This is a genomic window from Labrys monachus, from assembly GCF_030814655.1.
In the GTDB taxonomy this organism is placed as follows: domain Bacteria; phylum Pseudomonadota; class Alphaproteobacteria; order Rhizobiales; family Labraceae; genus Labrys; species Labrys monacha.
This window is the reverse complement of the sequence record NZ_JAUSVK010000001.1, coordinates 1-57,671: the sequence shown is the minus strand read 5'-3', so window position 1 is coordinate 57,671 and position 57,671 is coordinate 1. Positions and strand designations below refer to the sequence as shown.

Annotated in this window: 49 protein-coding genes and 1 tRNA gene; 33 read left to right on the top strand and 17 right to left on the bottom strand. The window is 66.1% G+C overall.

All coding sequences use genetic code 11. The features are described from left to right. The first annotated feature begins 132 nt into the window (after window positions 1-132). The 11 genes from J3R73_RS00250 to J3R73_RS00200 all read left to right on the top strand — a co-directional run bounded on the left by J3R73_RS00250 (window position 133) and on the right by J3R73_RS00200 (window position 14,002). A complete protein-coding gene (locus tag J3R73_RS00250) occupies window positions 133-2,088 on the top strand; it encodes a sigma-54-dependent Fis family transcriptional regulator (protein ID WP_307421380.1) in 1,956 nt (651 codons plus the stop codon). Between the two features lie 163 nt (window positions 2,089-2,251). Then, the gene (locus J3R73_RS00245) at window positions 2,252-2,761 is read left to right on the top strand and encodes a flavin reductase family protein (RefSeq protein ID WP_307421378.1); all 510 of its coding nucleotides are present in this window, start codon (window positions 2,252-2,254) and stop codon (window positions 2,759-2,761) included. 8 nt (window positions 2,762-2,769) lie between these two features. Beyond that, window positions 2,770-4,059, top strand: a complete 1,290-nt coding sequence (locus tag J3R73_RS00240; RefSeq protein WP_307421377.1) for an NAD(P)/FAD-dependent oxidoreductase — start codon at window positions 2,770-2,772, stop codon at window positions 4,057-4,059. A 345-nt stretch (window positions 4,060-4,404) separates the two neighbouring features. Further along, complete coding sequence (locus tag J3R73_RS00235) at window positions 4,405-5,511, top strand: extracellular solute-binding protein (protein WP_307421374.1); 1,107 nt, start codon at window positions 4,405-4,407, stop codon at window positions 5,509-5,511. A gap of 25 nt (window positions 5,512-5,536) precedes the next feature. Next, the gene (locus J3R73_RS00230; protein WP_307421372.1) at window positions 5,537-6,619 is read left to right on the top strand and encodes an ABC transporter ATP-binding protein; all 1,083 of its coding nucleotides are present in this window, start codon (window positions 5,537-5,539) and stop codon (window positions 6,617-6,619) included. Next, window positions 6,612-8,339 (top strand): ABC transporter permease subunit, encoded by a 1,728-nt coding sequence (locus J3R73_RS00225; RefSeq protein ID WP_307421370.1) that lies wholly within the window; start codon window positions 6,612-6,614, stop codon window positions 8,337-8,339. Before J3R73_RS00230 ends, J3R73_RS00225 begins: the two co-directional genes overlap by 8 nt. A gap of 373 nt (window positions 8,340-8,712) precedes the next feature. Continuing rightward, the gene (locus J3R73_RS00220) at window positions 8,713-9,894 is read left to right on the top strand and encodes an ABC transporter ATP-binding protein (protein WP_307421367.1); all 1,182 of its coding nucleotides are present in this window, start codon (window positions 8,713-8,715) and stop codon (window positions 9,892-9,894) included. Between the two features lie 45 nt (window positions 9,895-9,939). Continuing rightward, window positions 9,940-11,052, top strand: a complete 1,113-nt coding sequence (locus tag J3R73_RS00215; RefSeq protein WP_307436967.1) for an extracellular solute-binding protein — start codon at window positions 9,940-9,942, stop codon at window positions 11,050-11,052. Between the two features lie 130 nt (window positions 11,053-11,182). Beyond that, window positions 11,183-12,013, top strand: a complete 831-nt coding sequence (locus J3R73_RS00210; protein ID WP_307421365.1) for an ABC transporter permease — start codon at window positions 11,183-11,185, stop codon at window positions 12,011-12,013. A 4-nt stretch (window positions 12,014-12,017) separates the two neighbouring features. Beyond that, window positions 12,018-12,812, top strand: coding sequence for an ABC transporter permease (locus tag J3R73_RS00205; protein ID WP_307421363.1), 795 nt, complete (start codon window positions 12,018-12,020; stop codon window positions 12,810-12,812). Window positions 12,813-12,820: 8 nt separating this feature from the next. Beyond that, entirely contained in the window at window positions 12,821-14,002 is a 1,182-nt protein-coding gene (locus tag J3R73_RS00200; protein WP_307421361.1) for a serine hydrolase domain-containing protein, read from the top strand. A 106-nt stretch (window positions 14,003-14,108) separates the two neighbouring features. On the opposite strand, the gene J3R73_RS00195 is transcribed toward J3R73_RS00200, so the two are convergent. Beyond that, window positions 14,109-14,183, bottom strand: a tRNA-Val gene (locus J3R73_RS00195). A 77-nt stretch (window positions 14,184-14,260) separates the two neighbouring features. Then, window positions 14,261-14,623: a cell cycle two-component system response regulator CpdR gene (gene cpdR, locus J3R73_RS00190; RefSeq protein ID WP_307421358.1), complete on the bottom strand. Its 363-nt coding sequence runs from the start codon at window positions 14,621-14,623 to the stop codon at window positions 14,261-14,263. A gap of 222 nt (window positions 14,624-14,845) precedes the next feature. On the opposite strand from cpdR, the gene J3R73_RS00185 reads away from it, so the two are divergent. From J3R73_RS00185 to J3R73_RS00175, 3 genes are all read left to right on the top strand, one after another. Further along, window positions 14,846-15,724 carry an N-formylglutamate amidohydrolase gene (locus tag J3R73_RS00185; protein ID WP_307421356.1) on the top strand — a complete coding sequence of 293 codons (879 nt, stop codon included), beginning with the start codon at window positions 14,846-14,848 and terminating at the stop codon, window positions 15,722-15,724. After that, window positions 15,721-16,263 carry a gamma-glutamylcyclotransferase gene (locus J3R73_RS00180; protein WP_307421354.1) on the top strand — a complete coding sequence of 181 codons (543 nt, stop codon included), beginning with the start codon at window positions 15,721-15,723 and terminating at the stop codon, window positions 16,261-16,263. The genes J3R73_RS00185 and J3R73_RS00180 overlap by 4 nt, the downstream gene beginning before the upstream one ends. 188 nt (window positions 16,264-16,451) lie before the next feature. Beyond that, window positions 16,452-17,012: an HNH endonuclease gene (locus J3R73_RS00175; protein ID WP_307436964.1), complete on the top strand. Its 561-nt coding sequence runs from the start codon at window positions 16,452-16,454 to the stop codon at window positions 17,010-17,012. A 258-nt stretch (window positions 17,013-17,270) separates the two neighbouring features. Here J3R73_RS00175 and J3R73_RS00170 read toward each other — a convergent pair whose 3' ends face one another. The 4 genes from J3R73_RS00170 to J3R73_RS00155 all read right to left on the bottom strand — a co-directional run bounded on the left by J3R73_RS00170 (window position 17,271) and on the right by J3R73_RS00155 (window position 21,025). Next, complete coding sequence (locus tag J3R73_RS00170) at window positions 17,271-18,011, bottom strand: metallophosphoesterase family protein (protein ID WP_307421352.1); 741 nt, start codon at window positions 18,009-18,011, stop codon at window positions 17,271-17,273. 254 nt (window positions 18,012-18,265) lie between these two features. Next, window positions 18,266-19,221 (bottom strand): IS630 family transposase gene (locus J3R73_RS00165; protein ID WP_307421350.1). Its coding sequence is split into 2 segments (ribosomal slippage): window positions 18,266-18,873 and window positions 18,873-19,221, totalling 957 coding nucleotides; the frame shifts between segments, so codons are not numbered across the junction. A 262-nt stretch (window positions 19,222-19,483) separates the two neighbouring features. Further along, the gene (locus J3R73_RS00160) at window positions 19,484-20,218 is read right to left on the bottom strand and encodes a metallophosphoesterase family protein (protein ID WP_307421349.1); all 735 of its coding nucleotides are present in this window, start codon (window positions 20,216-20,218) and stop codon (window positions 19,484-19,486) included. A gap of 54 nt (window positions 20,219-20,272) precedes the next feature. Further along, window positions 20,273-21,025: a metallophosphoesterase family protein gene (locus J3R73_RS00155; RefSeq protein ID WP_307421348.1), complete on the bottom strand. Its 753-nt coding sequence runs from the start codon at window positions 21,023-21,025 to the stop codon at window positions 20,273-20,275. 424 nt (window positions 21,026-21,449) lie between these two features. On the opposite strand from J3R73_RS00155, the gene J3R73_RS00150 reads away from it, so the two are divergent. After that, entirely contained in the window at window positions 21,450-24,011 is a 2,562-nt protein-coding gene (locus tag J3R73_RS00150; protein ID WP_307421346.1) for a GcvT family protein, read from the top strand. Window positions 24,012-24,098: 87 nt separating this feature from the next. Next, window positions 24,099-24,953, top strand: coding sequence for a hypothetical protein (locus J3R73_RS00145; RefSeq protein ID WP_307421343.1), 855 nt, complete (start codon window positions 24,099-24,101; stop codon window positions 24,951-24,953). A gap of 396 nt (window positions 24,954-25,349) precedes the next feature. On the opposite strand, the gene J3R73_RS00140 is transcribed toward J3R73_RS00145, so the two are convergent. From J3R73_RS00140 to J3R73_RS00130, 3 genes are all read right to left on the bottom strand, one after another. Beyond that, window positions 25,350-25,973, bottom strand: coding sequence for an alpha/beta hydrolase (locus J3R73_RS00140; RefSeq protein WP_307436961.1), 624 nt, complete (start codon window positions 25,971-25,973; stop codon window positions 25,350-25,352). A gap of 5 nt (window positions 25,974-25,978) precedes the next feature. After that, window positions 25,979-26,962 (bottom strand): glutathione S-transferase family protein, encoded by a 984-nt coding sequence (locus J3R73_RS00135; RefSeq protein ID WP_307421341.1) that lies wholly within the window; start codon window positions 26,960-26,962, stop codon window positions 25,979-25,981. An 87-nt stretch (window positions 26,963-27,049) separates the two neighbouring features. Beyond that, entirely contained in the window at window positions 27,050-28,279 is a 1,230-nt protein-coding gene (locus tag J3R73_RS00130) for an MFS transporter (RefSeq protein WP_307421340.1), read from the bottom strand. Window positions 28,280-28,494: 215 nt separating this feature from the next. On the opposite strand from J3R73_RS00130, the gene J3R73_RS00125 reads away from it, so the two are divergent. Continuing rightward, window positions 28,495-29,166: a UPF0149 family protein gene (locus J3R73_RS00125; RefSeq protein ID WP_307421338.1), complete on the top strand. Its 672-nt coding sequence runs from the start codon at window positions 28,495-28,497 to the stop codon at window positions 29,164-29,166. A 183-nt stretch (window positions 29,167-29,349) separates the two neighbouring features. Here the strand turns inward: J3R73_RS00125 and J3R73_RS00120 are convergent, their stop codons facing one another. Both J3R73_RS00120 and J3R73_RS00115 read right to left on the bottom strand, forming a co-directional pair. Further along, window positions 29,350-29,874, bottom strand: a complete 525-nt coding sequence (locus J3R73_RS00120) for an HdeD family acid-resistance protein (RefSeq protein ID WP_307421337.1) — start codon at window positions 29,872-29,874, stop codon at window positions 29,350-29,352. A gap of 337 nt (window positions 29,875-30,211) precedes the next feature. Beyond that, window positions 30,212-31,195, bottom strand: coding sequence for a Gfo/Idh/MocA family protein (locus J3R73_RS00115; RefSeq protein ID WP_307421335.1), 984 nt, complete (start codon window positions 31,193-31,195; stop codon window positions 30,212-30,214). 303 nt (window positions 31,196-31,498) lie between these two features. Between J3R73_RS00115 and J3R73_RS00110 the strand changes: the two genes are divergently transcribed. The 9 genes from J3R73_RS00110 to J3R73_RS00070 all read left to right on the top strand — a co-directional run bounded on the left by J3R73_RS00110 (window position 31,499) and on the right by J3R73_RS00070 (window position 43,292). Continuing rightward, window positions 31,499-32,323: an alpha/beta hydrolase gene (locus J3R73_RS00110; protein ID WP_307421333.1), complete on the top strand. Its 825-nt coding sequence runs from the start codon at window positions 31,499-31,501 to the stop codon at window positions 32,321-32,323. A 317-nt stretch (window positions 32,324-32,640) separates the two neighbouring features. Continuing rightward, window positions 32,641-33,654 carry an ABC-three component system protein gene (locus tag J3R73_RS00105; protein ID WP_307421330.1) on the top strand — a complete coding sequence of 338 codons (1,014 nt, stop codon included), beginning with the start codon at window positions 32,641-32,643 and terminating at the stop codon, window positions 33,652-33,654. Then, on the top strand, window positions 33,639-34,127 hold the full coding sequence (locus J3R73_RS00100) for an ABC-three component system middle component 2 (RefSeq protein WP_307421329.1): 489 nt from the start codon (window positions 33,639-33,641) through the stop codon (window positions 34,125-34,127). Before J3R73_RS00105 ends, J3R73_RS00100 begins: the two co-directional genes overlap by 16 nt. Then, the gene (locus J3R73_RS00095; protein ID WP_307421327.1) at window positions 34,120-35,994 is read left to right on the top strand and encodes a hypothetical protein; all 1,875 of its coding nucleotides are present in this window, start codon (window positions 34,120-34,122) and stop codon (window positions 35,992-35,994) included. Before J3R73_RS00100 ends, J3R73_RS00095 begins: the two co-directional genes overlap by 8 nt. A 2,208-nt stretch (window positions 35,995-38,202) precedes the next feature. Continuing rightward, window positions 38,203-38,760, top strand: coding sequence for a cytochrome b (locus J3R73_RS00090; protein ID WP_307421325.1), 558 nt, complete (start codon window positions 38,203-38,205; stop codon window positions 38,758-38,760). Between the two features lie 126 nt (window positions 38,761-38,886). Then, window positions 38,887-39,825: a PRC-barrel domain-containing protein gene (locus J3R73_RS00085; RefSeq protein ID WP_307421323.1), complete on the top strand. Its 939-nt coding sequence runs from the start codon at window positions 38,887-38,889 to the stop codon at window positions 39,823-39,825. Between the two features lie 32 nt (window positions 39,826-39,857). Next, entirely contained in the window at window positions 39,858-41,207 is a 1,350-nt protein-coding gene (locus J3R73_RS00080) for an MFS transporter (protein ID WP_370879828.1), read from the top strand. Window positions 41,208-41,319: 112 nt separating this feature from the next. Beyond that, window positions 41,320-42,882, top strand: coding sequence for a trimethylamine methyltransferase family protein (locus J3R73_RS00075; protein ID WP_307421318.1), 1,563 nt, complete (start codon window positions 41,320-41,322; stop codon window positions 42,880-42,882). Between the two features lie 131 nt (window positions 42,883-43,013). After that, complete coding sequence (locus J3R73_RS00070) at window positions 43,014-43,292, top strand: hypothetical protein (protein WP_307421317.1); 279 nt, start codon at window positions 43,014-43,016, stop codon at window positions 43,290-43,292. A 125-nt stretch (window positions 43,293-43,417) separates the two neighbouring features. Here the strand turns inward: J3R73_RS00070 and J3R73_RS00065 are convergent, their stop codons facing one another. After that, the gene (locus J3R73_RS00065) at window positions 43,418-44,050 is read right to left on the bottom strand and encodes a TetR/AcrR family transcriptional regulator (protein WP_307421315.1); all 633 of its coding nucleotides are present in this window, start codon (window positions 44,048-44,050) and stop codon (window positions 43,418-43,420) included. Window positions 44,051-44,250: 200 nt separating this feature from the next. Here J3R73_RS00065 and J3R73_RS00060 point away from each other — a divergent pair, with 200 nt between their 5' ends. The 4 genes from J3R73_RS00060 to J3R73_RS00045 all read left to right on the top strand — a co-directional run bounded on the left by J3R73_RS00060 (window position 44,251) and on the right by J3R73_RS00045 (window position 49,477). Next, on the top strand, window positions 44,251-45,549 hold the full coding sequence (locus J3R73_RS00060) for an HlyD family secretion protein (RefSeq protein WP_307421313.1): 1,299 nt from the start codon (window positions 44,251-44,253) through the stop codon (window positions 45,547-45,549). A 243-nt stretch (window positions 45,550-45,792) separates the two neighbouring features. Beyond that, window positions 45,793-47,376, top strand: a complete 1,584-nt coding sequence (locus J3R73_RS00055; protein WP_307421311.1) for a DHA2 family efflux MFS transporter permease subunit — start codon at window positions 45,793-45,795, stop codon at window positions 47,374-47,376. Window positions 47,377-47,508: 132 nt separating this feature from the next. Beyond that, a complete protein-coding gene (locus J3R73_RS00050) occupies window positions 47,509-48,798 on the top strand; it encodes a glutamate-5-semialdehyde dehydrogenase (protein WP_307421309.1) in 1,290 nt (429 codons plus the stop codon). A 148-nt stretch (window positions 48,799-48,946) separates the two neighbouring features. After that, window positions 48,947-49,477 (top strand): transcriptional repressor, encoded by a 531-nt coding sequence (locus tag J3R73_RS00045; protein ID WP_307421308.1) that lies wholly within the window; start codon window positions 48,947-48,949, stop codon window positions 49,475-49,477. 99 nt (window positions 49,478-49,576) lie between these two features. Here the strand turns inward: J3R73_RS00045 and J3R73_RS00040 are convergent, their stop codons facing one another. Next, the gene (locus J3R73_RS00040; RefSeq protein WP_307421305.1) at window positions 49,577-50,698 is read right to left on the bottom strand and encodes an FUSC family protein; all 1,122 of its coding nucleotides are present in this window, start codon (window positions 50,696-50,698) and stop codon (window positions 49,577-49,579) included. 167 nt (window positions 50,699-50,865) lie between these two features. Between J3R73_RS00040 and ispG the strand changes: the two genes are divergently transcribed. After that, a complete protein-coding gene (gene ispG / locus J3R73_RS00035) occupies window positions 50,866-52,119 on the top strand; it encodes a flavodoxin-dependent (E)-4-hydroxy-3-methylbut-2-enyl-diphosphate synthase (RefSeq protein ID WP_307421303.1) in 1,254 nt (417 codons plus the stop codon). Window positions 52,120-52,401: 282 nt separating this feature from the next. On the opposite strand, the gene J3R73_RS00030 is transcribed toward ispG, so the two are convergent. Continuing rightward, window positions 52,402-53,160, bottom strand: a complete 759-nt coding sequence (locus J3R73_RS00030; protein ID WP_307421301.1) for an RluA family pseudouridine synthase — start codon at window positions 53,158-53,160, stop codon at window positions 52,402-52,404. Between the two features lie 81 nt (window positions 53,161-53,241). Between J3R73_RS00030 and ftsY the strand changes: the two genes are divergently transcribed. Further along, window positions 53,242-54,480, top strand: a complete 1,239-nt coding sequence (gene ftsY, locus J3R73_RS00025; protein ID WP_307421299.1) for a signal recognition particle-docking protein FtsY — start codon at window positions 53,242-53,244, stop codon at window positions 54,478-54,480. A 3-nt stretch (window positions 54,481-54,483) separates the two neighbouring features. Further along, the gene (locus J3R73_RS00020) at window positions 54,484-55,158 is read left to right on the top strand and encodes a septation protein A (RefSeq protein ID WP_307421297.1); all 675 of its coding nucleotides are present in this window, start codon (window positions 54,484-54,486) and stop codon (window positions 55,156-55,158) included. Between the two features lie 341 nt (window positions 55,159-55,499). Here J3R73_RS00020 and J3R73_RS00015 read toward each other — a convergent pair whose 3' ends face one another. The 3 genes from J3R73_RS00015 to J3R73_RS00005 all read right to left on the bottom strand — a co-directional run. Beyond that, the gene (locus tag J3R73_RS00015; RefSeq protein WP_307421296.1) at window positions 55,500-56,471 is read right to left on the bottom strand and encodes a CobW family GTP-binding protein; all 972 of its coding nucleotides are present in this window, start codon (window positions 56,469-56,471) and stop codon (window positions 55,500-55,502) included. Between the two features lie 4 nt (window positions 56,472-56,475). Beyond that, entirely contained in the window at window positions 56,476-56,784 is a 309-nt protein-coding gene (locus J3R73_RS00010; RefSeq protein WP_307421295.1) for a hypothetical protein, read from the bottom strand. A gap of 36 nt (window positions 56,785-56,820) precedes the next feature. Further along, window positions 56,821-57,671 (bottom strand): polysaccharide deacetylase family protein (locus J3R73_RS00005; RefSeq protein ID WP_307421293.1); only part of this gene is annotated, 851 nt, incomplete at its 5' end.

Sequence of the window (57,671 nt, the reverse complement as noted above, 5' to 3'; positions counted from 1 at the left end):
CCCATGGTCGGGGTCCAAAGCTATCGGTCAGCTAGCCACCATTGTCGAAAATGCCTTAATCTGCATATCTTGACGGCACGGCGGATTGCTGCATAATTTCTAGCCAGGCGGCGACGGGCGATCGGATTTCCCATGGTCTTGCGACGAAATGAGCATGACGGGTCGGCCTTGCGGGCCTCGCCGGAAGTCGTTCTGTCGAATTCCGCTGCCGTCGATCTCGTCAATCTCGGCGGTTCCTGGAGGCGATGCCAGGAACGCTATCGGTTCGACAGGGGCGGAAAGCCCTATGTGACCGCGCTTTCGGCGCGAGAGATCGGCGAACAGCGCGAACCCTTCAACGGCAACCTCGTTACGATCCAGAACGAACTCGAATTCGTCCATTCCACGCTGCAGGCCGCAAGCTTCTGCGCCAGCTTCTCCGACATGGCCGGCATCATCCTTCATTATCAGGCGGATAAAAGCGCCGATCCCTATCTCGAAATCGAGCGGCCGGGAGCGATCTGGGCAGAAGGCGTGGCCGGGACGAACGGGGTCGGAACCTGCGTCGTCGAGAGGCGGCCGACGATGGTGATCGGACGCGACCATTTCTTCCGGGAATATGCGTCGCTGTCCTGCATAGCGGCGCCGGTGCTGTCCGCCGAGACCGAGATGATCGGCGTGCTCAACGTCACCACGGCCAACCCGGATGTCACCACCGAAACCTTCTCGCTGGTCGCCAACATCGCCATCCGCACCGCCGAACGCCTCAGCAATCAGCTCTTCCTCGATCGCTTCCGCCAGAACACCATCTTGAAGATCGGCAATGGCGACAGGACGATATTGCTCGCGCTCGACGGCGACCAGCGCATCGTCGGCGCCAATCGAGGCGCGCGGGATTGCTTCGGCTGGCGTGGAGACGCCCGGCCGGAACGCGATCTTTGGAGCATCTTCGAGCGCGACAAGGGGGTCATCGACGGTTTTGCATCGGCCGACCACCTCAAGGGCCTGCGCCGGCTCGACAATCACCTGACATGCGACGCCACGATTCTTCACCGGGAACGCAAGGCGCCGGGACATCCAGCGGCCAAGCCGCCCTCGCCCCTTCCAAAGCCGGAAAAGCGCCTATCGGTTGCGCGTCCTCGGGCGGAAGCGCTGACGATCGAGAAATGCCTCGGGCCCGATCCGAAAATGCAGGCGCAGGCCAGGCTCCTGCGCCGGGTCGCCGGCAGTTCGCTGCCGATCCTGCTGCTGGGCGAGACCGGCGTCGGCAAGGATACGCTGGCCAAAGTGCTCCATAGCCAGGGCGAACGGCGCGACAAGCCGTTCGTGGCCTTCAATTGCGCGGCCGTTCCCGAAAGCCTGATCGACAGCGAACTGTTCGGCTATGGCGTCGGCGCCTTCACCGGCGCCAAGCGCGAGGGCAATATCGGCCGTCTGCAACAGGCCGACGGCGGCACGCTGTTCCTGGACGAGATCGGCGATATGCCACTCTCGCTGCAGACCCGCTTGCTGCGTGTGCTGGAATCGGGGGAGATCAGCCCCCTCGGTTCGGCCAAGCTCGAGCATATCAACGTCGACGTCATCGCAGCGACCAACAACGATGTCGGGAAGGCGGTCGCCGAAGGCCGCTTCCGCCAGGATCTCTATTACAGGCTCGCCGGCGTCGTGGTCGAACTGCAGCCTCTCAGGGAACGGCCGGACCTTGTGGATATCGCCCATGCGCTGCTCGCAAGCGAGGCCGATGCGCCGCCCGCGCGCCTGGGCGACGATGCGATGGCGGCGCTGGTCCGCCATCCCTGGCCCGGCAATGTGCGCGAACTGAAATTCGTGCTGCGCCGCGCCCGGCATGTCTGCGAGAACGGTGTGATCACGGCGCAGGATCTGTTCCTGCCTTCGAAACTCCCGCCGGTTTCCCCGACGAGGACGACGGATGGCGCGCCCGACCTGGATTTGTCGCTGCAGGACGCCGAATGCAAGGTCATCGTCAAGACGCTGGCCGTCTTCGGCGGGGACGTCAACAAGGCGGCGCAGGCCCTCAACATGAGCCGGGCCACGCTCTACCGCAAGATCCGCCTGCACAAGCTCGGCTCGCAGAAGGTCATCAACTGAAGCGACGGCCTTCGCACCCAATCTCACCCCGGCGCAGGGCCGTCTCAAACTTAAGACGATCCGTGGTCGTCCCTCCCGAATCGATCCGCCTTCGCGCCCTGGAAAGGCTGGCATGACCCTTGCGTCGATCCCCTCACAGGAATCGCCGCAAAGGAGAGTGCGCGTGGCCCATCCAGAGATGTTCAAGCAGGGCATGCGGCGGCTCGCCGCCGGCGTGTCGATCGTCACCACCATCGAAGACGGCCAGCCGCACGGATTTGCCGCGACGTCGGTCACGTCGGTCTCCGCCGATCCCGCGCCTTTGCTGCTCGTATGCGTCAGCAAGACGGTCTCCTGCCACGACACCATGCTGCGCGCGGGCAGGTTCTGCGTGAACGTGCTCGGCGACGGGGATATCGACATGGCCAGGCTCTTCAGTTCATCCGAGCACAGGCACCGGCGTTTCGAGCTTTGCGATTGGAAGACCCTTGCGACGGGGGCGCCTGCGTTGACCAATGCCCTCGCGATTTTCGATTGCAGCATCCATCACGCGATGGAAGTCCAGACGCATACGGTGTTCTTCGGCAAGGTCGAGGACATCGAGATCCAGGACGGCCATGTCCGCCCGCTCGTCTATGTCAACGGCCGGTTCGACGCGCTGCAGTCGGCCTTTCCGGCACCGGCGAGAGTTTGACCGCGGCCATGATGGAAAACATTGAAAACCGCGGCGGCACGCCCGGGCGGGTGGTGGTGATCGGCGGCGGCGTCATCGGGGTTTGCGCGGCGAGCTGGCTGCTGCAGGACGGATATTCGGTCGTCATCGTCGAGCCCGGAAAGATCGCCGGCGGCTCGTCCTATGGCAATGCCGGCTGCTTCAATCCCTCCTCGGTGGTGCCGATGTCTATGCCCGGCACGCTCCTCAAGGTTCCCGGCTGGCTGCTCGATCCTCTCGGACCGCTCTCGATCCGCTGGCCCTATGTGCCCTCGATCGCGCCGTGGCTCGTCCGCTTTCTGCGCGCCGGCACGCTGAAGAACGTCACGGCGCAGGCCGAGGCGCTGGGCAACCTGCTTCGCGATTCCGTCGGCGTCTACAAGCCGCTCGTCGCGAATGCGGGGGCCCAGTCGCTGGTGCGGCAGGACGGCCACCTGGTCGTCTATCCGACGCGCGCCGATTTCGAGGCGGATGCCTTGGCCTGGAAACTGCGCAGGGACAACGGCATCGCCTATACGGTGCTGGAGAACGATGCGCTCTGGCAGCAGGAACCCGCGCTCTCGCATGCATATGGCGTCGGGGTCTTCCTTCCGGAAAATGGGCACACCGTCAATCCCGGTCGTTTCGTCACGACGCTCGCGCAAGCCTTCCTGCGCGATGGCGGCGAAATCGTCGAAGCGAGGGCGACCGGGTTCGAGCTCGACGGCGCCCGGCTCACCGGCGTGCGCACGTCAACCGGAACCATCGCCTGCGATGCAGCCGTCGTCGCGACCGGCGCCCACTCCAAGGCCTTCACGCGCGAGCTCGGCGACCACATCCCCCTCGATACGGAGCGGGGATACCATGTCGTCATCCCCGGCTCTCCGGTCACGCCCCGCATTCCCGTGATGGACACCTCCGGCAAGTTCGTCGCCACGCCGATGGAGGAGGGCCTGCGTATCGCCGGGACGGTGGAGTTCGCCGGGCTGGCGGCCAAGGCCGACTGGAAGCGGGCGCACAAGCTGCTGACGCTGGCGCATCGCTTGTTTCCCGGCCTTGCGGGGCGCGATCCCGGGATGGAAACACCGGTATGGATGGGCTTTCGGCCGAGCATGCCGGACTCGCTTCCCGTCATCGGGCGGTCGCGCCGCAGCCGCGACGTCATCTACGCCTTCGGTCACGGACATGTCGGCATGGCGGGCGGCGCGCAGACCGGATTGCTGGTGTCGGATCTCGTCAGCGGGCGCATGCCGCGCATCCCGATCGAACCGTTCTCGCCGCAGCGCTTCGGGAGGGGATGACGAAGCCCGGCCGATGGCCGCCCGGGATCTCGTCGCGGCGGCCTGGGCACATTGCCCCGGCCCCCCTTGACCCCGCGTTTCGGAGTCTCAGGATAGAGACGATCATGCTCATCGATGCGACAGGCCGAGGCCGGCCGGATATCCGGTCCGGATGCGCCGATGGCCCCGCGACGAATGGGCCGCAGTCGAGCCCCCGGGAGGATATTCTCTATCTTCAACAAGGGGATATGCGGTCCGGGCCGGCAGAGACCCGCTCGGGAGCCGCGAGCGGCAAGATGAAGAAAAATGAATGGCACGGCCATTGCGTGTTGTCGCAGTGCAACAAGACAAACAGAGGCGAACAAGATGACCAACGCTATTCTCTCTGGGCCCGTCGGCCGGCGAGGCGTTCTGAAGACGGGGGTGGCCGCTGCTGCGACGATGCTGTTCGCGCCCCATTACATCCGCCCGGCCCAGGCCGCGGAGACCATTACCCTGCTGACCTGGGAGACCTATCACGACGACGACTGGATCGCCGAATGGGGCAAGGCCAACAACACGGAAGTGCGCGCCGTCCGCATCGGTTCGGAGGACGAGCTCTTCTCGCAGGCTTTTTCCGGCGCCGTCCAGGCCGACATTCTCTATATCGAGACCGGCTCCCTGCCGCGCTTCAAGAATGCCGGCCTGATCAAGGCGATCGACCCCTCGGCGGTCGCCAACATCAAGAACATCAGTCCGGCGCTCGACTGGAAGAAATATACCAATGTCGGCGGAGAGATCATGGGCATTCCCTATAATTGGGGAACCCAGCCGCTGATGTTCAACGCCGACATCGTCAAGAAGACGGACACCTGGTCGGTGCTGTGGGACAAGACCTATGCCGGCCAGGTCAACATGTTCGACGATTGCACCATGACGTTCCCGATGATCGCCCTCTACGTCGGCGCGAAGGATCCCTTCAACCTGACCGAAGCGGAGTTTTCCGCCTGCGCCGAGGCGCTGCGGGCCCTGCGCCAGCAGATCCGTGTCATCGCCCGCGGTTTCGACGATGCGACCACGCTCTATGCCGCCGGCGACGCGGTGCTGGGCTATTGCCAGAACGTCGCCGTCGTCAGCTCGCTGCAGGCCAAGGGCAAGAACTTCAAATATTCCCTCCCGAAGGAGGGGACGCCGACATGGATCGATTGCCACTCGATCTCGGCCCGAGGCGATCGCCCCATCGTCTACAAGTTCATCAACGACAACGAAGCCGCCGATTGGCAGTCACGGTTCATCACCAAATCGACCAATAACGGCATTCTCACGGCCGACGTGGCCACCAAGGCCGGCGTCTCCGAGGCCACGCTCAAGCTGACGAATATCGTCGACTCGCAAGCGCCGGATTTCTGGGACCGCATGGTCGTCTTCCAGAAGCCGGAGGATCTCGATCGCCGCCTTCAGCTCTGGAACGACTTCAAATCCGGTACTCTGTGAACCGTCGCCGATGGGAGCCTGAAACATGCCATCTGCGGCGCAAGGAAGCGTACTTTCCCTCGAAAACATCGACAAGACCTATGGCCGCTCGGCCAAGCCGGCGCTGGATCGGGTATCCTTCGACGTTGCGCCGGGAGAGTTCTTCTCGATTCTAGGTCCGAGCGGCTCGGGAAAGACGACCATCCTCAGGACCATCGCCGGCTTCGAACAGCCCGACTTCGGCCGCGTGGTCATGGCCGGGGAAGTGGTGACCCACATCCCGCCGAACCGGCGGGATGTCAGGACCGTGTTTCAAAGCTATGCCCTCTTCCCCCACATGACCGTGGCGGAAAACGTGCAATATCCCCTGCGCATGCAGCGGATGGCCCGGGCGGAGCGCACTGCCCGGGCGGGCGACGCCCTGGAACTCGTGGCGATGGGCGGCTTTGCGAGCCGCCTGCCGCACGAGCTTTCCGGCGGGCAGCGCCAGCGTGTCGCGCTGGCGCGCGCCATCGTCTCGCGCCCGAAGATCGTCTTGCTCGACGAGCCGCTCGGCGCGCTGGACCTGCGCCTGCGCCAGCAGATGCAGCACACGCTCGTCGCCCTGCAGAAGGAACTGCGGATGGCGTTCGTCTATGTGACGCACGACCAGGGCGAAGCGCTGTCCATGTCGGACCGCGTGCTCGTCATGCAGGAGGGCCGGATTGCGCAGATCGGCAAGCCGCAGGACCTCTACTTCGCCCCGAAATCGGAATTCGTCGCCAGGTTCGTCGGCAATTCCAACATGCTGCCGATGCGCTTCGCCTCCGATGGCCGGTCCTGCGTGGCGAATATCGGCGGGGTGAATTTCCCCGAACTGACCGGGAACGATCCGCGAGCCGCCATCATCGCCGTGCGCTACGACGATGTCGCCGTGAGCGAGGCGGGCTCGATGCCCGGCCCGGCCCCCGTCCTCAAGGGCGTGGTCGAGAACGTCCTGTTCCTGGGCACGAATTTCGAAGTCAACGTCAGGTGCGGCGATCTGCGCATCATGTCCAGCATCCCGGCCACCCAGACGGCGCGGCTGGTGAGCGGGCAGTCCGTGGATGTCTCGTTCGATCTCAGCCGCGCGCAGGTCTTTCATGTCTGATATCGCCGAGATGAGCGCTCCCGCGATGCAGGCGGCCCGGCCGCGGATCGGCCTCAAGCTTAAGCTGGCGCAGCTGCCTCTCTTCGCGTGGCTCGCGCTGATCGTCGTGCTGCCCAACCTCCTGCTGATCGCCACGAGCTTCCTGAGCGCGGGCGGCGGCCGCATGAAATTGTCGCTGACGCTGGCCAATTACACCAGGCTGTGGGAGTCCGCCGGCTTCTGGCGGCTCTTGGGCTCGACCCTGCAATTCAGCCTGTCTGCGAGCCTGCTCGGCGCGGTCCTGGCCTATCCGATGGCCTATTTCGTCGGCCGCATGGTGACACGGCACAAGGCGCTGCTGACCGTGCTCGTCCTGATCCCCTTGTGGATCAGCCTGCTCATGCGCGTGTTCTCCTGGCGCCTGATCCTCGGCCAGTCGGGCCTGCTGAATTCGCTTCTCGTCACGACCGGGATTCTGAGCGAGCCGTCGCAGGCCTTTCTCTATACCCCGGCGACCGTCGTCCTGACCTTCGCCTATATTTCCATTCCCTATATCTTCATTTCGACCCTGAACGCCTTCGAGAAGATCCCGACCGCCCTGATCGAGGCCTCCCAGGATTCGGGAGCGACCGCGTTCCAGACCTTCTGTCACGTGATCTGGCCGCTGACGCGCCGCAGCCTCGCCATCGGCATCAGCCTGGCTTTCCTGGTCACCGTCGGGGATTACGTCACGCCGGCGATGATCGGCGGCATCAACGGAACGACGCTGGGCGTGCTGATCTCCTCGCAGTTCGGAATGGCCAACAACTGGCCCTTCGGGGCCGCGGTCTCGGTGGTGCTGATCCTCAGCGTGGCGGCCATTCTCGCCGTGCTGCTGTGGCTTTGCCCGACGCGCGGGGTCTTCAGCGGCGATGAATCCCAGGACCGGAAGACGGCGGCAGACGGCGGCGGCGGCACCTCGCTCGCCTCGCTCGCCGGCGGTCTCGGCTACACCTGCGTCATAACCTTTCTCTACGCACCGCTGATCCTGATGGTGATCTTCTCCTTCGGCGCCTCGACATTGCAGTCGTTTCCGATCACCGACTACACCCTGCACTGGTACGACGATCTTTCCAGGAATACGGCGCTCCTCGCCGCGGCGCAGCGCTCGCTGATCGTCGCCGCCTGCGTGGTGATCTTCTCGACCACGACCGGGACAGGCTTCGCGCTGGCCCTGCACTACCAGCGCATGAAAGGGGCGCGAGCCATCGAAATGCTGCTGACGCTGCCGCTGGCGATGCCGGCCGTGGTGCTCGGCGTCGTCATGGTTCTCGGCACCGAGATCCTCGCCATCCCCTCCGGCCTCATCCGCGCTGTCATCGGCCAATCGAGTTTCGTCATGCCGGTCACGCTCCTGCTCGTGCTTGCCCGGCTGCGGCGGCTCGACCCCTCGCTCATGGAAGCCTCGCTCGACCTCGGCGCCGGCCGTCTGAGCAGCTTTGCGCACGTCCTGCTGCCGCTGGTGAAGGGCGCCGTGATCAGCGGCGCCCTGCTGGGTCTGACATTGTCGGCCGACGACGTCATGGTGACGCTGTTCCTTGCCGGCCCCCAGCAGACGCTGCCGATCTGGGTCTTCAACCAGATGCGCTTCGGCTTCACGCCGTCGGTGAATGCCGTGTTCACCATCCTGGGATTGTCATGCCTCTTGCTGGTAGTCGTCGCCAGCATCGTCAGGATGCGATCCAATCCCGAGTCGCGCTGAGCCGCCGAGGGAACGCCCGCGCAGGGGAGCGACGCGTAGTCCCGTATCATGACGAGCCTCGGCCGCGTTCCTCGGCCAATCGCAGCCGAGAGAACTTGTCCAACCCGCAGCACCGGGGGGCGATCGGCGGTCGAGACCGATCCCCGGTCCGACCGAGGGATGCGACTCCGGCGGCTGCCTCGACCCCGCCTCCCACGCGTCTCAATTACGAGAATGGAGTCGCAGAGCCTTCACTCGACGGCCCCGAAATGCGGGATTTCGGTCGATTATCGTGGTTTCGGCCGCGCACTGCGACTGGCATGCCCCTTGCGTTGAAGTTCGAGGCCAGGCCGTCACATCGAAAGTCTTTTAAATGCAGGGTGTCGAGAACAACATGACGGCAGCGCGGCCGCGCCGGGACGGGAACTTTGCCGGCAACAAATCGGCGGGAATTGGTTCGCAGGCAACCCCCGCCGGCGGCGTCGATGCAGGCCGGGCGTCGCACATCCAGCTCGAGGCCATCGCCATCTCCCGTCGCTTCGGCGACTTCCAGGCTCTGGAGGACATCTCCATCGGCATCGAGAAAGGCGAGTTCCTGACGCTCCTCGGGCCGTCGGGCTCGGGGAAGTCGACATTCCTCAACATCCTCGCAGGCTTCGACGCGCCGTCCAGCGGGAAATTGGTCCAGGGCGGCGAGGATGTCACGCATCGCCCGGCCGAGCAGCGCAATTTCGGCATGGTCTTCCAGGGATATGCCCTGTTTCCCCATCTGACGGTCGCCGGCAACGTATCGTTCCCCTTGCGGGTGCGGAAAGTTCCCTCGGCCGATCGAAGCCGCAGGGTCGCGCAGGTTCTGGAAAGCGTCGGATTGACCGCCCATGCCGACAAGCTGCCGAGGCAGCTGTCCGGCGGTCAGCAGCAGCGCGTCGCCCTGGCCAGGGCGCTGGTGTTCTCCCCCGACATCCTGCTGCTCGACGAGCCTCTCTCGGCACTCGACAAGACCCTTCGCGAGCAGCTCCAGATCGAACTGCAGCGCATCCATCGCGAATTCCGGACGACCTTCGTCTTCGTCACGCACGACCAGTCGGAAGCGCTCGCACTGTCGAGCAGGGTCGCGATCTTCAATCACGGCCGGCTGATGCAGGTCGGCAAACCGGCGGATGTCTACACTCGGCCCGGCTCCAGATTTGTGGCGGAGTTCCTGGGGCAGGTTAACCTGTTCCCGCTCGGCGAGCCTGGATCGGCCGGCGGCATCGTGGCGGGACGCTTCGGCGACCGCTTGCTGACGGCGCCCGGACATGCGGCCGGTCCGGTCGTGCTCGGCGTGAGGCCGGAGCATATGAGCCTTTCGGTCGCCGAGCCTTCCGGGCTCAACGCCGTTCAGGCAGTGATCGACGGCGTGGCATACCATGGCGCCACAGTGCTGCTGAGCCTGCATTCCTCGGGCGGAGCCGGCGATCGATCGCTTTCATTGACCATTCCGGCCGAGATGTGGGCCCGCGACTCCGCCCAATGGGGACAGTCGGTCTGGCTTGCCTGGCAACCGGAGCACGGAATGATCCTGCCGCGGGAGTAGCGGCCGGTTCGCACGAATCCAGAGGGGAGAAGAACGGTGAAGGTGATGAACGAGATATTCCAGAAAGACTGCTTCGATATTCTGAAACTCAAGCTGGACCGCGGCGAGATCGACCGTCGCTCGTTCCTGCGGGGGATCGCTCTCATGGGCGCGGGCGCGCTCGCCCTGCAATCCGGGGCCGTCTCTGCCCAGGAAAAGGAAATGGTGATGGTCACCTGGGGCGGCGACGGCACGAAAGCCTTCGAGAAGGCCTTTGCCGCCCCCTTCGCCAAGGCGACGGGGATTCGGGTGAAGAGCGACGGCTCCGGCCCGACGGAGGGGGCGGTCAAGGCTCAGTTCGAAGGCGGAAAAATCTCCTGGGACGTGATGGATACCGAGTTCTTTTCCTCCAAGACCTTGGGAGAAAAAGGCTACCTCGGCAAGATCGACTACAATATCGTCAAGAAGGAAAAAATTCACGGCTCCGATTGGCACGATTGGGGCGTAGCCAACTACTATAATACGTATGTCATGGTCTACAATAAGAAGAAATTCGGTGACAATCCGCCGAAGACGTGGGCCGATTTCTTCGACGCGGAAAAATTTCCGGGAAAACGGACCTTGCCGAAATATATGATCGGTGCGCCGGAAGCAGCGCTGCTTGCCGACGGGGTCAGTCCGGACAAGCTCTATCCGATGGATCTTGATCGCGCCTTCAAGAAGATCAAGGACTTCATGCCGAATATCGTCAGCTTCTGGGGATCGGCAGCGGAGAGCCAGCAGGCTGTCATCGACGGCGAGGCGGTGATCGGGCTGCTCTGGGGTACGCGCGCGCAGCTGGTGCATCGGGATACCGGCGGAGACGTCACCTTCACTTTCCAGGATGCGCTGCTGACGCCGTCGTCATGGTCCTACATGAACAAGAACCCGGCAGGCGCCGAGATCGCCAATCAATTCATCGCCGCCGCGCAGGATCCCGCGCTTCAGATCGAGCTGCTGAGGCTCGTCGGATGCAGTCCCGCCAATCCCGCCGCGGCTGCGATGGTTCCCGAGGACCTCAAGCCGTTCGACTGCATGCAACCGGAACATCTGAAGATCATGCATTCGGTCGACATGGAATGGTACGGAAAGAACTACGGCGCGGCCCTGGACCGGTTCATCGCGATGATCGCCAACTGAGAGGCGTTCCGCCAGCCGGCGACAACTCGGCATCGTCACCCCGCGCAGATCGGTGCGCCGGGTGACACCGAGCCTCGCGCGGCCGACCTATCGATGGATGGGCTCCTGAGGATGTGCAGGTCGGGGAAGAATGGACAGACGCAAGGTTCTCGAATGGACGGTCTTCGTGGCGCCGCTCCCGGTGCTGCTGGCGGTCTCGTATCTCCTGCCGCTGCTCGGGCTGTTCCACTGGAGTGTCACCGAGCCGTCGCCCGGTCTGGGCAATTACGTCAGGATCCTCGTCGATCCCGATATACACGCCATCATGGGACGCACCCTCAGGATTTGCCTGCTGGCAACCGTCGTTTCCGTCATGGTGGCGTATCTGCTTGCCTATCATTGGGTCTTCGGACCGCTCTGGCGGCGGCGTTTCATAGAGATCTGCGTCCTCATTCCCTTCTGGATTTCAGTCCTGATCCGTGCGTTTGGCTGGCTCATCGTCTTGAGGCCGAAAGGGCTGATCAATGACGGGCTGATGGCCGCCCATCTCATCAGCGAGCCCCTGACGCTCGTCCGGAACGATCTCGGCGTGGTCATCGGCATGGTCCATTTCATGATCCCCTTCGCGATCTTCCCGATCGTGTCGGTGATGCGGCAGATCGATCCGAGAATTCCTGCCGCGGCCAGAGGCATGGGCGCCGGCCCCATCCGAAGATTTGTCGAGGTCTTCCTGCCCCTTTCGATGCCCGGCGTGATTGGAGCCTTCTTCATCGTCTTCGTCTTCACCCTCGGCTTCTTCATCACGCCGTCCATCCTCGGCGGTGGGCGTGTCGTCATGCTCGCCGAATACATCTTCACCCAGATGTCCCAGACCGCGGATTGGGGCCTCGGATCCGCCTTGTCGGTGGTGCTCCTCCTGTTCGTGTCGGCGATGATCTGGTTGCTGTCGAAGCTGACCCGCGTAGAAACATTGATAGGCTAGGAAGATGCATTCCCAAGGACCCGGGCGTCCAAGCACCGTCTTCGCCTATGCGGCGATGATCTTTCTGCTGCTGCCGCTGCTGGCCGTCGTGCCGGTTTCCTTCACCAGCAAGCGCTATCTATCCATGCCGGAAGGCAATTGGTCGCTGCGGCACTACCAGGAACTGATCGAGGGGCCGGAATGGCTCGGCAGCATCTGGACGAGCTTTTCCATAGGCCTCGCGGCGGCAGCGCTTTCGACGTTCCTCGCTATCCTGTTCAGCGTCGGCATCTGGTACCGGCAGTCGGCGCTGACCCGGCCTCTCGTCGCCCTCGTCCTTCTTCCCATGGCGGTGCCGCCGATCATCTCCGCTCTGGTGCTCTATTTCTTCGAGACGAGAACCTCGCTCTACGACACCCTGGGTGGAGTGGTCGTCGCCCACACGGTCATGGCGGTGCCCTATGCCGTCGTCACCCTGATGGTCGCCCTCAGCCAGGTGGACAGAAGGCTCGAATTGGCGTCGCGGAACATGGGCGCCTCCCTCTGGCAGACCACGGTCTGGATCGTCCTGCCGAACATCAAATTCGGCATCCTCTCCGCGGCCTTCCTGTCGTTCATCCTGTCATGGGAGGAGATCTCGGTCACCCTTTTCGTCACGTCGACCGAAATCATCACCCTGCCGCGCCGCATATGGTCGGGGCTTCGCGAGAACATCGACCCGGTCATCGCCGCCATATCGGTCCTGCTCATCGTGGTGACCATGGCCGCAGTCGCCGTCAAGCTGGCGGTGGAGGGCCGATCCCCTCTGAGAAGAGCATGAGGTTTCCGATGAACGACGAACGCGGCAGCCCAATGCATGGCTTCGTCTCGCCCGGCTACGATGCCGTGGCCGAGCAGTTCCGGACCAACTTCCACGAGCGAGGCGACTCGGGGGCCGCTTTCGCCGCGGTCGTCGACGGGGAGATCGTGGTCGATGTCTGGGGCGGCCAGGCCGACCGGACCAGCGGCCGTCCCTGGCGTTCCGACACCATCGCCGCGATCTTCTCCGGGACCAAGGGCCTCGTCGCAACCTGCATGCTGCTGCTTCTGGAGCGCGGCCGGATCGAACTCGATCGACCGGTATGCGCCTATTGGCCCGAATTCGCCGCATGCGGGAAGGATCGGATGCTCGTACGGCATGTCGTTTCTCATCAGGCCTGCCTCCCCGGCCTCATGACACCGGTGACGGTCGACGAGGCGACGGACGATGTCCGCATGGCGCAGTTGCTTGCCGGCCAGGCGCCGATCGGCGAGCCCGGAACGCAGCTCCATTACCACGCCCTGACTTTCGGCTGGCTTTGCGGCGAACTGATCCGGCGCATCGATGGCCGCAGCGTCGGCCGGATGTTCGCGGAGGATGTCGCCCGGCCCCTGGGTCTGGACGCCTGGATCGGACTTCCCGCCGACCAGGAGACCCGCGTGGCGGTGCTCGAACGCGGTCCCGGCTTCGGTGCCCAAGCGCAGGAAACGCCGGGGACAGACCGCCTCGCCTGGTCGATCTGGGACAATCCTCCCCGGTTCTCGGCCGACCCCCTCGCCATGAACACGCGAAGCTGGCGGGCGGCGGAAATCCCGGCCGGCAACGGCATCGCCTCCGCACGGGCCCTGGCGCTGTTCTATGGATGCCTTGCGCGGGGTGGAGAGAGGGACGGGATCCGCATCCTCTCGCCCCAGACCATCGGGCAGGGTGCCGAATGTCTCGCCCGAGGGGTCGAGCCCTATCTCAAGCGGGAGCTGGCCTATGGTGTCGGCTTCCAGCTTCAGACGGAAGCGGCGCCCTTCGGCGAGGCTGCAGTCGCCTTCGGCCATGACGGCGCGGGCGGCTCGATGCATGGCGCCTGGCCGGAACTGAGAACCGGCTTCTCCTATGTCACGAACACGCTTCTCGAATCCGAAGGCAGGGATCCAAGGTCGAGCTCGCTGCTCGCCGCCCTCCATGGCTGCGTGCGCTCGAGCGCCGGATTCGGCTGACATCAGCGCGTCCGCAGCGCGGAAGCCCCGTGAGATCAACAGCCCGGGTGACTTCGCACCACCGTGGAGGTCACCGTTGTTTCGGTGCCCTGGAACAAGAAAGCGATGGTGGGCGCGACAGGGATTGAACCTGTGACCCCTACGATGTCAACGTAGTGCTCTCCCGCTGAGCTACGCGCCCATCGCTTGCGGAGGCCGGCCTGATAGCAGTTTGAAGGAAGCCATGCAAGCCGCTCCGCCGCAAATCTTTCGTTGGGGTCACGCCGCCTTCAAAAGCTTGTCGACTTCGTTGACGAGATCCTTGAGGTGGAAGGGCTTCGACAGCACCTTGGCGTCCTTGGGCGCCTGCGAATCCGGATTGAGGGCGACGGCCGCAAACCCCGTGATGAACATCACCTTGATGTCGGGATCGAGTTCGGTCGCGCGGCGCGCGAGCTCGATCCCGTCCATCTCCGGCATGACGATGTCGGTCAGCAGCAGCTCGAACGGCTCCTCGCGCAGGCGGTGATAGGCCGACAGCCCGTTGTCGTAGGAGACCACCTCATGCCCGGCATTCTGCAGGGCCCGCACCAGAAAGCGGCGCATATCGTTGTCATCTTCTGCGAGGAGGATCTTGTTCATGCTGGCGTCCTGCTTCCCCGGCGGGCCCGGAGCGAATTCGGTCTCTATAAAGCGTCGTCAGGGTAAATGCTTCGTTTAGATCGCATTACGGTTAACTCCCCAGGGTCTGCCCCGATCATGGCCGAAAATGGAAATTTGCGGCAGGTTTTGCTTGTGATGCGCCGGCGCCCGTGATTTTCTGGCCGGCAATGTCCGGCGTGCCGGAGCGGATAACGTCATCACATGGAAATCGAGCTCAGCCCCCCCTTCGACGTGGTCGAGCCGGCGGCCTATACGGCGCCCCTGCTGTTCAACTCTCCCCATTCGGGGCGGATCTATCCGCGATCCTTCCTGGCCGAATCGCGCCTCGACGCGCTGGCGCTGCGCCGCTCCGAGGACGCCTTCGTGGACCTCCTCCTCGCCGACGTCGCCGCCAGCGGCACGGCGCTGATGTGCGCCCGCTTTCCGCGCGCCTATCTCGACGTCAACCGCGAGCCCTATGAGCTCGATCCGCGCATGTTCGAGGGCCGCCTGCCGAACTACGCCAATACGCGCTCGCTCAGGGTGGCCGGCGGGCTCGGCACGCTGGCGCGCGTGGTGAGCGAATCGCAGGAGATCTATGCCCGGCGCCTGTCGGTCGACGAGGCGCTCCACCGCATCGAGGTGCTCTACAAGCCCTATCACCGCACGCTGCGGCGCCTGTTCGGCCGCATCCATCGCGAGTTCGGGGTGGCGCTGCTGGTCGATTGCCATTCCATGCCCTCCTGCGGGCTGGCGCGCGACGAGCGTCCGCGCGCCGACATCGTGCTGGGCGACCGCTACGGCACGAGCTGCTCGCCGCTGATCATGGACTGTGCCGACGATACGCTGCGCGCGCTCGGCTATACGGTGGCGCGCAACAAGCCCTATGCCGGCGGCTTCATCACCGAGCATTACGGCAATCCGGGTGGCGGCTTCCATGTCGTGCAGGTCGAGATCAACCGGGCGATCTATATGAACGAGCAGGATTTCTCCCTGCTGCCGGCCTTCGACCGGCTGAAGCGGGACCTGGCGTCGCTGCGCGACGCGCTCGCCGCCCTGCCCTTCCATTATCTCGACGCCTTCCATCTGGCGGCCGAGTGAACCACGCCGCCTCGCCTCTGCCGGCCGCCGACTGGGTCTTCGGCTACGGCTCGCTGATGTGGAACCCGGGCTTCGCCTATGAGGAGCGCCGGAGCGCGGTCGTCCGCGGGCTGCACCGGGCGCTGTGCATCTGGTCGCATGTCCATCGCGGCACGCCGGAACGGCCGGGCCTGGTGCTCGGCCTCGACCGCGGCGGCTCGTGCCGCGGCGTCGCCTTCCGCGTGGCGCCCGAGCGCTGGGCCGAGACGGTCGACTATCTGCGCCGCCGCGAGCAGGCCACCAGCGTCTATATCGAGACCGTCCACGAGGTGGCGTTCGACGACGGCCGCAAGGTGCGGGCGCTCGCCTACCGGGCGGACCGCACGCACCGCCAATATTGCGGCAGGCTGCCGGACGAGACGCTGCTGGAAGTGGTGCGCGGCGGCGTCGGCCTGTCGGGCGCCAATCCGGACTATGTGCTGGCGACGCACGACCATCTGGTCGAGCTCGGCATCGCCGACCGCACGCTCGACTGGCTGGCCCACCGGCTCAGGGCCTGAGGCGCCGGGAGCGCGTCGCCTTTCGAAGAAAGTCCCTTCGCCGGTGGGACCAGACCGGACGGACAAAATTTGCCCCCTTCACAAGGCCGACATGTTGACCCTACATTATTGTATCGATCGGTCGAATCGGCTTTCGGCCGAATGAATGAGGTCAGGAGAGCGTCGTGACGGCGCATGTGTCGCCTGCCGTGTTTCATCCGTCGGTTTCGCCCGAGGCATGCCCAGCCCTCGTGCTGAACGCCGATTACCGTCCGCTGTCCTATTATCCGCTGTCGCTCTGGTCGTGGCAGGATGCGATCAAGGCCGTGTTCCTCGACCGCGTGACCATCATCTCCGAATATGACAAGGTCGTCCGCAGCCCCACCTTCGAGTTCCGGCTGCCGTCCGTCGTCTGCCTCAAGACCTATGTGAAGCCGAGCCGCAACCCGGCCTTCACCCGCTTCAACGTGTTCCTGCGCGACTGCTTCACCTGCCAATATTGCGGCACGCGCAACGACCTGACCTTCGACCACGTCATTCCCCGCTCGCGCGGCGGCCAGACGACATGGGAGAACGTCGTCGCCGCCTGCTCGCCCTGCAACCTGCGCAAGGGCGGCGCCATGCCGGCCGAGGCCGGCATGCATCCGCACCAGAAGCCCTATGCGCCGACGCTGAGCGACCTGCACCAGAACGGGCGGCACTTCCCGCCGAACTATTTGCATGAGAGCTGGCTCGACTATCTCTACTGGGATACCGAGCTGGAGCCGTAGGCCCCCCGGGAGCGCAGACATCCTGTCCATGGGCGCTGAGATACGAAGATTGTCCGCCTTCTCCCGTCCGGGAGAAGGTCCCGGTAGGGGGATGAGGGTCCAAACCTCAACGCAGATGGCTCAATGGTTGCGCTTGAATTGTGGAAGTATAGACCCTCATCCGGCGCTATGCGCCACCTTCTCCCGTCCGGGAGAAGGAAAGCGCGCTATTTTCTGTAAACTCAGCGACCATGGACAGAATGTCCCGCGCCCGGGAACCTACAGGATCTCCACCCGGTCGTCCTCGAACAGCGCCGCCGACAGCACGCCGCCATAGCAGGCGCCGGTGTCGAGGTTGACGCGGTTGTCGAGGATCTCGGGCGCCTCGGCCGGGGTATGGCCGTGCACCACCTTCTTCTCGTGGCGCTCGGCCGAGAGCAGGAATTCGTCGCGGATCCAGATCAGGTCCTGTTCCGCCTGCAGGTTCAGGGGCACGCCCGGGCGCACGCCGGCATGCACGAAGAAATAATCGCCGAAGCTGACGCTGAGCGGCCGCGTGCGCAGGAAGTCGAGATGGGTCGTCACCATCCGGGCGCGGAAGCGTTCGCGCAGATGCTCGACGTCGCCGGCCGACAGCAGGCTCGCGCCCTCGGTGTCGACGCCGTAGCTCTGCAGCGTCGCCAGGCCACCCCAGCTCAGCCATGTCGTCGCCTCGGGGTCGCCGTCGAGGAAGGCCATCATCAGCGTCTCGTGATTGCCCCTGAGGACGATCAGCTCGCAGCCCGGCACCGTGGCCATCACCCGCGCCACCACGCCGGCCGAATCCGGCCCGCGGTCGACGAGATCGCCGAGGCTGATGACGATGTGGCGCCTGTCGGGATGGCGGGCGGCATGGGCCTGCGCCTTCAACAGGATCGCCTCCATCAGGTCGAGATGGCCGTGGACGTCGCCGAAGGCAATGATGCTGAAGCCCGCCGGCACACGCGGCGGATCGGAAAAAGCCGTATTCGTCTGATGCATGGCGCAAACATAGAGCGATCCGCCTCGTCCCGGCAACAAAAGGATGCGGCGAATCTGCCGCAGACGCCTGCGGGGATGCTCCGCCCGCATCCCGCCCGGGTGCGCGGACAGGGTGTTCACGGGCGCCGAGATACAAAAATTATCCGCCTTCTCCCGGGTCGGGAGAAGGTCCCGGTAGGGGGATGAGGGTCTAAATTTCAACGCAGATAGCTCAATAGTTGCGCTGGAATTGCAGAAGTCTAGAGCGAAATTGTTCAGACTGTAGAATATCCAGCATTAGAGAAGTAATTTCTGCATTCGGACGGGGAGAAGCGCGGGAGAGTTTTGGCGATTTCGTCCCAGAGATCGTGGATGGATCGGGTTGCAGCCGCGCGCAGGAGAGCTTTGAGCTTTGCGAAGAGGTTCTCGATCGGATTGAGATCGGGGGAGTAGGCGGGCAAGTAAAGCAGTTCCGCCCCTGCGGCCTCGATGGCTTGGCGCACACCCGGGACTTTGTGGCTGCTCAGATTGTCCATGATGACGATATCGCCGTAATTGAGGGTGGGAACGAGGATCTGCGCGACATAGGCCTTGAAGCAATCGCCGTTGACTGGGCCGTCGAGCACGCAGGGAGCTGTCAATCCCCCGCTGCGCAGAGCGCCAATGAAGGTCGTGGTTTTCCAATGGCCATGCGGCACGTAGTCGATCAGGCGCTGTCCGCGCTTGCACCTGCCGTAGTGGCGCGCCATCGCGGTCGAGGCCCAGGTCTCGTCAATGAAGACCAGACGCGAGGGCCTCAGCCAGATTTGGTTGCTGTGCCATTTGCGGCGAGCGGCCGCGACATCGGGGCGTTTTTGCTCGCTGGCGTGGATCGTCTTTTTTTATATGTCAGCCCAAGCCGCTTGAGCATATGCCACATCGGGGCATGGCTGATGCTGACCCCCAATTCTTCCTCCGCCCAGGCCCGCAGATCCGCGACACGCGCATCCGGATCCGCCGCGACCTTGGCCCGCAGAACCTCTTCATGCTTGGCAAGCTTGAGCGGAACATGATTGCGCTGGGGGCGGGCACTGACCTCCCCCGTCGCGCACCGCCGCGCTGCCGCCTTGTAGATGTAGGACACACTCACCCTGAAGATTGGTGCGATCGTGCTCGCCGACATCCCGCTATCCAGCGCCCCAAGCACACGATCTCGCAAATCCTGCGAATAGGCTTCACCACGCTTCGTCATGCTTCATCTCCGGAATAGCCCGGAAACCTATGAATCACACTAAGCCATCCAGTGGAATCCCTTCCGATTCCACTCAGACAAATTCCGCTCTAGACCCTCATCCGGCGCTTCGCGCCACCCCCAGCATTTCCGCAGGAAATGCGAAGTCCCGCATGGGAGAAGGAAAATCGCGCTATTGTCGGCAAAGTTAGCGCCTATGGACGAGACGTCCGCGCACCCGGGGTGTCCCTCGGCGCCCGGGTGCGTGAAGAGGCCCGGTCTTTCAGAAGATGGTCGCCTCCGCACCCTCGATCAGCACGGCGGTGAGCGGGCCGCCGAAGCAGGCGCCGGTATCGAGATTGATGCGGTTGGGCGCGAAGGTCGCCGCCTCGACCGGCGTATGGCCGTGGACGATCCTCTTGCCGAAGCTGCCCTCCCATTCGAGAAACTCGTCCCGGATCCACAGCAGGTCCTCCTCGTCCTGGCGGTCGAGCGGGCGGCCGGGCCGCACGCCGGCATGGACGAAGAAATAATCGCCGCATGCGAAACTGAGCGGCCTCGCCAGCAGGAAGGAAAGATGGCGGGCGGGGAGCGTTTCGAGAAAGGCCCGGCGCAGGCCGTCGGCGCCCACGCCTTCGGCCGCCATCGTCGCCAGATCGACGCCGTAGCTCGCCAGCGTGTGCAGGCCGCCATTGCGCAGCCAGTTCTCCGCGCCCTCGCCGCTGCGGAGGAAATCGAGCATCATCGCTTCGTGATTGCCGCGCAGCACGACGAGCTCGCAGCCGGGCAGGCCGCCCGCCAGCCGGTCCACCACCGGCGCCGAATCCGGGCCGCGATCGACGAGATCGCCCACGGAGACCGCGATATGGCGCCGTTGCGGCGATGCCGCCGCCCGCTCCGCGATGCGCTCCAGCAAGGGCTCGAGCTTGTCGAAGCAGCCATGGACGTCGCCGAAGGCGACGATGCTGACGTCGTCCGGCAGGCGCGCCTCCTCGGCGGCGTCCTTTTGGCCTGGCATCCCCGCGGCTCCTCTTGTTTGCCGGCAGCAGAATACACGCCGATACCGGCAACGTCAGAAAATCGTCACCGCCGTCCCCTCGAACAAGGCCGCCGTGAGCTTGCCCGAGGCATAGGCCTTGGTGTCGAGATTGATGCGGTTGCGGTTGAAGTCCGGCTTGCGCACCGGCGTATGGCCGTGCACGATCTTCTTCTCGAAACGCTGCTTGGAATTGAGGAACTCGTCGCGGATCCACACCAGGTCCCGCTCCTCCTGCTCGGCCAGGGACACGCCGGGCCGCACGCCGGCATGGACGAAGAAATAGTCGCCGAAGACGGCATGGCTCGGCAGGCTGCGCAGGAAATCGATATGGGCCTGGGGCATGGCGGCGAGGAGATCCTCGCGCAATTGCGGCATCGCCTTCTCCTCGCGGAAATTCTGCCGGCTGGCGATGCCGTAGCTCTGCAGGAAGGCCTCGGCGCCGAAGAAGCTGCGCCAGGCGTCGCCGATCGGCTTCTCGTCGAGGAAGCCGAGCAGCGCGTCCTCGTGATTGCCCCGGAGGACGACGAGGTCGCACCCCGCCACCCCCGCCATCATCCGCTCGATCACGCCGGACGAATCGGGGCCGCGGTCGATGAGGTCCCCGAGGCTGACGACGATATGGCGGATGCCGGCCGTCTGCGCGGCGCGGCGCTCGATGCGGTCGAGCACGGGAACCAGCAGATCGAGCCGGCCATGCACGTCGCCGATCGCCACGACGGCGATGTCGGGCGGCACGGCGGGCGGTTCGGGAAAAGGCACGAGCTTCGTGCCGGCTTTCTTCGGCATCACCTTGTCCGGGTGCGGGTTCCTGGGGAACGCGGAAGAGACGTCCACAGGCGTCGGCGAAATAGCCTGCTTCTCCCGATCGGGAGAAGCTCCCGGCAGGGGGATGAGGGTCTCACCCGGACAAGAGAGCTTCGTCGCCGTGCTCCGATTGTCGAATCTCAGACCCTCATCCGGCGCTTCGCGCCACCTTCTCCCGATCGGGAGAAGGGCAGTCGCGTCATCGTCGCAAGGCCGACGGCTGTGGACGTCCCCGTCCGCTTCTTCCTATCCTGCCGCCCCGACGTTTCCAAGAGCCGCGCGGGATCGGCCGCGATCCCGGACGCCCCATGCCGGGAGGCGTCGGCCCGATGACATCATGGGCCTGATATACAACAACGCCGCCGCGGCCTTCATGCGAAGAGGTGCCGGCGAAAAGGAGTGACTCATGTCTGCGTTCCCCGAAAAGGCGAAGGTTGTCATCATCGGCCTGGGCGGCATCGTCGGGGCCTCGGTCGCCCATCACCTCATCGAGCGGGGATGGGACGACATCGTCGGCATCGACAAGTCGGGCATCCCGACCGACATCGGCTCGACGGCGCATGCCTCGGACTTCTGCTACACCACCAGCCACGACTATCTCTCGGTCTGGACGACGCAATACTCCATCGACTTCTACGAGAAGATGGGCCACTACGCCCGCATCGGCGGCCTGGAAGTCGCCCGCACCGGCGACGACGCCTGGATGGCGGAGATCCGGCGCAAGATCTCGTCCGGCAGGGCCTTCGGCACCGATGTCCGCCTGGTGACGCCCGCCGAGATCAAGCAGATGTTCCCGCTGATCGAGGAAGACCAGGTCCAGGGCGGCATGTTCGACCCGGATGCCGGCCTCGTCGTCCCGCGCTCCCAGACGGTCGCCGGCAAGCTCGTCGACGCCGCCGAGAAGTCCGGCAAGCTGGCGATGTACGGCAACACGCCGGCCCAGTCGCTGATCGTCGAGAAAGGCCGCATCAAGGGCGTCGTCACCCATCGCGGCACGATCATGGCCGACCATGTCGTGGTCTGCGCCGGCCTGTGGGGCCGCCTCATCGCGGGCATGGTCGGCGAGGACCTGCCGGTGATGCCGGTCGACCATCCGCTCACCTTCTTCGGCCCGTTCAATGAATTCGCCGGCACCGGCAAGGAGATCGGCTATCCCCTGCTGCGCGACCAGGGCAACTCCGCCTATATGCGCGACACCGGCGATCCCGCCACCACGGAAGGCGGCCAGATCGAATGGGGCTATTACGAGACCAAGGCTCCGCGCCTGTGCCATCCGCGCGATATCCTCGAAAAGCACCAGGCGCGCCTGTCGCCCTCGCAGCGCGACCTCGACATGGAACAGATCATCGAGCCGCTCGAACGGGCCATGGAGCTGACGCCGATCCTCGGCGAGCTCGGCTACAATGAAGGCCATTCCTTCAACGGCCTGCTGCAGGTCTCCGCCGCCGGCGGTCCGTCCTGCGGCGAGAGCCAGAAGGTGCGCGGCCTGTGGTATTGCGTCGCCATCTGGGTCAAGGACGGGCCGGGCTACGGCAAGCTGATCGCCGACTGGATGACCGACGGCCGCACCGGGGTCGACCACGCCAGCATCGATTATGCGCGCTTCTACCCGCACCAGACGGAAGAGAAGTTCATCGAGGGCCGCTGCTTCGAAGCGGCGCAGAAGATCTATTTCCCGGCCGTCCATCCGCGCGAGCCCTATGCCAGCGGCCGCAACGCCAAGCGCTCGCCCTTCCATGAGCGCGAGAAGGAACTCGGCGGCTATTTCATGGAGCTCGGCGGCTGGGAACGCGCCCATGGCTATGCCGCCAACGAGCATCTGCTCGAAAAATACGGCAACCAGGTGCCGGTGCGCGAGAACGAGTGGGACAACCGCCATTTCTGGCGCGTTTCCAATGCCGAGCATCTCGCCATGAGCGAGGATTGCGGCATCGTCAATCTCAGCCATTTCTACATGTTCGACGTCGAAGGGCCCGACCATGTCGAACTGATGGAATGGATCTGCGCCGCCAGGATCGGCGGCGATGCCAATATCGGCAAGGGCATCTACACCCATTTCCTCGACGACGAGGGCATGGTGCGTGCCGACCTCACCGTCATCCGCATGGCCGATCGCTGCCGCGTCGTCGACGGCGCCGATGCCGGCCCGCGCGACTTCCATTATGTCAAGCGCCTCGCCGAGGACAGGGGCCTCGACGTCACCGTCACCGACGTCTCCGAGAAATACATCACCATCGGCATCTGGGGCCCGAATGCCCGCGACACGCTGAAGAAGGTGGTGGCGGACCCGGCCGGGCTCGATGCGGCAAACTTCCCCTTCGCCGCGATCCGGCCGATCGAGATCGCCGGCCGGCCGGTCACCGCCTTCCGCATCTCCTATGTCGGCGAGCAGGGCTGGGAGCTGCACATGAAATATGAGGACGGGCTTGCGGTCTGGGATGCGCTGCGCGCCACCGGCGTCATGGCCTTCGGCGTCGAGACCTATGCCAACTCCCGCCGCCTGGAAAAGAGCCTGCGCCTGCAGAACGTCGACCTGCTCACCCAGTACAACCTCATCGAGGCCGACCTCGCCCGCCCCAAGGTCAAGGAAGCCGACTTCCGCGGCAAGGCCAGGCACCTCGAATACAAGGCGCGCGCGCACCAGCCGGCCATGCTCTGCACGCTGGTGATGACCGACAACACCGACAGCAAGGGCGTCAAGCGCTATCCCGTCGGCACCCTGCCGGTCATGGACGCCGACACCGGCAAGGTGCTGGTCGACGAACTCGGCCGCCGCTCCTACACCACCTCCATCGCCTTCGGCCCGACCATCGGCAAGAACATCGCTTTGGCCTATCTGCCATGGGCCTATTGCCAGGAGGGCCGCAAGCTCAGCGTCGAATATTTCGCCGAGACCTATCCGGTCGAGGTGGTCGGCATCGGCTACAAGCCGCTGTATGACCCTGAAAACCTGAAGCCGCGGAGCTAGCCGTCCGCGATCACAGCTGAATAACGCCAGCCATCCTTAATATCCGCCGTGTTCCGGCGCATCCCGCGACGGCAACGGGGAAGCGGCATGCGCGTAAGGCAAGTACGGATCCGGCTCGAGAACTGGTATCCGGCCAATTATTCGGCCGCGAACACGCACGATCACGAGCTCGAACTGTATCTATGGGTCGACGGACGCCGAACCTACCAGGTGTTCGACTACGGCGCGAGCGACGTGCTGGCGCAGGGCGGTCTTCCGGGCGGCGTCCCCGCCGACATCCGCGAGCCCCGGTTCAGGATCCGCCTCGTCGCCATCGAGCGCGACGGCTGGCCTGACGCAACGGGCGGCGCGGGCGGCGAGATCACCATCGAACTCGACCGGGACCCGCCGGTCAGCACCTGGACGATCGTCGCCGACGGCGCCGGCGGCGACCGGCCGGTCGAGATCACCTTCGCCGTCGAATATCTCACCTATCTGGCCACGCCGGACCATCCGGGGCCGGACCCGCATCCGATCGACGACAAGGCGCGCTCGGATGCGGGGGACCGCGACGCGCGGGTCTTCGAGCACTGGCTCGGCCTCGGCCGCTCCTCGCGCCTCTGGCCGGACCCGGCGCGCAAATATCACGAGCAGGTCTGGTTCATCGTGCCGCTCGACGGCGAGGGGCGCCGCGGCAAGCAAATCGTCACCACCTATCGCTACCGCGCCGAGGCGATCGGCCTCGACCATGGCCGCATGGGCAGCGTCTACGTGCCCCGGAACACGCAGATCGTCCTCCACCAGCACGATTTCGCCCATCCGGACTTCGCCGCCGGCAAATCGCTCCGCCTCGGCCATCCCGGCCTGCACAATCTCAACGAGACCCGCTGGGACGACCGGATCGGCGCCATCGAACTGATCACCACCCACTTCGTCGCCGCCGCGCCGCGCGCGGCGAATTGAGGGCCGTGGAAAAAGAAGCGTCGATCGTCCCCTGGGACCGCAGGCTTCCAGCCCATATGCGCTAACTTTGCCGACAATAGCGCGATTTTCCTTCTCCCATGCGGGACTTCGCATTTCCTGCGGAAATGCTTGGGGGTGGCGCGAAGCGCCGGATGAGGGTCTGGACTTCTGTAATTCCAGCGCGACTATTGAGCTATCTGCGTTGAAGTTTAGACCCTCATCCCCCTGCCGGGACCCCAAGCATTTCCAAAGGAAATGCGGTGTCCCGAACCGGGAGAAGGCGGGTATTTCCGTTATGTTAGCGCATATGGGCTTCCAGCCTGCCCTTGGAAACGCTGCGTCTGCCGGAAAGATGCAGGCTGGAAGCCTGCGGTCCCGGGAGGGCGGGCTCCCCCTTCAGCTCTCCGCCCTTCGCCCGTACAGCACCCGATCGAGGAAGGCGGTCGCCAGCGCCATGCCTTCGGGCGCGACGACATGGCCGACGCCCGGCAGGAAGCGGCGCTCGACCCTGACGCCGAGTCCTCTCAGCACCGTGAAGGCATGGTCGCTTTCCTGCGGCGGAACGACGGGATCGGCGACGCCATGCACGAGCAGCAGCGACGTCGACAGGGAAGGCGCCAACGGCGGCGGCGACGACAGGCGGCCCGAAAAGGCGACGACGGCGGCGACCGGCCAGCGCCCGGAGGCGAGCGCGTCGAGCACCATGATCGCACCCTGCGAGAAGCCGACCAGCGCCACGCGGTCGAGACGGCGGTCGAAGTCGCGGTCTTCGAGGATGTCGCGGAGCAGGTCGTCGAAGGCGGGACGGGCCGCCGCGACGCGGGCGGGCCGGTTGACCGCCGAAATGCCGTCCTGGCTGTACCATTGCCGGCCGGGGCCGTGCGCGAAGGGAAACGGCGCATTCGGCGCGGCGAAAGACGCACGCGGAAGCGATTGCCGCAGGGCTTCGCGCAGCGGCGCGAGGTCGTGGCCGAAGGCGGCGACGCCATGGAAGAGGATGACGAGGCTTTCGCCAGCCATGCCGCTCACGACGCCTTCCGCGCCAGGCTGACGGGCGCCAGGCCCGGCAGGTCCGGGCCGAGCGGCACGATGCCGTTGGGGTTGAGCGCCTTGATCGAATAATAGCCGCGCTTGATGTGGTCGATGCTCACGGTCTCGCGGACGCCGGGCACGTCGAGCATATGGGTGAGGAAGGCGGAGAGCGCGGGATAGTCGACGAGGCGGCGCAGATTGCATTTGAACAGGCCGTGATAGGCGGCGTCGAAGCGCACCAGCGTCACGAAGAGGCGGATGTCGGCCTCCGTCAGCCGGTCGCCGAACAGCAGCGGCCCGCCGGCGGCAAGGCGCGGCTCGAGCTCGTCGAGCATGCCGAAGACGTCGGCGAAGGCCTCCTCATAGGCGCCCTGCGTGGTGGCGAAGCCGGCGCGGTAGACGCCGTTGTTCAGCCGCGGATAGATGGCGGCGTTGAGGGCGTCGATGCCGGGGCGCAGGTCCTCGGGATAGAGGTCGACCGCCTTGGTGGCGAGCGCGCCGAAGCCGCTGTTCATCATGCGCAGGATGTCGGCGGATTCATTGTTGACGATGGTGCCGCGCCGCTTGTCCCAGAGCACCGGCACGGTGGCGCGGCCGGTGAAGTGCGGATCGGCCCGCGTATAGATTTCGTGCATATAGGTGGCGCCGTTCACGGTGTCCGGCACGGCGCCGGGATAGAGGCCGAAGCGCCAGCCCTGGTCGGTCATCGCGGGCTCGACGATCGAGACGGAGATCGTCTCGGCGAGGCCCTTGACCTGGCGCCCGATCAGCGTGCGCGAGGCCCAGGGGCAGATCAGCGCGACATAGAGATGGTAGCGGCCGGCCTCGGCCTCGAATCCACCCTCGCCCGTCGGCCCCGGCGCGCCGTCCGGCGTCACCCAGTTGCGGAACGAGGATGTCTGCCGGACGAAACCGCCTTTCTCGTCCGTGGCCTGCACGGGGTGCCAGTCGGAAGTCCATTTGCCGTCCACGAGCATGGGAAACCCTCTTCTTCGGCGCGCCCCGAAGGGCCCGCCATCCTCCTACGACAACGGCGCTCCCATGTCGAAGGCTCCGCCTCCTCGTCACGTCCTGCCGTCGAGATGGCGCGCCCGGCGCAGCTCGGGAAACCACAGCCACCACAGCCCGGCCACGGCGATCGTCGCCGCGCCGCCGAGGATGACGGCGGGCACGGCGCCGAACAGCCCCGCCGAAAGGCCGGCGCGGAACTCGCCGAGCTCGTTCGACGCCCCGACGAACACCTGGTTGACGGCATTCACCCGCCCCCGCACCGCATCCGGCGTCCACAGCTGGATCAGCGTCTCGCGCACATAGACGCTCACCATGTCGAAGCCGCCCATCAGCGCAAGCGCCGCCACCGACAGCCAGACCGCGCCGGAAGCGCCGAACACCGCGGTGGACAGGCCGAACAGCGCCACGCAGGCGAACATGATCCGGCCGGCATGGTCGCGGATCGGGCGGCGCAGCAGCAGGCCGGCCACGACGATCGCGCCGATGCCGGGCGCCGCGCGCAGCAGGCCGAGCCCCCAGGGGCCGACGGCGAGGATGTCGCGGGCATAGACCGGCAGCAGCGCCGTGGCGCCGCCGAGCAGCACGGCGAAGAGGTCGAAGGAGATGGCGCCGAGCACGATCTTCTCCTTGCGGATGTAGCGGATGCCGGCGAGCATCGCCTCGAAGCTCGGCTTCTCGCTGCGGGCGCTGCGGGGCGGCGAAGCGACGGCGGCCGCCAGGGCGGCGGAGCCAGCGAGCAACGCCAGCGCCGTGCCATAGGCGGTGCCGGCCGACAGGCCGTAGAGAAGGCCGCCCGCGACCGGCCCGAGGACGGTCGAGACCTGCCAGGAGGTGGTGCTCCAGGCGATGGCGTCGGCGAGGTCCTCGGCCGGCACGAGGTTGGCCATCAGCGATTGCTGCGCCGGGCCGAAAAAGGCGCGCAGCGTGCCGAGCACCACCAGCGTGGCGAAGATCGGCACCGCGGCCTGTCCGCCGGACAGGGTGAACGCCAGCAGCGCCAGGGCGCAGAGCCCCTCTCCGGCGATGCAGCCCGTCATGATGGCGACGCGGTCGAAGCGGTCGGCGACCGTGCCGGTCACCAGCACGAGGAGGAGGGCCGGCAGGAACTGCATCAGGCCGACGAGGCCGAGGTCGAAGGGGTTGCGCGTCAGGTCGTAGACCTGCCAGCCGACCGCGACGCCGACGATCTGGGCGGAGAAGCTGCCGAGGAAGCGCGCGAGCCAGTAGCGCGTAAAGCCGGCGTGGCGGAAAGCGCCGGCCCGCGGCGAAGGAAGGTCGGTCATCGGGAAATCACGGAACAGGACATCTTTCTCGGCAATCGCACGCTGCGGCGCAAAGCGTTGCGATTGCATCCTGCGGCGGGGATGTCCATGCGGAATTTCCGCGGCGGCAATCGGGATCGGCTCCCGAGGCCGGCCGCGGCTCTTGGCGCCTTGCGCGCACACCCCTTTCGGGAGGACAATCGCTTATCGTTTCCCAGTGGCCCGACGGAGCCGGCATGGCCGTTTTCTTCCCCGATCTCGAGCGTCTCGACGAGGCCCTGATGGCGCTCGACGACGATGTGTTGATGCTCTCGCAGCTGGACGGCTTTCTCACCGGCGTCCTCCTCTGCCCCGAACCGGTGCTGCCGAGCGAATGGCTGCCGGTCGTCTGGGGCCGCAGCGAGGAGAACGAGGAGCCCGTCTTCACCTCCGAGGCCCAGGCCCGCGAGGTGCTCGACCTGATCATGCGCTACTACAATCACGTCGCCGAAATCCTCGACAGTCCTTCCCGGCGCTGCGAGCCGATGCTGATGGAGGACCCGCGGACCGACGAGGTTCTGTGGGAAATCTGGATGGAAGGCTTCGAGCTGGCCCTGATGCTGCGGCCCGAGCTCTACGGCACGGTCTATGGCAATGGCAGGCCGGAGGTCGCCGGCGCCTATCGCGGCCTCATGGAGCTGATCGAGATCAGCAGCGACAAAAGCACGCTCCCGCCGAAGAAGATCGAGCGCCTCACCCTCGCCGCCCATGACGCGATCGGCCCCTATGTCGACCGCCTCAACGCGGCGCGCCGGGGCGAGGCTGCTCCCCCGGCGCCCTTCGCCGCGGCCGCCGGCCGCGTCGGGCGCAACGATCCCTGCCCCTGCGGATCGGGCAGGAAATACAAGAAATGCTGCGGCATGAACTGAAGGCCGAACGGACGAAACCGCCCGTCGGGCGGAGCGGGACGGGCTGAAAACACCCGTCATCCTCGGCGAGCCGCGCAGCGGCGAGGGAAGAGGATCCATGCCATAGGGCGGGGTCCCGGCCCATGGATCCCTTTCCCTCGCTGCGCTCGCCGGGGATGACGGTGTCATCCTCAAACCGTCCCGTCAGGCGGAGCGCAGCGCCAGGCCGGTGAAGATCAGCGCGAGACCGTTGGCGAGAAGCTCCACCCCGAGCAGGATGCCGAGCAGCGACAGCGCCGACCACGGGAAATTGGTGAAGATCATCACCGCGAGCAGGATCGAGACCAGGCCGGACAGCAGCATCCAGATCCAGCTGACGGAACGCCGGATGCGGAAGGCGATCATCACCTTGACGATGCCGTAGATCAGGAACAGCACGCCGATCAGCGCCGTCAGCGAGATCGCGCCGGAGATCGGATCGAGCAGGATGGAGACGCCGAGCAGCAAAGCGAGGACGCCGAGCACCGCCGCCTCGAAGAAGCCGCCCCAGGCCTTCACCGTCATGGCTTGAATGAGCTGGACGGCGCCGAGGACCAGGAACAGCCACCCCACCCAATAAACCACCGCCAGCGAAGCGATGCCCGGATGGATGAGGGCGAACAGGCCGCCCACCACCGAAATAAGGCCGATGACGAGAAACCATCGCCAGGATTGTTGCAGTGTCTCCATCGCTTCCCCTCCTTGAATGCCCTCAGCGCGCTGACGGTACCATCAAATCATACCGCGCGAAAAAGCGGGCAGCTTGACCGGGATCAAAGAGCTCGCCGCCGCCGTTCCGGCTGGAGCCGAGCGAAGGGCCGCCCCCCTGGCCCCCCCGCCAGCGCGCACGCATGGAGCCCGTCTCGCCCTCCCGGCGCCCCGCAATAGCGGCCTCGCCCCATAGGCGGCGATGGGAGAGGCGATCACCGATCGCCTTCATCCTTTCCACCAGGCCCTGCGTTTCCGGGAACGGCGATCGGGTGATCGCCCTCCATCGTCGCGCCTCGCCTGGCAAAGTCAGCGCCGCCTATTCCGTCGGGTAGCGCAGGCCGATCTGCCGGCGGATGGTGTCGAGCGTCACCATGATGCCGACGGTCTCCTCGGGCGGCAGGATCTCCCCGGCGAGCCGGCCTTCGCGCACCAGCCGCTCGATCTCGTCGGCCTGGTACTGCATGCCGCGCCCGGGCACGTCGGACGAAAAGGTCTCCAGCACGTCGCCGCGGCAGTCGATGACGCGGAACGAGGTCGGCTCGTACCAGACGGCGGAAAATTCGATCCGCGCCTCGGTACCGAGAACCAGGGCGACGTTCGGCCCGCCATTGTCGCTGGTCGAAATCGTCGTCGACATCCCGCCGCCGGCATGGCGGAAGATGGTGGCGATCTCGGCGTCGGCGCCGGTCTGCTTGAAACGGGCCATGGAGACGATCTCCTCGGGCTTGCCGAGCACGTCCCAGGCAAAGGAAATCGGATAGATACCGAGATCGAGCAGGGCGCCGCCGCCGAGCTCCAGGGCGTTGAGACGATGGGCGGGATCGTCCGGCAGGTCGCGGGTATGGTCGGCGATGACGGAATAGACCGTGCCCAGCACGCCGGAGGCGAGAATCTCACGCACCCGCACCATATGCGGCAGGAAGCGGGTCCACATCGCCTCGAGCACCACGAGCTTGCGCGCCTCCGCCAGGTCGACGACGCGGCGGGCCTCCTCGGCATTGATGGTGAAGGGCTTTTCGACCAGCACGTGCTTGCCGGCCTCCAGGGCCATCAGCGCGTTCTCGGCATGCAGCGGGTGCGGGGTCGCGACATAGATCAGGTCGACCTCGGGATCCTCGCACAGGGCTCTGTAGCTCGCATGGGCGTTGGGGATGCCGAACGTCCCGGCGAAGCGGTCGGCGCCCGCCTGGCTGCGCGAGCCGACGGCAGCGACCGTGTGGCCGGTCAGCTGCAGGTCCCTGACGAAGAGATCCGCAATCCAGCCCGTGCCGAGAATCCCCCAGTTCAATCGTGTCGCCATCGTGCTTCCACCCTTGTTTCGCGCCATCCTGCCAGTTCGTCGCGGGGCGGCCAATGGAGAAAACGATCGGCGGCGCAATCGACAGGGCCTATGCGTCGTGGAAGGTCGATCACCGATCGACCTCTTCCTCTCCGGCGCGCCGGCGTTTCCAAAAAGGGGCGATCGGTGATCGCCCCTCCATCGTCACGCCTTCCGGCAAAGTTAGAGCATGGGGGCGCCCGTCCTTGCACAGGCCGATCGACTGGTCGGTCCCGCGAGGCACCGCCCTTCGTCAACGATGCCTCCCATGGAGTGAGGAAAGAGATGGATTTCAAGCCTATGCAGCGTCACCGTCATTACAGCGCCCTCCTGAACGCCGTGATCGCCATGCTGTCGCTGGCGGTCCTGCCCGGCATGGCGCGAGCGCAGGCAACCCGAATCGTGGATATGCCGCTCGCCGGCGGCGGGCATCAGCGGGCGCTGTTCGCCGCGCCGGCCCATCCGCGTGCGACCATCGTGATGCTGCCGGGCGGCGCCGGCGATATCGGTATTGCGGCCGACGGCGCTCTCCGGCGCGGACACAATTTCGTCGTCCGCACGCGCGGCTTGTGGAACCGGCGGGGCTATGCGGTGCTGATTCCCGATACCATCGATCGGCAGAACCTGCGCGGCCTGCGCAGTTCGGCGGCCTATGGCGAAGTGGTGGCGGACCTCGCGGCCTTTGCGCGCATGCAGCAGCCCGGGCCGGTCTTTCTGCTCGGCACCAGCCAGGGCTCGATCGCGGCGGTCAACGGCGCGGCCCATGCCAGTCCGGGGAGCGTGGCCGGGGTGGTGCTGACCGAATCGGTTTCGGTGCCGGGCGGCAGCGGCGAGACGGTCTTCGACGCCGGCCCCGCGCAGCTGCGCGTGCCGGCGCTCGTCGTCGCCAACCGCGACGACCGCTGCAGCGTCGCGCCGCCGCAGGACGCCCGCAGGATCGCGGCGGCGCTCAGCGCCAGCCCCGATGTGCGGGTGATGATGGTGGCAGGCGGCCTTGATGGCGACCACAAGGACTGCGGCTCGCTCTCGCCGCATGGCTATGACGGCATCGAACCGCAGGTCGTCGGCCAGATCGCCGACTGGATGGATGCGCATCTGGCCGGCCGCTGATCCGCTCCGCAGGCTTCGCCGGTGCGACGACGATTGCGGACGGCGCGTTGAAGGTCAACGGTTCGCTATGCCGTGCTGACCGCGACAGCCGGCGTTTCCGGCACCTGTCGACGCCGGCCTCGATGTCAACCTCACGCCCAGCACTACCTTCGACGTCAGCTATGGCGGCCAGTTCCGGCGCAACACCATTGACCAGAGCGCGAAGGGCATGCTGACGGTGAGCCTCTGAACGGGAAGAGGCTCGCACTTCTAGGCACCGTGCGATATTCACGTTTCTTCGCTGGATCCGAAGCCCTCAAGGGCAACGTGAGGATAGCATGAGCGGCAAGCTGACATATCGCGACGACGTCCTTTTGATGTCCCCCAAAGGCCTGGAACGGTTCGTGCACCGCTGGGTAGCCATGCAGCTCAGTAGCTATGTTGACCATTACGAATTTGGCGACGCGTCCGACATGGGGCGTGACGTCGGCGGCTTCGTCACCGCTGCGCGGCACGAAGGCGAATGGGACAACTTCCAGTGCAAGATGTTAGCCAAGCCGCTCGACGCAGCGACACTCTTCGAAGAGATCGGTAAAACCCTCTACTTCGCCTCGGAAGGACACTTCACCGCTCCACGAAAATACTTCTTCGTGGCACCCAAGGGCTTCAATCGCGGTGCGGAAGAACTGCTCCACAATCCCGAGCGTTTCCGGGCAATGATGCTGTCCGAATGGGACGCACGGTGCTCGCGCAAGATCAGGACGAACGGAGAAGCGGTTCCAATGGCCTCGACGCTGCAGCAGGTCATCAAGAGCTTCGCGTTTCAGAACGTCGAGGGCTGGGACGTCGACAAGATGCTAGCTCTTCCTGGCATGAATAAGCTCTTGGCCGATACCTTCGGCGACGATCCTGGCGAAGCGCCTAGGGGTACGGTACCCATCTCGATTGCCAACGAGGAGGCCGTCTACATCGGACAGCTTGTCTCCATTTATTCCGAGCGAGCCGGGCGTCCATATCCAGACGCCGACGCGGTGCTGGCCGACGCCGAAAATGGTATGCACCTAACCATGCAGAGACGTCGGTACTTTGACGCCGACTCCTTCCGCCGGCACTTCCGGGATAACCTCGACCCTGGGCACCTGCAGGTATTCAACGATGAGGTTCATGCCGGCGTGTTCGAGACCTATACCAGCACCTACGGCTTCGAGCGGCTAACTCGGGTGATGGAAAGGGCTGGCGCCATCGAGGTCGGCGGCATCTTCGGCCGGCATCGCAGGGCATCCGTGCAGGTGCGTCAAGGCACCTGCCACCATCTCGCCAACGAGGGGGTGATGCCATGGACGAAGCCGTAACTGATCCACGACTCTTTAACGGCAGCGTTGAGACAGGGGTGCGTGCGCTCCTGATCCTCGAAGCTTGCCATCCGAAAACGCTGGATCTCGATACGATGTCTTTGTTCGACTATTTCGTCGTGCACACCGAAGATATAGGCGGGCCACCGAGCCTTCATCCGGCCATCGGGTCGCGCGTCGGCGAGTACCACGTGCGCCGGCGCGTCATTCAGGACGGCCTGCGCTTGATGCGGCGTGCCAGCCTCGTCGATGTAGTGGAGGCCAAAGATGGGCTGCGCTTTGCTGCATCCGAGGATGCGCCAGCCTTCGTGAGGCTCATGGGAACCGAATATAACGTCGATCTCTTTGCACGTTCGAAATGGCTGGCCGAACAGTGGCGGGAAGCCGGGGACGAATTCCTGTCCCACCTACGTGGTAACATCGAACGTTGGAGCCTCGAATTTCGGGAAGAAGGCGGGCTGTCCGATGCCTGAAGCCATGCTTCCCAAGATTCGGCTCGAGCACCTCACGTTCACCGGTGGCGGCCTGGAACCGGCTGGCATAGAGTTCGGGGAAGGACTTACTCTCGTCTATGGCGGATCGAACGCTGGCAAGTCCTACTCGCTGCAGGCCATCAACTTTATGCTGGGTGGCGACCGACCCGACATCCTAGAGCAAGGGGCGAAATACACTAAAGTGCTGCTCGGCCTGACTCTAGGAGATGGGCGGCAGGTGACGCTAGAGCGGGCACGCAGGGGCGGCGGTCTCAAGGTCTATGACGGGCTGGCCCGCGACGGCGATTTGGCCGGTCGGACGGGCACGGTTGTGTCTGCCGATCATGGCAGGGGCAAAAGCGGTAGCGTCTCCGAACTGCTACTTGAGAGCATCGGCATCAAAGACGCCAGAATCGCCGCCACCGAGGCAGCGCAGCTGGTGCCCTTTTCCATTCGGCACTTCATGCCCTACCTCGCGATCGACGAGGACAGGATGTTCACCGCCGACAGCCCTACCATCGTCAGCCCAAAGAATGGACCTACCCTCAACAAGAATGTCTTCCGGTTTATCCTGACCGGCCAAGACGATTCCAACGTCATCGAGGTGCCCAACGAGAAGGCGCTCAAAGCAAGTAACGACGGCAAGGTCGAACTTCTCGACGAGATGATTGGCGAAATCGACGGGCAGCTCGGCGGTGCCAAAATGGACACCCTTGACGCCGAGATCAAACGATTATCCGAACAGCTCGAGGATTTCGGCAACTCCCTTGGTGATACCCAGCAGCGGCTCGACGTGGCGATGCAAGAGAGGCGCGGACTTCTCGACACCCTAGAGGCTGATCGCTCCAAGCTCGGACAACTGGTGGCGATGAAGGCTAGGTTCCTTGAGCTGCAGGAAACCTATCGTACCGACATCAGGCGCCTCGAAGCGATCGAGGAAGGCGGGTTCCTCCTGCAACGCTTCGAAGACCAGCCTTGCCCCATGTGCGGCGCTCTGCCGGGCGACCAGCATCTTCCCCATGAACTCAGCGACCTCGACCGTCAGCATGCAACGGCCCTGGCCGAGATCGCGAAAATTCGACGCGATATGCGTGGCCTCGAGGCGGCGCTTACTAGCGTCGAGGATGAACAAGCCACGTTGAACCTTCGCATCGAATTCTTGTCCGGCGAGATCGGGAGGCAGGGCGCGGTGATCTCCCGTCTCAAACCCCAGGAAGCGACTACCCGGCGAGATTACCAGGCAGCGGCGGAGCGACTCGGCAAGCTTGAGGCTGTCTGGGAACTGAGGTCGAGGCGGTCCGCGCTGCAAATCAAGCGCAATGCCATCGCCGCCATCAGGGTGGGCAGGCAGAAGGCTGAAGGGCTGATGATAGGCATCGACGGCCCGACCGGGCACAAGTTCGCCCAAGTCGTCAGGGATGTGCTCACGGCCTGGAAGTACCCCGGCATCGAGGCCGTCACCTGGGACGAACGGCGGCAGGATATCGCGATCAACGGGCGGCCTCGCAGCCAGAACGGCAAGGGTGTCAAAGCCGTATTCCATTCCGCCTTCGCTGTCGCCGTGATGGTCTACTGCCGGACCAACGGGCTGCCGCATCCGGGCTTCGTGGTGTTAGATTCTCCGCTCGTCACTTATCGCAAGCCCATCCACTACAAACGCCACGGCGAACTCGATGCGGACGAGAAGGCAATAGCGGGTACCTCACTGGATAAAGCCTTCTACAAGCACTTGGCCGGCCTCCATGACGTTGGTCAGATCTATGTCATAGAAAACAACGATCCACCGTCGGAAATGCCGGGCGGAGTCAAGATCCACTTGTTCTCAGGCGAGTCGGGTGAGGGCAGACAAGGCCTTTTCCCAGTGTGAAATCAGGATGCACTCACTGTGCAAGAAGGCTGTGCCGCATACCGTAGGCGCCTGGATCATCACCAGGGCCGGCAGTGCCGGATGGGTGTAAAGACTGAAGTCAATGCCGTCGTTGCATTTCTTCGGAGCGTTTACGCTATAAATCACTATGTTTCCTCCTGCTTCGGACGGAATAACGCCAAATGTACCCAATCTTCAGATCCAGGCGCATCCCCAGCATGACTGGCATGATAGGATCTAGAAACTCGTCCAGGGCAGTTGATCATAGTTACGGCGGGGCCGTGCCGTTCGACGGTACCGACCCTTTGCCCAAGTCGACAGCCCGGGGGGCGCCGCCCAATTAGTGCCCGATCTTGCTATCGAGCAATTAGGGTGCCAATATATTTACGTGACATCCGATTGGACCATCCCAGCTACGACAAAGGTCGCGTTCGCCGGCTGCGGACCAATAAGGACAAAACACGAACAAATCTTGACATCCGCCCTGTCCCATGGCCTACTTTCCCTCGGAAAGAAGCGCGGCGGGGCCAAGGTTCGCGATACCGCCCCGTGCCTTCCACCCACTCCGGCCGATCCCGGTTTACGCCTGCGGCGCGCCAGCCGCATCGAGGTTCTTGTCCACTCTGTCATGGTGTTGGAAACCATGGCTGGGCCGGCGCTAAGAGGGATCGCTGCAGACCGCCCCATTGCTCTTACGAGCAATGCCGGGACCGCCGACATCCGGTAGCGCCGGGTGTGCGATCACCCGGCCGTCAGGTCTGCACACGGGGCTCGATGAGGAACGTGCCGGGATCGGGCCGCTTTCGGGCCTGCCCTCGATCCCGCGCGAGACAGGAGAGGCGCCGGCCTTCCAGGCCGGATCGCCTTGTCGGACGCCGGCGGCCGGCAAACCCGGCCCGCAGCGTCCGCGGCCGCAGCAGCACGGGGACCCGGCTGCCCGGCCGGCGGGGTGCGGCGAAGATATAAGCCGTCCGCCAAGGCCCCTGTCCCGCCCGTTCCGTGGGTGAGGCTTTGCGCGTCCCGACCGGCTTCCCTGGCCCGGAAGCGGTGAAGGGCGCGGGGCCTGTCCGGCATGGCTGGTGATGGAGGGAACCGTGCCCTCCGGCGCCGGCGATGCCTCCCGTCCGGCAGTCTGGCTCAGGCCGAAGGCTTGATCCGGATCGACGGGAAAGAGCCGAGCCTCGGCGCGTTGCCTGTTGGCGCGTCTGGCCCGGCGGGAAAGGGGCGACGGCGGCCTTGCACAACATGCGAGGCCCGCTTCTTCACGACCACGACACTACACCGCACCACGGCTGACCCAGAACAGCCGTCGTCGCCCCGATCTTCCCTTGCACAATCCGGCCCGCTCAGGGCGCGGCGACGAAGACGCATGTCCGCAGAGCCATCACCCGTCATCCCGTGCGCACGGCACCCTGCAAGGGTGCGGTGCAGACACGGGACCGCGCGCCTGGGGAACCTCATCCTGCCCGCGATCCCGGACGCGATGCGTCACTGACGTGCCGCATCGCGTCCGGGATGACCGACCGCACTATTGCCGCCGGTTCGGCGTTCTTCCCTGGGACCGCGGGCGTCTCGCCCATATGCGCTAACTTTAGATTGATAAACGTGACATTTGGGACCCCCTCCCCCTTGTGGGGAGGGAATAGAAGGGTGGGGGTCGGGACGACAATCTCCTCGGTCGAGACCATGTCTCGACCCCCATCCCTTACCCCCCGACATTTCCGCAGGAAATGCGGAGCCCGCAAGGGGGAAGGGAGACCCGAGCGTTATGCCCGTCTAAGTTAAGTTAGCGCTTATGGGCGTCTCGCCCGCTCTTCCCAACCCAGAGGTGCAACGCTTCAACCTTCGAGCGCGCCGCAGAACGCCGAAAACGCCCGGGCCGGCCCTTGCGGCGCGGCGAGGCAGATGTCGGCCCGAGCCGGCTCGGCGCTCCTCCCTGGGAGCGCGGGCGTCTCGCCCGCTCTTGCCAACCCCAAGCGCAACGTTTCAACCGGCGGGCGCGGCGTTTCCAGGGCGGGCGAGACGCCCGCGCTCCCAGGAAAGACGCCAACCCACAGGCGCGGCGTTTCGAGGGCGGACGGGACGTCCGCGCACCCGGGGAGAGATCCGTGCCTCCGGATGCAGCCGCGCGCCCGAATTCGGCCAGGATCACCCAGCAAAGGGCGTTCCAGCGATCCATCCGGATCGGCCGATTCGATCAGGTCAGCGATGTCGACTTTACCGATCCCTTCTCCGCGCTACGGCTATGACCGGCTCCAGCGCGGCTTCCATTGGCTGATGGCCGCCCTGATTTTCGCCGCCATCGGCCTGGGGGTCTGGAGCGCCTGGCTCGTGCAGGGCACCCCGCTCCGCCGGGGGCTGCTCGACATCCACAAATCGCTCGGCATGACGGTGCTGGCGCTGATCGGCCTGCGCATCCTCTACCGGCTGGTCGCCGGCGAGCCGGCCTTTCGGGTTCCGCCCGGCCGGCTCGCTCATCTCGCCGCCAAGGCGGGCCATGCCGGGCTCTATGTCCTCATGCTGTTCATGCCGCTCACCGGCTATCTGACCTCCGCCTCGGGGGGCAACACCCTGCCCTGGTTCGGCCTGTTCTCCTGGCCGAACCTGCTGCCGCGCGACAAGGCCAACGCCATGCTGGGAGCCGGCCTGCATTATGGGGGCGCCTGGACCCTCGGCGCCGTGCTCGCTTTGCATCTCCTCGCCGTGGCCTGGCATGTCTTCGTCAGGCGCGACGAGGTTCTCGCGCGCATGATCGGCACGCGATGACCGCCGGGCGGCCGCACCTGTGCCATCGCAGCGCTCTCGCTTGGTGGATAAGCGGAATCGCTCTAAGACTGGAGCGGGCATGTGGCCTTGTGGAGTCGGAGAGCCCGGAATGAGCGCAGGCGAGCCATGCTGATCGAGGCCGCATCGATGGGACCTTCGCCCCTCGTTCCGGCGAGGGAGAGAACCGGCGCGCCGGCGCCCGGCCGCTGGCTGGCCGCATGCCTGGCGCTGTTCGTCCTGGCGCTGTTCGTCCTGGCGGCACCCGGCAACGGCCTGGCGCAGGACGCGCCGGCCGTCCAGCCGGCGCATGACGGCGGCACCGCCGCCGTCCCGGCACCGGGCCCGCCGCCCCAGAAGGTGCCCGGCACGGACAAGCCGGCGCAAGCCGCGCCCGCGCCGCCGGCTGCCGCCCAGCCGGCTCCCGCTCCGCAGGCGGCGCCGGCCCAGGGAACGCCGGTCCAAGGAACGCCGGCACAGGAGACACCAGCCAAGGGGACGCCAGCCAAGGGGAGCGAGCCCCAGGCGCCCGGCACCGAGACGCCGGCCGTCGTCATCGACGAGAGCGCCGCCGACACGCTGCTCGGCAAGTCGGTACAGAGCACGAATGGCGACGACATGGGCCGCATCATCGATGTCGTGGTGGACCGCAGCGGCATGGTGCGGGCCGCCATCATCGATTTCGGCGGTTTCCTCGGCATCGGCACGCGGGAGATCGCCGTCGACTGGCGGCTGCTGCATTTCGCCAAGGACGGCAACATGCAGACGATCGTGACCGACCTCACGCGCAACCAATTGAGAACGGCACCGGTCTACAAGCAGGGCGAGCCCATCATCGTCGTCGGCCGGGCGGACGCCCCCGCCGCTCCGCCGCCGCAACCGGCGGCTCCCGCCCAGCCGGCCGCACCACAGCCAGCCGCCCAGGCGCCACCCGCCCAGCCACCGGCCGCGGCGGCTCCGGCCGCCCAGGCTCCGGCCGTCCAGGCCCCGGCCGCGCCGCCTGCCGTTCCCCCTGCTCCCGCCGCGCCGACGCCCGAGGGCGTCCCGGCCCAGAAGCAGAAACCTTGATCTCGTCGAAGCATGGAGAGAGCTGACCGGGCATGGCAGACCGGAAGACGGAGCATCGCAGCCACCCCGGGGCGGCTGTCGAGGAACAGAAATTCGGGCGCATCCCGGAGCGTGAGCCTCGGCGGGACGCTGCGGAAGGGCGATCCCCCATGCCTGCCGCCCGCGAGGAGCCCCCGCCCTTGTCCGCCCGCAGCCGGCACGGGCTCGATGCGCTGGTGTTCTTCGTCGCCGATATCCAGACCGGCTTCGGCCCCTTCGTCGCCGTCTTCCTGACCACGCAGAAATGGACGCAGGTCGATATCGGCCTCATCCTCACCATCGGCGGCCTCGTCAGCCTCGTCGGCCAGATCCCCCTCGGCATCCTCGTCGACCGGGTCCGCTCGGTGCGGGCGGCGAGCGCCGTTTCGCTGGCGCTGATCGCCGTCTGCGCGTTCGCCTTCGCCGCCTGGCCGCTGTTTCCCGTGGTGCTGCTGTCCCGCGTCGTGCATGCGGCGGCGAGCAGCGTGCTCGGCCTCGCCATCGTCTCGCTCAGCGTGCGGGTCTCGCGGACGGAGCATATCGGCGCAAGGCTCGGCCGCAATGCCTCCTTCGCCTCGGCCGGCACCGGCATCGCCGCTGCCGCGATGGGCGTGGCGGGCTATTATCTGTCGAGCCACGCGGTGTTCTTTCTCGCTGCCGCCATGGCGCTGCCGGCCCTCTATGCGCTGTCGCGCATCCGCGCCGAGGAGATCGCGCCCTCGCCGGCGGCGATCGCGGCCGCCGAGGGCCGAAGCAATCTCGTCGCCGGCTTCATCGAGCTCGCCCGCAACCGGGCGCTCCTCATCTTCGCGGCCTGCGTCATGATGTTCCATCTCGCCAATGCCGCCATGCTGCCTTTGGCGGCGAGCGTGCTGACCATGCGCTCGCGCGAGGCGGCGACGGTGATGGTCGCGGCGGCGATGATCGTGCCGCAATTCACCGTCACGGTGCTGTCGCCCTTCGTCGGCCGGGCGGCGCAGCGCTGGGGGCGCCGCCTGCCTCTGCTGCTCGGCTTTGCCGCGCTGCTCGTGCGCGGCGTGCTCTTCTCGATGGTGAGCAATCCCGAAATCCTGGTGGTGGTCCAGATCCTCGACGGCCTGTCGGCGGCGGCCCTCGGCGTGCTCGTGCCGCTGATCATCGTGGACGTCGCCCATGCCGGCGGCCATTTCAATCTGGCCCAGGGCGCCGTCGGCTGCGCCATGGGCATCGGCGCCTCGATCAGCACCACGCTCGCGGGCTTCGTCGCCGACGATTTCGGCAGCTATGCCGCCTTCCGCATGCTCGCCTGCATCGCCGCCGCCGGCTTTCTGCTCGTCCTCCTGGCGCTGCCGGAGACACGGCCGCGGCCCTCCCCGCCGCGCTGACCTGTCCTCGCTCCGCCACCCGCGTCGCTTTCCAGCAAATCGGCGGCGGGCTTGGGCGGCGAGCCGGCGGCGCTCTCCCCTATGACAGGCCGATCATCGTCGGGAGAACGCCATGTCGGACGCAGCAGACGGCCTCATCACGCAAACCGAAGCGCCCGCCGGCCGGCGCGGGCGCGATGCCCGGCGCGCGGCGCGCGTCCAGCGCAGCGGCGTCTCCATCCCCTATATCAGCCGCAACCTGCCGCTGACCGAGGTCCTCTCCGAGGAGGCGATGCAGATCATCGAGCACAATGCGGAGACGCTGCTCGAAGAGATCGGCATCGAGTTCCGCGACTATCCGCGCGCCCTCGAACTGCTCAGGGGCGCCGGCGCCGACATCAAGGGCGAGCGCGTGCGCTTCCCGCGCGGCCTCGCCCGCAAGCTGATCTCGACAGCGCCCTCGCAATATATCCAGCATGCGCGCAATCCCGAGCGCAACGTGCAGATCGGCGGCAACGCCACGGTGTTCGCGCCCAATTACGGCTCGCCCTTCGTGCACGATCTCGACAAGGGCCGCCGCTACGGCACGATCGAGGATTTCCGCAATTTCGTGAAGATGGCCTATGCCAACCCCTATATCCACCATTCGGGCGGCACGGTGTGCGAGCCGGTCGACCTTCCCGTCAACAAGCGCCATCTCGAAATGGTCTATGCGCATATGCGGCTGTCCGACAAGCCGTTCATGGGCTCGGTCACCGCGCCGGAACGCGCGCAGGACACCGTCGACATGGCCAAGATCCTGTTCGGCGCCGACTATATTCAGCAGAACACCGTCTGCACCAGCCTGATCAACGCCAATTCGCCGATGGTGTGGGACAACACCATGCTCGGCGCCGCCGACATCTACGCTCAGAACAACCAGGCCTGCATCATCACCCCCTTCATCCTGTCGGGCGCCATGAGCCCGGTGACGGTGGCGGGCACGCTGACGCAGGTGCTGGCCGAGGTGCTGGCCGGCATCTCCTTCCTTCAGCTGGTGCGCCCCGGCGCGCCGGCGATCTTCGGCACCTTCGTCTCCACCCTGTCGATGCAGTCGGGCGCGCCTACCTTCGGCACGCCGGAAGCCGCGCTCGCCATCTACGGCGCCGGCCAGCTCGCCCGCCGCATGAAGCTGCCCTTCCGCTCGGGCGGCTCGCTGTGCGCCTCCAAGATCCCGGACGCCCAGGCCGCCTATGAGAGCGCGCAGACGCTGCTGCCGACCTTGTTCGGCGGCGCCAATTTCGTGCTGCACGCCGCCGGCTGGCTCGAAGGCGGGCTGTCGGCCTCCTACGAGAAGTTCGTCATGGATTTCGACCAGCTCGGCGCCATGCATGTGCTCGCCAAGGGCGTCGACATGTCCGAGAACGGCCAGGCGATGGACGCCTTCCATCAGGTCGAGCCGGGCGGCCATTTCCTCGGCTGCGCCCACACCCAGGCCAATTTCGAGACCGCCTTCTATCGCTCCACCGTCGCCGACAACAATTCGGTGGAACAGTGGGAAGCCGAAGGCCGGCAGGACGCCGCCCAGCGCGCCAACAAGATCTGGAAGAAGACGCTGGCCGACTACGAGGCCCCGGCGATCGATCCCGGCATCGACGAGGCGCTGCGCGACTTCATCGAGCGCAAGAAGGCCTCGATGCCCGACGCGAGCTACTGATCCCGGAGCGCGGACATCCGCGCTCCAAACCACCCTCGTGCCGTTTCGCACGGCAGGTCCTTCCGGCCTCGGCCATGATCTTCCCATCGATCGAGCGCAAGCCGCGCAGATCCAGCGAGAGGAAGACGACGATGTTGAAGAAGATCCTGACCGGTGTCCTGGTTGCCGCCTCCCTGGCCGGCGCGGCTGTCGCCACCACCGGTTCCGCCGAAGCCCGCTACGGCAATCACGGCGCCTTCGCGGCCGGCGCCGGCCTCGGCCTGCTCGGCGGCGTGCTCGCCGGCGCCGCCTATGAGAATTCGGATTATTACGAGGCCGCCCCGGTCTATTACCGCAGCTGCCATATCGAGCGCCGCCGCGTCGCCGACTATTACGGCTGGCATTGGGAACGCGTCCGCATCTGCTACTGAGGAGGCAGGGCGATCACCGGTCGCCAGCCCGCAAGACTGCATGAAGACCCGAGGCTCCGCTCTGCTGCGGAGCCTTTCCTGCATTGTGGAAGCGGCATGGAGCGGCGGCCGCCGGCCACGCGAGCCTACTGCTTCACGCTATATCCGGCCATGAACACGCGGACGGCGGAGGCGACGACCTCGCGCACGCGCTCGCGGGTCGGCGGCACATTGTTCGCCATGAAGAACATCGGCTTGACCACCGGCGCATTGGCCATTTCCAGGAACTGGGCGGCCGCCAGCTGGGTGTCGGGAATGTCGAGCTGCCCCGCCGCCACGCGGGTGTCGAGATAGGCCGCCAGGTGGTTGCGCGAATAGCACGGCCCGCGCTCGTAGAATTGCACGCCGAGATCCGGCATGCGCTCGACGATGCCCATCACCGCCCGCATCGCCGAGATGATGCGCGGCTGGGACAGGAAGGTGGTGATCTCGGTCGCGATGCGCGTCAACACGCCTTCGATATCGGCATTGTCGTGATCGAAATCGAAGATGCCTTCGACATGGATGGCACGCTCCTCGTCGACGATCACCGAGAAGAGACGCTCCTTGCTTTCGAAATAGACATAGAGCGTGCCCTTCGAAACCCCCGCTTCCCTGGCGATGTCGTTCATGCTGGCGCCTTCGAAGCCGTGCAGCAGGAACACCGTGCGGGCGCCGTCCAGGATCTGCCGGCGCTTGGCATTGTCGACGACGGGTTCGACGGCGGCGTTGGCGCGCATCTCGCAGCTCCTCGCACAAATGGGTGACCGAACGGTTCGGTTTCGGGTTGCCTACTGCAGGGAGTCGTGATAGTCAAGCTCCATGACTAAACCGTTCGGTTCGATTTCGCTTTTGGCGAGCGTTCGGGGGGTTTTGCGCGTCCGAGGATGCGTCACATGGCACGCGCCGGCCTGAGGGGCCGTGCTCGCTGGAGGAACCGATGGACTCTGTTCGCGAACAGCCCGCAACAGGCAGCACCGAGGCCACCAACGTGGTCAAGATGGACCGCCAGCGCCCGGACGCGCCGGCGTCCGAAGCGCCGGCTGCGAAGAAGGCGGAGGGCGCGCCCACGCCGGCGGCCGCGGTCGCGGCTCCCGCGGCGCCGGCCAGGAAGCGCTCCCGCGCCCGGATCGTCCTGCCTGTCCTGCTGCTCGCCGCGCTCGGCGGCGGCGGCTGGTACGGCTATGACTGGTGGACCAATGGCCGCTTCCTCGTCGACACCGACGACGCCTATGTGCAGGCGGACATGGCGACACTGGGCATCAAGGTCTCCGGCTATGTCCAGAGCGTGCCGGTGCAGGACGGCGACAGCGTCAAGGCCGGCGACGTGCTCGTCCGGCTCGACGACACCGACTACCGGACCGCCCTCGCCTCGGCGAAGGCCAAGCGCGCCACGCAGACCGCCACCATCGAGCGCATCGCCCAGCAGATCACCGCGCAGCAGGCGGCTATCGACAGCGCCGTAGCCGGCGTGCAGTCGGCGCAGGCCGGCGTCGATTCAGCCAATGCCGGCGTCGATTCGGCCAAGGCGGAAGTCGTGCGCTCCGATGCGGCCTTCGCCCGTGCCAAGGCGCTGGAGACCCAGAATTTCGGTTCCAAGGCCAATCTCGACCAGGCCACCGCCGACCGTGACCGCGCCGCTGCCGGCGTGAACACCGCCAAGGCGGCCGTCGCCAATGCGCAGGCCTCCGTCGCCAGCGCCAAGGCGGCGCTCACCGCGGCCCAGGCGAACATGGCCGTCGTCAAGGCCCAGAAGATCGAGGCCGAGCACACGGCCGAGGAACTCGACGTCGCCGTCGCCCGCGCGCAGAACGACCTCGACGCCACCGTGGTGCGGGCGCCGACCGACGGCATCGTCGGCAATCGCGCCGCCCAGCCCGGCCAATATGTCTCGCCCGGCTCGCGGCTGATGGCGCTCGTGCCGCTGGCGAGCATCTATGTCGCCGCCAACTTCAAGGAGACCCAGCTCGGGCCGCTGGCGCCGGGCCAGAAGGTCGAGATCTCGGTCGACGCCATCGACGGCAAGACCTTCGAGGGCGTCGTCGGCAAGTTCTCGCCGGCGTCGGGCTCGATGTTCAGCCTGCTGCCGCCCGAGAACGCCACCGGCAACTTCACCAAGATCACGCAGCGCGTGCCCGTCCGCATCGACGTGCCGGCCGATGCCGCCACCAGCGGCAAGCTGCTGCCGGGCATGTCGGTCGTGGTCAGCGTCGACAGCCGGACGACGCCGAAGAACTGACGACGGAACCACATCGAGCGCTGACATCCTGCCCCCATGCGCTGACTTTGCCAGATAAGGCGTGACGAGGGAGGGGCGATCATCCGATCGCCCCTCCTGGAATCGCCGAGTCTGCCGGGAAGGAAGAGGTCGATCGGTGATCGCCCCTCCGATGGCGGACTCAGTCAGCGCGGGGCGTCCTGCCCGCCTCTTCGAGCCCGACATTTCCAGAGCGGACGGACGTCCGCGCCAGGGGAGGCTGCCATGGCCACCGCGACAACCGCCGCCCCGGCCGCCCCGGCCGCCCGCGACACCATCGACAAGGCCAAGCTGATCGCCTTCCTGGCGATGGTGTTCGGCATGTTCATGGCCATTCTCGACATCCAGGTCGTCTCGGCCTCGCTGCCGCAGATCCAGGCCGGCCTCGGCGCGTCGGGGGACGAGATCCCCTGGGTGCAGACCTCCTACCTCGTGGCCGAGGTGGTGATGATCCCGCTGTCGGGCTTCCTCTCCCGCGTGTTCTCGACGCGCTACGTCTTCGCCGTCTCCTGCGCCGGCTTCACCATCATGAGCTTCATGTGCGGCACGGCGACCAACATCAACGAGATGATCGTCTACCGCGCGCTGCAGGGCTTCATCGGCGGCGGCATGATCCCGACGGTGTTCGCGGCCGCCTTCACCGTGTTTCCCCGGTCCAAGCAGGCCATCGTCTCGCCGATGATCGGCCTCGTCGCCACGCTCGCCCCGACCATCGGCCCGACCGTCGGCGGCATCCTGACCGACGCGCTCTCCTGGCACTGGCTGTTCTTCATCAACGTCATCCCCGGCATCATCGTCTCGATCATGACGTTCATCCTGGTCGATTTCGACAAGCCGGACCTGTCGCTGCTCGACAATTTCGACTGGACCGGCCTGATCTCGATGGCCGTCTTCCTCGGCGCCATGGAATATGCGCTGGAGGAGGGCCCCAACCACGACTGGTTCGAGGACACGCCCGTCCTGGTCATGACGCTGCTGTCCGCGGCCGGCGGCATCGTCTTCTTCGCCCGCGTCCTCACCGCCAGGCAGCCGATCGTCGATCTCTACGCCTTCTCCGATTCCAACTTCAGCTCGGGATCGCTGTTCTCCTTCGTGCTCGGCATCGGCCTTTACGGGCTGACCTATCTGTTTCCGGTCTATCTGAGCAATGTGCGCGGCTATGATTCGAGGATGATCGGCGAGACGATGTTCGTCACCGGCCTGTGCATGTTCTTCACCGCGCCGGTGGCCGGCAATCTCAGCCGCTTCGTCGATCCCCGCTTCATGATCGTCGGCGGGCTGCTCGGCTTCGGCGCCGGCACCTGGATCATGAGCGGCATCACCCATGACTGGGATTTCTGGGAGATCCTCATCCCCCAGATCCTGCGCGGCGTGTCGCTGATGATGTGCATGGTGCCGATCTCCAACATCGCGCTCGGCACCCTGCCGCCGTCACGCATCAAGAACGCCTCCGGCCTGTTCAACCTGATGCGCAATCTCGGCGGCGCCATCGGCCTGGCGGTGATCAACACGCTGCTGAACAAGCGCGAGGACCTCCACCTCGAGCGCCTTCGCGAGGCCGCCAACTGGGGCCGGGACGGCGCGCTGGCGACCTATGACACCATGAAGCAGGGCTTCCTGGACTTCGGATCCGCCGCCGACGCGATGACCATCTCCAAGATGGTCGGCCTGATGCGGCGCGAGGCGGTGGTGATGAGCTTCTCCGACGTCTTCCTGATGATGACGATCCTGTTCTGCGGGCTCAGCCTCGCCATCTTCTTCGTCAAGAAGCCGCAGCTCGCCGGCGGGGGCGGCGGCGGCGGGCATTGATGCGGCATGGCGGCGGGCGGTCCCGGCCCGCTTTCCCGGCGGAATCCCCGCATTTTTCCGCCCTTGTCTTGCATCGGGCCCCGACACGGCCTAACCACGTCAGCGGATTGTCTGAACCGAATGGGTGAGCCCATGCCCGATGAAAACCGGGGAATGGACGACGGCAACGTCATCGCCGTCATGCGCAAACTGGGCCTGGCCGCGCGCTCGGCCGCGCGGACCCTTGCGCTCACGCCGGCTGCGACGAAGAACGCGGCGCTCGAAGCGATGGCCAAGGCCATCCTCGCCGCCGAGCACGCCATCCTCGCCGCCAACGCGCTCGACGTCGCGGACGCGACGGCGAAGGGCCAGCCGCCTTCCTTCCTCGACCGGCTGACGCTGAACGAGAAGCGCGTCGGCGCCATGGCGCAGGCGATCCGCGACATCGCCGCGCTGCCCGATCCGGTCGGCCGGGTCCTCGCCCATTGGCGGCAGCCGAACGGCCTCGAATTCGAACGCGTCGCCACGCCGCTCGGCGTCGTCGGCGTCATCTTCGAGAGCCGCCCCAATGTCTATGCCGATGCCGGCGCGCTCTGCCTCAAGGCCGGCAACGCCTCGATCCTGCGCGGCGGGTCGGAAAGCTTCCGCACCTGCAGCGAGATCGCCAAGGCCCTGCGCATCGGCCTCCACGCCGCCGGCCTGCCGGAAGCCGCCATCCAGATGGTGCCGACCGCCGAACGCAGCGCGGTCGGCGCCATGCTCGCAGGCCTGGAGGGCGCTATCGACGTGCTGGTGCCGCGCGGCGGCAAGAACCTCGTCGCGCGCGTGCAGGCCGAGGCGCGCGTCCCGGTCTTCGCCCATCTCGACGGCCTCAACCACACCTATGTCCATGCCGGCGCCTCGCTCGCCATGGCGATTCCGGTCGTCGTGAACGCCAAGATGCGCCGCACCGGCGTGTGCGGCTCGACCGAGACGCTGCTGGTCGACCAGGCCGTCGCCCCTACCCATCTCAAGCCTCTGGTCAAGGCGCTGATCGAGGCCGGCTGCGAAGTGCGCGGCGACGCCCGCACCCTCGCCGTCGATCCCCATGTCAAGCCGGCCGACGACAAGGACTGGGCGACGGAATATCTCGACGCCATCATTTCGGTGAAGGTGGTGTCCGGCCTCGACGCGGCGATCGCCCATATCGAGCGCTACGGCTCCCACCACACCGACGCGATCATCACCGACGACCAGGCGGCAGCGGACCGCTTCCTCGCCGAGGTCGACTCCGCCATCGTGCTGCACAACGCCTCGACGCAGTTCGCGGACGGCGGCGAATTCGGCTTCGGCGGCGAGATCGGCATCGCCACCGGCCGCATGCATGCGCGCGGGCCCGTCGGCACCGAGCAGCTCTGCTCCTTCAAATACCGCGTGCGCGGCCAGGGCACGACGAGGCCGTAGGCCGAGCCTCGCGCCCGGGACCGCCGACGTCTCGTCGGCCCTTCGACGAGCGCCGCGGTTTCAGAGGCCGACGAGACGCCGACGGTCCCGATCTGGCAAAACCCGTGTAACGTTGTTACATATCGGGCAACAGCCTGATGAGGATCGCATGGCGCACCGCCAGTCCCACGAGCATGCCGGGCACGATCATGCGCCTGTGTTTGCCGCACCCGGCCACGATCACAGCCATTGTGCCGAGGCGGTGCTGGCGCGGGCCGAGGCGCTGAGCACCGCCCGCGGCGTCCGCCTGACGCCGATCCGCCGCCAGGTCCTGCAGGCGCTGGCGGCGACGCACCAGCCCATCGGCGCCTATGAGTTGATCGAGAGGCTGGAGGATGCCGACGGCAAGCGTCCTGCGCCGATCACCGTCTATCGTGCGCTCGACTTCCTGCTCGAACAGGGCTTCGCCCATCGCATCGAGAGCCGCAACGCCTTCATCGCCTGCGCGCATGACCACAAGGACGGCGGCGTCGTGATGTTTCTCATCTGCGAAAGCTGCGGCACCGTCGGCGAGGCCGAATCGGCTGCGGTCGGGCTGGCCCTCGCGGACGCTGCCGGCCGCATCGGCTTCCAGCCCCGCGGCCAGGTCATCGAGATCGCCGGCATCTGCGCCCATTGCCGGGCGACGGCCGCGGCATAGTCCGATCCCCCGTCCCGTCACCCCCGGCGAGGGAAGCGAATCCGTCCGCCGACGCGAAGCTCACATGGCTGCCGTCTCATACGGATTTCACGGGAACCGTCACAGGTCCGCCGGGCGCCCCTTCTCCACCAGTTCGCGGCCGCGCTCGGACAAGTCCCTGAGGTCGAGGCCGAGCTGCTCGAAGCCGAAGCGCAGCGCATAGATCCGCCCGACCTCCTCGCTCTCCATCCGCCGGATGACGCCGCCGGCCCGCAGCGCATCCATGGCCGCGACATAGATGGCGAGGCTGGCGTCGAAGGCGGCGAGGTCCGGCGGCGGCGTCGCGGCGCGCAGCGCCGTCGCGGTTCCCCTCAGCATGGCGATCGCCGCGTCGCGCACGCCGAGCAGTGGATCCTCCAGCGCCGGCTTGACGGCGAGCGGCAGCTCCGTCGCGCTGGCGCGGCCGATGATGACGAGGTCGTGCCGCACGCGATACAGCGTCCGGGCAACGGGCTCGGGGTCGACATGGTCGCTGAGATGCGTCTTGCGCTCGCGGGCCGCTTCGTCGACGGCCGCGTCCATCTGCTTCAGGCTGGCGCGGATGCGGGCGTGGATCGAGGCGACGTCCGGCCGCCCCTGCCCTTCCATCAGCGCCGTGATCAGGGCGGCGAGCAGGTCGGCGTTGAGCTCGGCGATCCTGGCCGCCGACAGCAGCATCAGGTTCTGGGCGCGGGCCGGCAGGACGAACAGGGCGACGCCGACGCCGGCGATGATGCCGAGCAGGATCTCGCCGACGCGGTCGAAGGCATAGGCGAGCGGGCTGAGCGCCGTGCCGCCCGACGGCACCAGCACGATGAGCGCGGTGATCGGCGCCACCCGGAAGCTCGGGCTGAGCGCGGCGAAGAGGGCGGTCGGCGCCACGGCCACGACGATGGCGATGCCGGTCTCGAGATCGCCGTGATGCGGCACCAGGAGCGAGATCGCCGCGCCCCAGATCGCCCCTACCAGCGTGCCGGCCATCCGGTCCATCGCCGCCTTGACCGAACCGCCGAGGCTCGCCTGCATGACGATGATGGCGGTGATCACCGCCCAGGTCCCCTGCGACAGGCCCACCAGCCGGTCGGCGACGAAGGCAAGGGCCGAGGCGACGGTCACCCGCAGCACGAGGATGAGTTCGGATCGCTTCGACGCGAGCAAGGCGGCGATGCTCGAAGCGGTAACTCGGCCGAAGGGACGCCCCATGGTGATCCTGCGCGACAATTGGTCATGCCATCGTATCAGGCTTTGGCGATACCCTATCGGTCGGCCCGACTGCCGCCAAACATTATGTCCATGCTCGATCAAGACAGTCGTTGACGCTATGGTCGCGCAGGTCCATTTCAGCGACGAAACACTTCTTGCGGTGCCCGATGATCCCTTCCTATGCGAGCTTTGGCCTGAAGTCCCGCCGTCAGACCGTTCCCGTCGATGTCGGCGGCGTGCTTGTCGGCGGCGGTGCCCCCATCGTCGTGCAGTCGATGACCAACACCGATACCGCCGATGTCGACGGCACGGTGCGCCAGGTCGCGGCGCTGGCGCGGGCGGGATCGGAACTCGTCCGCATCACCGTCGACCGCGACGAGGCGGCCGCCGCGGTGCCGCGCATCAAGGAAAGGCTGATGCGGGTCGGCATCACCACGCCGCTGATCGGCGACTTCCACTATATCGGCCATAAATTGCTCGCCGATCATCCGGCCTGCGCCGAGGCCCTCGACAAATATCGCATCAATCCCGGCAATGTCGGCTTCAAGGACAAGAAGGACCGGCAGTTCGGCGCCATCATCGAAACCGCCATCCGCTATGGCAAGCCGGTGCGCATCGGCGCCAATTGGGGCTCGCTCGACCAGGAATTGCTGACCCACCTGATGGACCAGAACGCCAGGAGCGAGGCTCCCGTCGACGCCCGCACCGTGACATGGGAGGCGCTGGTGCAGTCGGCGCTGCTGTCGGCCGACCGCGCCGTCGAGATGGGCCTGCCCAAGTCGAAGATCATCATCTCGGCCAAGGTCTCGGCCGTGCAGGACCTCATCGCCGTCTACAGCGAGATGGCGAGCCGCTCCGACTATGCCCTGCATCTCGGCCTCACCGAGGCCGGCATGGGTTCCAAGGGCATCGTCGCCTCCGCCGCGGCGCTGTCGCCGCTGCTGCAGGCCGGCATCGGCGACACCATCCGCGTGTCGCTGACGCCGGAGCCGGGCGGCGACCGCACGCAGGAGGTCAAGGTCAGCCAGGAAATCCTGCAGGTGATGGGCATCCGCACCTTCGTGCCGCTCGTCGCCGCCTGCCCGGGCTGCGGACGCACCACCTCGACGGTGTTCCAGGAACTCGCCCAGAGCATCCAGGGCTTCATCATCGACTCGATGCCCGCATGGAAGACCCGCTATCCCGGCGTCGAGACTCTCAAGGTCGCGGTGATGGGCTGCATCGTCAACGGCCCCGGCGAATCCAAGCATGCCGATATCGGCATTTCCCTGCCCGGCACCGGCGAGACGCCGACGGCCCCCGTCTTCGTCGACGGCCACAAGGCCGCGACCCTGCGCGGGCCCGCGATCGCCGACGATTTCAAGAAGATGGTGATCGACTATATCGACAACCGCTTCGGCGTCCGCCCGGCAGCGGAATGATCCCCGGGACCGCAGGATTCCAGCCCATATGCGCTAACATAACAGAAATACCCGCCTTCTCCCGGTTCGGGAGAAGGTCCCGGTAGGGGGATGAGGGTCTAAACGTCAACGCAGATAGCTCAATAGTCGCGCTAGAATTGCAGAAGTCCAGACCCTCATCCGGCGCTTCGCGCCACCCCCAGCATTTCCGCAGGAAATGCGAAGTCCCGCATGGGAGAAGGAAAATCGCGCTATTGTCGGCAAAGTTAGCGCATATGGGCGAGACGCCTGCGGTCCCAGGGGCTATTTCCGCAGCCCGCGCCGCACCGTCGGTTGCTCCACCACCACAGGCCTGATCAGTTCCGGCGGCGTCGGGCTGATCGGGCCGTCATAGCCCAGCATGGCCAGCCGCGCCTGCATATGGTCCGGCGGCGGCGCTTCGGCGGTGACCGGCGGCTTCTTCGGCAGGATCGGCACCGTCACTGCGCGAGCATGCAGGTGCAGGACCGGGCCGCCCTCGCGCGGCGCCGAGCCGTAGATCGGGTCCCCGACGATCGGAAAGCCCGAAGCGGCGCAATGCAGGCGCAATTGATGCGTGCGGCCGGTGCGCGGCTTGAGCTCCAGCCAGGTCAGCCCGTCTCCCCGGCCGAGCACGCGAAAATCGGTCTGCGCCGGCAGGCCGTCCTCGGCCGGCTTCATCCACCAGCCGCGTTCGGGGGAGCGGCGGGCGATCGGCATGTCGATCAGGCCGACATCCTCGGCCGGACCGCCCTCGACCACGGCCCAGTAGGTCTTCTCCACGCCACCCTTGGCGAAGAGCTCGTTGAGGGTGCGCAGCGGCCTGGCATGGCGGCCGAGGATCAGGCAGCCGGACGTGTCCTTGTCGAGCCGATGCGCCAGTTCCGGCGGCTTCGGCAGGCCGAAGCGCAGCTGGTCGAGCATGGCGGTGAGGTTGGCGCCGCCCTTCGGCCCGGCATGGACGGGCAGGCCGGCGGGCTTGTCCAGGATGAGGATCAGCGCGTCGCGGTGCAGCAGCCTTGCGGTCAAATCGATCGATATCATCGCTTAGCGCTATCGTGAACCGCCACACTCGGCTAGAGATTCCTCCACCATGCGACCACTTTTTGATGGCAAACGGATCTGATGACCGAAAGCGACAAGCAGAAGCCCGGCTTTTTCTCCCGGCTGTTCGGACGCGGCGCCACCGCGCCGCAGGCCGAGCCGCCGGCGGAGGAGGACAAGCCCCTTCCCGGCGATGAGAAGCCGGATGCGCTGCCCGACGCTCTCATCGAAGCCGTGCCGCTGCTCGCCGCCGAACTGATCACTCCCGCCCGGACGCCCGCCGAGGAGGCCGAGGAGGAGGGTAGGGTCGAGCCCGAACCTGCCCCGTTGCCAGCTCCGCTTCCGGAGCCGGAGCCTGCGGCACCCGAGCCGCTCCTGTCCGTCCCGCCCCCCGCGGAGGAGAAGAAATCCTGGTGGCGCCGGCTGAAGGAAGGGCTTTCCCGCTCCTCCTCCGCCATCAGCCGGGGCCTCAGCGACATCGTCCTCAAGCGCAAGCTCGACGCCACGACGATCGAGGAGATCGAGGACGTCCTGATCCAGGCCGACCTCGGCGTCGACGTCGCCGCCCGCATCGCCGCCGCCATCGGCAAGGGCCGGTTCGACCGCCAGATCTCGCCGGATGAAGTGTATCGCGTGCTGGCGAGCGAGGTCGAGGCGATCCTGACGCCGGTCGCCAGGCCGCTGGAGATCGACCGCAGCAGGCACCCCTTCGTGATGCTGATGGTCGGCGTCAACGGCTCCGGCAAGACGACGACGATCGGCAAGCTCGCCGCCAAATTCACCGGCCAGGGCCTCAAGGTGACGCTGGCTGCCGGCGACACCTTCCGCGCGGCGGCGATCGAGCAGCTCAAGGTCTGGGGCGAGCGGACGCGCTCGCCGGTCATCGCCCGCGCCCAGGGCTCGGATGCCTCGGGCCTCGCCTTCGACGCCCTCAAGGCGGCGCAGGACAACGGCTCCGACGTGCTGCTGATCGACACCGCCGGCCGGCTGCAGAACAAGACGCTGCTGATGGACGAACTGGCCAAGGTGGTGCGGGTGATCCGCAAGATCGACGCCACCGCCCCCCATGCCGTGCTGCTCGTCCTCGACGCCACCGTCGGCCAGAACGCGATTTCGCAGGCCGAGATCTTCGGGCGGATCGCCGGCGTCACCGGCCTCGTCATGACCAAGCTCGACGGCACGGCGCGCGGCGGCATCCTCGTGGCGCTCGCCGCGAAATTCGGCCTTCCCGTCCACTATATCGGTGTCGGCGAAGGCATCGACGACCTCGAACCCTTTTCTGCCCGGGATTTCTCCCGCGCCATTGCCGGGATGGAGTGAACCATGGCAACCGCGCCGCGCCGCAAGGTCAACCCCCTCTTGAAGTTCCTGTTCGAGATGGGGCCGCTCGGCCTGTTCTTCATCGCCAATGTGCGGCCGGGGCTCTTCAACCCCCTGGTCGAGCGCGTGCTGCCGGCGGCGATGTTCGAAGGCCCCAGCGGCAACGTCTTCACGGCGACGGCCGTCTTCGTGCCGGTGACGATCCTCGCTTTGGTGGTGGGGCTCGTCGTGATGCGCCACGTCCCGATCATGCCGCTGATCTCCGGCATCTTCGTGCTCGTCTTCGGCACGCTGACGCTGTGGCTGCAGAACGACGTCTTCATCAAGATGAAGCCGACCATCGTCAACACGCTGTTCGGGGTCATCCTGCTGGGCGGGCTCTATTTCGGCCGGCCGCTGATCCGCTACGTCCTCGATGCCGCCTTCGACCTCAAGCCCGAGGGCTGGCGCAAGCTGACGCTGAACTGGGGCCTGTTCTTCCTCTTCCTCGCCGTGCTCAACGAAGTGGTGTGGCGGAATTTCTCCAGCGAGTTCTGGAGCGCCTTCAAGCTGTTCGGAACCATGCCGATCACCCTGATCTTCGCCGGCTCGCAGGTTCCCATCCTGCTGAAATACGAGGTCAAGCCGGAGGAGGCGACGCCCACGCTGGCCGGCAACGGCGAGGCGGAGGCAGGATAAGGGACGGCCGGCGATCTGCCGTCCCGTCGCGCAGCCCCTCATCCTTACCTTCTCCCCGTGAGAACGGGGAGAAGGGGTGGCCGGCGTCGCGTTCCATTAGCTAGCGCGCGGCGAGACAGCGGCCTCTCCATCCTCCCGCGACGCCGATGTCCCCTCGCCCCGCAAAGCGGGGAGAGGATAGAGGTGAGGGGCAGCGCTGCGGCGGCTGTCGTATTATCGGCGACTTTCCGGAGAGAGAGGCGCAGCCCCCTCATCCTTACCTTCTCCCCGCATGCGGGGAGAAGGGGCGGCCGGCGTCGCGTTTAGTTGAGGAGCAGCGCAGTAACGCCTCATCTCCTCGATCAGGGCGCGCCCGTCCGCCCGGCGAAATAGCGCAGCGACGGCAGGAGATGGCTCGGCTCGAAGCCCCGGCCGATGACGACGATCGAATTGTCCCGCCCGCCCGCCTGCCCATCGTCCGGCAGCAGTTCGGGAGATTGCACCACCTTGCGCACGCTCTGGAGCAGCAGGCGGCCCGCCGGCGTGCGCATCACGCCTTTCACCCGCATGATGTCGTCGCCGCGGGCATGCAGCAGCGCGCTCAGCCACACGCTGAAGGCGGTCCAGTCGATCGAATCGTCGACCTCGATCGTGGTGGCGGTGATCGGCGCGGCGGTCTCGCCGTCGATTTCGGGCAGCGCCACGGCCGCATCGGATCCGAAAGCGGGCAGCCCGGCCTCGCTGCCCATGGCGGCGCCGGAAAGGGCGGCGCCCGGATTGAGGACCTGAAGCGTGGCGAGCAGCGCCCGCAGCCCCTCGCCGTCGGCTGCGTCCAGCTTGGTCACCACCAGCCGGTCGGCGGTCTCGATCTGCCGGCGGCCCAGCGGCTCGCGCCGGAGCTGGTCGAGCCCGTGCAGGCCGTCCACGGAGACCACGATGGCGTGGACCACGATATGATGGAGCAGCACCGGGTCCGACCGGATGGCGTCGACGATCGCGCCGGGATCGGCGAGGCCGCTGGTCTCCAGCACGATACGGTCGATCCTCTGCGCCGGATCGGTAGCGGCCACGCGCTGGTCGCAGATGTCGCGCAGCATCGAAATGAAGGCCTGGCGGCCGGTGCAGCAGGCGCATCCCCCGGCCAGCACCGCCAGGCGCGACGAGCGGGCGAGAAGCGCATCGTCGACCGGGACGTCCGCCGCTTCGTTGACGATGACCAGGGCGTCCGTCATCCGTCCGTGATGCAGCTGGTGACGCAGCCACGTGGTCTTGCCGGAGCCGAGGAAGCCGCCCAGCACCGTCAGCCTGATGCGGCCGTCCGCAGGCGCCGCCATCCCGTCAGGACCCCTTCCCGCCGCCGAGGGCGACGAAGCGCGGGTCGAGCGGGTCGATCGCCTTGCCGCCGATGCGCTCCGCCGCCGACCAGAATTCGGCGAGATCGGCCGTCATCACGTGATGGCCGGTCTTCGTCGAGACCGTGATGCCGGGCACGACGCCGTCGTCATGCGCCGTCAGCCCATAGGAGGGCAGGACCGCCTGGAGCACCTGCGCGCGGCGGAACCGCGCGCGCAGCCTCTCGCCCGCCGTGGCGGCGCCCGCTTCGGTCCAATGGCCCGCTGCCGCCGGGAACCCGCAATTCGCGCACATGAGCCGATCTCCGATGTTGCGGGCCTGCCTCTTCGGTCAGATGACCGGCGGCCGCTCCTTGCCTTCGAACGGATAACGCTGGCGGAAATCGCTGGCGATGTCCTCGAAGGTGGCCCAGCGCACGCCCTCATGCCCGCTCACATATTCGATCAGGCGCTCGAGCATCAGCAGGACCTGAGGACGGCCGCTGACATCCGGATGGATGGTGAAGCAGAAGGCCGCATAGTCCATCTCGCGATAGACCCAGTCGAACTGGTCGCGCCACAGCGACTCGATATCGCGCGGATTGACGAAACCATGGCTGTTGGGCGCCTTCTTGATGAACATCATCGGCGGGAGGTCGTCGACATACCAGTTGGCGCCGATTTCGACGAGATCGATCTCCTTGCCGTGCTTCAGCGGCTTCATCCACTCTTCCGCCTTCTTGGAATAGTCGATGAGCGTCCAGCTGTCGCCGACGCGGGAATAGAAGGGCTGGAAGTCGCGATAGCCCTGGCTGTGATATTTGAAGCCGTATTTCTGCAGCAGGCTGGCGGTCGATTCCGACATTTCCCACCACGGCGCGACGTAGCCGCGCGGCGCCTTGCCGGAGAGCTTCTCGATCAGCTCGACCGACTTCACCAGCACCGCTTCTTCCTGCGTCGGCGTCATCGCGACCGGATTTTCGTGGGTGTAGCCATGCGCGCCGATCTCATGGCCTTCGTCGACGATCTGGCGGCACTGGTCCGGGAAGGTCTCGATCGAATGGCCGGGGATGAAGAAGGTGGTCTTGAGATCGTATTTCTTGAACAGGCGGAGCAGCCGGGGAACGCCGACCTCGCTGGCGAAGATGCCGCGCTGGATATCGGAAGGCGAATCCGCACCGCCATAGGAGCCGATCCAGCCCG

Coding starts and splice junctions, on each gene's coding strand:
- J3R73_RS00250 (WP_307421380.1), top strand. CDS start 133: ATGGTCTTGCGACGAAATGAGCATGACGGGTCGGCCTTGCGGGCCTCG.
- J3R73_RS00240 (WP_307421377.1), top strand. CDS start 2,770: ATGATGGAAAACATTGAAAACCGCGGCGGCACGCCCGGGCGGGTGGTG.
- J3R73_RS00235 (WP_307421374.1), top strand. CDS start 4,405: ATGACCAACGCTATTCTCTCTGGGCCCGTCGGCCGGCGAGGCGTTCTG.
- J3R73_RS00230 (WP_307421372.1), top strand. CDS start 5,537: ATGCCATCTGCGGCGCAAGGAAGCGTACTTTCCCTCGAAAACATCGAC.
- J3R73_RS00225 (WP_307421370.1), top strand. CDS start 6,612: ATGTCTGATATCGCCGAGATGAGCGCTCCCGCGATGCAGGCGGCCCGG.
- J3R73_RS00220 (WP_307421367.1), top strand. CDS start 8,713: ATGACGGCAGCGCGGCCGCGCCGGGACGGGAACTTTGCCGGCAACAAA.
- J3R73_RS00215 (WP_307436967.1), top strand. CDS start 9,940: ATGAACGAGATATTCCAGAAAGACTGCTTCGATATTCTGAAACTCAAG.
- J3R73_RS00210 (WP_307421365.1), top strand. CDS start 11,183: ATGGACAGACGCAAGGTTCTCGAATGGACGGTCTTCGTGGCGCCGCTC.
- J3R73_RS00205 (WP_307421363.1), top strand. CDS start 12,018: ATGCATTCCCAAGGACCCGGGCGTCCAAGCACCGTCTTCGCCTATGCG.
- J3R73_RS00200 (WP_307421361.1), top strand. CDS start 12,821: ATGAACGACGAACGCGGCAGCCCAATGCATGGCTTCGTCTCGCCCGGC.
- cpdR (WP_307421358.1), bottom strand. CDS start 14,623: ATGAACAAGATCCTCCTCGCAGAAGATGACAACGATATGCGCCGCTTT.
- J3R73_RS00185 (WP_307421356.1), top strand. CDS start 14,846: ATGGAAATCGAGCTCAGCCCCCCCTTCGACGTGGTCGAGCCGGCGGCC.
- J3R73_RS00170 (WP_307421352.1), bottom strand. CDS start 18,011: ATGCATCAGACGAATACGGCTTTTTCCGATCCGCCGCGTGTGCCGGCG.
- J3R73_RS00160 (WP_307421349.1), bottom strand. CDS start 20,218: ATGCCAGGCCAAAAGGACGCCGCCGAGGAGGCGCGCCTGCCGGACGAC.
- J3R73_RS00155 (WP_307421348.1), bottom strand. CDS start 21,025: ATGCCGAAGAAAGCCGGCACGAAGCTCGTGCCTTTTCCCGAACCGCCC.
- J3R73_RS00150 (WP_307421346.1), top strand. CDS start 21,450: ATGTCTGCGTTCCCCGAAAAGGCGAAGGTTGTCATCATCGGCCTGGGC.
- J3R73_RS00145 (WP_307421343.1), top strand. CDS start 24,099: ATGCGCGTAAGGCAAGTACGGATCCGGCTCGAGAACTGGTATCCGGCC.
- J3R73_RS00140 (WP_307436961.1), bottom strand. CDS start 25,973: ATGGCTGGCGAAAGCCTCGTCATCCTCTTCCATGGCGTCGCCGCCTTC.
- J3R73_RS00135 (WP_307421341.1), bottom strand. CDS start 26,962: ATGCTCGTGGACGGCAAATGGACTTCCGACTGGCACCCCGTGCAGGCC.
- J3R73_RS00130 (WP_307421340.1), bottom strand. CDS start 28,279: ATGACCGACCTTCCTTCGCCGCGGGCCGGCGCTTTCCGCCACGCCGGC.
- J3R73_RS00125 (WP_307421338.1), top strand. CDS start 28,495: ATGGCCGTTTTCTTCCCCGATCTCGAGCGTCTCGACGAGGCCCTGATG.
- J3R73_RS00120 (WP_307421337.1), bottom strand. CDS start 29,874: ATGGAGACACTGCAACAATCCTGGCGATGGTTTCTCGTCATCGGCCTT.
- J3R73_RS00115 (WP_307421335.1), bottom strand. CDS start 31,195: ATGGCGACACGATTGAACTGGGGGATTCTCGGCACGGGCTGGATTGCG.
- J3R73_RS00110 (WP_307421333.1), top strand. CDS start 31,499: ATGGATTTCAAGCCTATGCAGCGTCACCGTCATTACAGCGCCCTCCTG.
- J3R73_RS00105 (WP_307421330.1), top strand. CDS start 32,641: ATGAGCGGCAAGCTGACATATCGCGACGACGTCCTTTTGATGTCCCCC.
- J3R73_RS00100 (WP_307421329.1), top strand. CDS start 33,639: ATGGACGAAGCCGTAACTGATCCACGACTCTTTAACGGCAGCGTTGAG.
- J3R73_RS00095 (WP_307421327.1), top strand. CDS start 34,120: ATGCCTGAAGCCATGCTTCCCAAGATTCGGCTCGAGCACCTCACGTTC.
- J3R73_RS00090 (WP_307421325.1), top strand. CDS start 38,203: ATGTCGACTTTACCGATCCCTTCTCCGCGCTACGGCTATGACCGGCTC.
- J3R73_RS00085 (WP_307421323.1), top strand. CDS start 38,887: ATGCTGATCGAGGCCGCATCGATGGGACCTTCGCCCCTCGTTCCGGCG.
- J3R73_RS00080 (WP_370879828.1), top strand. CDS start 39,858: ATGGCAGACCGGAAGACGGAGCATCGCAGCCACCCCGGGGCGGCTGTC.
- J3R73_RS00075 (WP_307421318.1), top strand. CDS start 41,320: ATGTCGGACGCAGCAGACGGCCTCATCACGCAAACCGAAGCGCCCGCC.
- J3R73_RS00070 (WP_307421317.1), top strand. CDS start 43,014: ATGTTGAAGAAGATCCTGACCGGTGTCCTGGTTGCCGCCTCCCTGGCC.
- J3R73_RS00065 (WP_307421315.1), bottom strand. CDS start 44,050: ATGCGCGCCAACGCCGCCGTCGAACCCGTCGTCGACAATGCCAAGCGC.
- J3R73_RS00060 (WP_307421313.1), top strand. CDS start 44,251: ATGGACTCTGTTCGCGAACAGCCCGCAACAGGCAGCACCGAGGCCACC.
- J3R73_RS00055 (WP_307421311.1), top strand. CDS start 45,793: ATGGCCACCGCGACAACCGCCGCCCCGGCCGCCCCGGCCGCCCGCGAC.
- J3R73_RS00050 (WP_307421309.1), top strand. CDS start 47,509: ATGCCCGATGAAAACCGGGGAATGGACGACGGCAACGTCATCGCCGTC.
- J3R73_RS00045 (WP_307421308.1), top strand. CDS start 48,947: ATGGCGCACCGCCAGTCCCACGAGCATGCCGGGCACGATCATGCGCCT.
- J3R73_RS00040 (WP_307421305.1), bottom strand. CDS start 50,698: ATGGGGCGTCCCTTCGGCCGAGTTACCGCTTCGAGCATCGCCGCCTTG.
- ispG (WP_307421303.1), top strand. CDS start 50,866: ATGATCCCTTCCTATGCGAGCTTTGGCCTGAAGTCCCGCCGTCAGACC.
- J3R73_RS00030 (WP_307421301.1), bottom strand. CDS start 53,160: ATGATATCGATCGATTTGACCGCAAGGCTGCTGCACCGCGACGCGCTG.
- ftsY (WP_307421299.1), top strand. CDS start 53,242: ATGACCGAAAGCGACAAGCAGAAGCCCGGCTTTTTCTCCCGGCTGTTC.
- J3R73_RS00020 (WP_307421297.1), top strand. CDS start 54,484: ATGGCAACCGCGCCGCGCCGCAAGGTCAACCCCCTCTTGAAGTTCCTG.
- J3R73_RS00015 (WP_307421296.1), bottom strand. CDS start 56,471: ATGGCGGCGCCTGCGGACGGCCGCATCAGGCTGACGGTGCTGGGCGGC.
- J3R73_RS00010 (WP_307421295.1), bottom strand. CDS start 56,784: ATGTGCGCGAATTGCGGGTTCCCGGCGGCAGCGGGCCATTGGACCGAA.